The organism is Planctomycetota bacterium, assembly GCA_016872555.1.
Lineage (GTDB): Bacteria > Planctomycetota > Planctomycetia > Pirellulales > UBA1268 > F1-20-MAGs016.
This window is the reverse complement of sequence record VGZO01000023.1, coordinates 1-57,671: the sequence shown is the minus strand read 5'-3', so window position 1 is coordinate 57,671 and position 57,671 is coordinate 1. Positions and strand designations below refer to the sequence as shown.

Here is a 57,671-nt window from a genome sequence, read left to right as displayed (position 1 = left end):
CGGCATGATCGGATGGAGGAGGCGGAGGATCGTGTCGAGGGCGACCACGAGCATTCCCCGCGTGCGGTCGCGCGCGGCCGGGTCGGCGAGCCGCGCCTTGCACAGCTCGAGGTAGGCGCTGCAAAACTCGTCCCAGGCAAACGCATACAGCAGCCGCCCCGCCTCGGCGAACCGCGCCTCGTCGATCGCGGCGGTCACTTCGCGGCTGACCGTCGCCAGCCGGCTGGCGAGCCAGCGATCCTCGAGGGACTCGGGCACGAGCGCCCCCGGCGCCGACCAATCGGCGCCGGCGTAGGGATCGGCGCCGTCGGCGTCGGCGAGGTTCATGAGGACGAAGCGCGTCGCGTTCCAGAGCTTGTTGGAGAAGTTGCGGCCGGCCTCGAATTTCTCGCTCACCGCCGGGCCGCGCGGCAGCGCCACGTCGGGCTCCGCCTGGGCCCACTGCGTCTTGAAGCTCTTCTTGCAGCGCGGGCACTCGATGGCGGGAAGCATCCGGTTGGCGGTGGTCTGGTCGATCCGCATGTCGCACGCCGGGCACTGGAACATCACCGGCATCCGCACGTCCTGCGTCTCGGTCGCCATGCTCACCATCCCGAAGCGGAGCGCGTCGGCCCCGAGCAGGTCGATGACGTCGAGCGGGTCGACGCCGTTGCCCTTGCTCTTGCTCATCCCCTCGCCGTAGCGGTCGAGGATCTTGGGGTGGATGACGACCTCGGAGAAGGGGATCTTCCCGGTGTCGAACAGCCCCATGATCACCATCCGCGCCACCCACAGCGTGAGGATGTCGCGGCTGGTGACCAGCGTGGAGGTCGGATAGAAGCAGGCCAGCTCGGGCGTGGCGTCGGGCCAGCCGAGCGTGGAATGGGGCCACAGCGCCGACGAGAACCAGGTGTCGAGGACGTCGGGCTCCTGGACGAGGTCGCGCCCCGCGACGCGCTCGACGCCGAGCGGGTCGGCCGACGAGCAGACGAACCATCCCCCGGCGCCGTCGGGCTGCCAGGCGACGTCGTCGCGCCCGGCGAATGCCGCGGCGAGGTCGGCCTCGGCGACGCCGTCGATCTGCCAGATCGGGATCCGGTGGCCCCACCACAACTGCCGCCCCACCGGCCAGTCGCGCTTTTCGCTCAGCCAGTCGACGTAGCTCTTGGCGTAGCGCTCGGGCACGATCCGCACCGCGCCGCCCGTCACGGCGTCGAGCGCCGGCTGGGCCAGCTCGGCCATCCGGATGAACCACTGGTCGGCAAGGTAGGGCTCGATCGGCGTCTTCGAGCGGTCGGAGTGGGCCAGCTCGATGATCCGGTCCTCCACCGACTCCACCTGCCCGAGGGCCTCGAGATCGGCGACCACCTTCGCGCGCGCCTGCTGGATCGACAGGCCGGCATAGGCCCCGGCGGCAGCCGACAGGCGCCCGTCGGGCTCGAGGATGTTGAGCAGGGGCAGCCCCTGGCGCTTGCCGACCTCGTAGTCATTGTGGTCGTGGGCCGGCGTGATCTTCACGCAGCCGCTCCCCAGTTCGGGCTTGGCCCAGGCGTCGGCGACCAGCGGAATCGTCCGGCCGGCCAGCGGCAGGCGCACCTGGCGGCCGTCGCGCGCCATCGCCGCGAGGCGCTCGAGCCCGGGGAGGAGGTCGCGGCGGCGCCGCCCGAGCTCGTCGAGCTCGGCGTCGAGCGCGGGCGCGTCTTTGGCTGCGGCCTCGGCACGCTTCGAACGGAGGGCGGCTTCCGTCTCGTTGAGCGCGCGGGCCGGCTCGGGGTGGACGGCGACGGCGGTGTCGCCGAGGAGGGTTTCGGGACGCGTCGTCGCCACCGTGACGCTCGTCGGCTCACCGGGGCGCGGGTCGATGACGTCGTAGCGGACGTGCCAGAAGTGCCCCTTGACCGTCTCGTGAAACACCTCGTCGTCGCTGATCGCCGTCTGCAGGAAGGTGTCCCAGTTGACGAGCCGCTTGCCGCGGTGGACGAGGCCGCGGCGGAAGAGGCGGAGGAACGCCTCGCGCACCGCGCGGGCGCACTGCTCGTCGAGCGTGAAGCGCGTCCGCTCCCAGTCGCAGCTGGCGCCCAGTTCACGGAGCTGGCCGAGGATCCGCTTTTCGTACTGGTCCTTCCAGGCCCAGATCCGCCCGACGAGCTTCTCGCGCCCGAGGTCGTGGCGCGTGCGCTTCTCCTCCTCGAAGAGGCGCTTCTCGACGACCGCCTGCGTGGCGATCCCGGCGTGGTCGGTGCCGGGCATCCACAGGGTCAGGCAGCCCTGCATCCGCCGCGTCCGCACGAGCACGTCTTGGAGCGTGTTGTTGAGGGCGTGCCCGAGGTGGAGCGCACCGGTCACGTTGGGCGGCGGGATGACGATCGAAAACACGCGCTGGCCGGGGGCGGGCCGGGGCTCGGCGTGCCAGAGGCGACCGGCGTCCCAGAGGCGCTGGCAGCGCTCCTGCGCGGCGCGGTGGTCGTAGTGCTTGGGGAGCTCGTGCATCGGTGTCAGATGGACCACTTGGGAAAAGACCGCTCTTGTAGCGGTTCCTCCCTTCCCCGGGCAACGTGCATCGGATCGATCGCGGCCAAGCGCGCCATCATCGCACTGTCACCCCTTCGGCCTCTGGACGAAGACGAAGCCCCCCTTCTTGTTGCCCACGGCGATGTCGGGGCGGCCGTCGCCATTGAGATCGCCGACGGCCACCTGCGTGCCGACACCCGAGGCATCGTCGATCCGGTGGGCCGTCCAGGTGGCCGTGCCGTCCTTGCGGCCGAGCTTGAACCAGTAGAGGAACGGGGTCCCGCCCGGGTCGGGATCCCCCTTCGGACCGTGGGCCCAGAAGCGCTTGCCGGTGACGATGTCCTCGAGGCCGTCGCCGTCCATGTCGGCCATCGCCACGGAGTGGAGCTGCGAGAACTGCACGCCGTCGAGCCCCTTGTCCCCCTCGGCGGGCAGGATCATGTGGGGCACGAAATCGATCGCCCCCTCCTTCTTCACCTGCTCGAACCACGCCAGACCGTAGCCGTGGGCGACGAGGCTCGTGACGACGTCGGCGTCGGCGTCGCCGTCGACGTCGGAGCAGTGCATCTGCGCCCCGCCGCTGCCGAACGCGAACGGATGCTTCTTCCAGACCGGCGGTGTCTGCCCGGCCGCGACCGGCGCCGGCTGCTCCCACCAGCCCCCCGCCATCAGCAGGTCGGGGCGGCCGTCGCCATTGACGTCGCCGACGCCGAGGCCGTGCTGGTACTGCCCCCATGGCTCCTTCTCCGAGCAGGGGCGGAACGCCCACCGTTCGGTGCCGGTCGTGTCGGCGGGTTGCGCGAAACCGAGCACACCGCCGGTGTGGAACACGAGCTCGCCCCGGCCGTCACCGGTGACGTCGAGCCAGTCGGGGGATTCGTTGTCGACCACCGGGTGGACGAGGTGCTTCGTCCAGCCGCCGGCACGGCCGCCGGGGTTCTTGAACCAGTTGACCTCCTTGCCCGGCCACTCGTTGACCAGCACGTCGGGCTTGCCGTCGGCATCGACGTCGGCCACGGCGGTCATGAAGTTGTTGGAGTACTGGTTGGGATCGAAGTCCTTTGGCGCGTAGATCTCGAACCGCGCCTTGAAGTCGGGGCCGGCGTACCAATACGGCCCGTAGACGACGTCGCCGTGGCCGTCGCCGTCGAAGTCGCCGATCCCTGCCGCCTCGGCGTGGAACGCCTCGGTGAGCAGGAAGCGCTCGAATCCTGGCGCCGTCTCGGCGCGGGCGGTCGCCGTGACTCCCGCCAGCACGAGTCCCCACGCCGCCAGCCCGGCGCTTCTTGATCCGCGTGCGATCTGCATCGGCACCTCCCTGAGGGTTCGTCCGCCGGCCGGGTCGCCGGCGGGAATCGGTCACGCCAAACTATCGTCCCCGCGCGGGGCGGTCACGCCCGGCTCTGCCTCACTTGAGCGGTGAATAGTCGGTCGGCACGAGAAACTCGCTGACCACGCCGTCCTTCGCCTCGGTGAGCGAGCCCCCCGCCTTCTCCTCGGAGGCCTTCCGGGCGGCGAGCCACTCCGGGTCCTGGCGGAACGCCGCGAACGACGCCTTGGCCTTGTCCTCGGTGGCGTGGGTCAACAGATAGACCAGCAGCGTTTCGGCCTGCGGATTCCCCGGGGCGACGTTCCAGTAGACGAGGTTGTTCATCCCGTGGTGGGCGAACAGCTTCATCGTGTGGTCGCGGAACCGGGCGTTGAGGGCCGGCAGGTTGCCCGGCGTGGCCCGGTAGGTGCGCAGCTCGAAGGCGCGGGGGGCCTTCGACTCGGGGACGGCGAGCGCCGGCGAATAGTCGGTGGTGACGAGAAACGTCGATTCGATCCGGTCGACGATCTTGCCGTCCTTCTCCGACGCGCTCCGCGCCGCCTCCCAGGCCGGGTCGGCGCCGAACGCCTTGAACGCCGCGTCGCGCGCCGCCCGGTCGGGGAACGAGAGGAAGTAGACGAGCTTGCGCTGCGGGTTGTCGCCGGCCGGCACGAAGTAGCCGACGTTGGTCATGCCGTGCTTGGCGAACAGGGCGACGGTGTGGTCGCGGAACCGGGCGTGGAGCGCCTCGAGCTTCCCCTCGGCCGCGTAGTAGACGCGCATCTCGTAGAGACGCCCATCGCCGGCGTGGGCTGCCGCGCCCGCCGCCATCATCCCCGCCACCACGATCGCCGCCCATGCGCTTCGCATCCCGGTCCTCCCCTCATGCCACGTCGAACACCACCTCGATCTCCACCGGCACTCCCTCGGGCAACGAGCCGACGCCGACGCTGCTCCGCACGCCGACGCCCGCGTCGGGGCCCCAGATCTCGGCGAACAATTCGCTCGCGCCGTTGACGACCGCCGGATGCGAGAGGAAGTCGGGGGCTGAATTGACCAGCCCCAGCACCTTCACCACCCGGGCGACCCGATCGACGCTGCCGACGGCCGCGATCACGCTCGCGACGATCGCCAACCCCGCCTGCCGGGCCGCCGCCTTGCCGGCGGCGAGATCCAGATCGGCGCCGACCTTGCCGCGGATGAGCGTGCCGTCGGGCAGGAGCGGCAGATGCCCCGACGTGAGCAGCTGCCCGCCGTGGAGGAGCGTCGGCACGTAGGCGCCGATCGCCTTGGGCGCCGGCGGGAGCGCGACGCCGAGGGCCTCGAGCCGCTGCGAAGGGGTCATGGTGAGCCTCGTGGGCGTGACGGGGATCAGCCGCCGTAGGCCTGGGCGGTGGGGGTGAGGGCCATGTCGTCGTCGAGGCTCCGCCGCGGCCGGATCGACCGCGCCTGGAGGGCGCCATGGTAGGCCCGGACCCCCTCGGCCGCCGGCAGGTCGCCGTCGGCGACGCGGCGGAGGTGCTCGACGAACAGGAGCTGGTTGTCGGCGGCGTTGATCTTCCGGCCGAACAGGGCGACGCGGGCGCCGTGCGCCTTGGCCTGCTCGACCAGCGCGAACGCGTCGTGCGTCGTGCCGGCCGAGCCGCCGAGGATCCCGACGACGACCGACCGGTCGTAGGCGGCGAGCTGCTCGGTGACCTCGGGGCCGAGGTAGGGGATCTTGAGGAAGATCGGCCGTCCGGCACGCGGCACGCCCGCCAGCGCCCGGGCGACGTGGTCGGCGAGGAACCTGGCGACGTCGCGCGGGCGCTCGTCGGCGGCCTTGCCCGGCACGCGTCCCAGCGCGTTGGGATAGAAGACCTCGAGGAAGTGGCGGAACGAGTGACGCTCCGCCTCGAGGCGAAACGCGCGGTAGGCCTCGAGCATCGCCCGGTCGAGCGCGGCGTCGTCGTTGAGGGTCAGCGAGAACAGCCCCAGGTTCACGCCGCGGCCGATGTCGGCGTGGCGGCAGTCGACCCGGCCGCACTGGGCCTGCGGGATCGTGACGGTCGAGAAGGGGAGGGCGGGCTGGCGCGTGTAGCCGCCGCTGCCCGCCGCCAGCCAGATGTCGGTGGTGTCGTTCATCCGCACCGCCGGCGTGACGTGGCTGGTGGTGAACAGCCCCTCGTCGAGCGCGACGATCTCGGCCGTGCTCGCGCTCATGAGCATGATGTCGAGCAGCCCCTGGGCGACGAGCCGGCGGATGTTCTCCCGGTAGTCGGCGATCGAGAAAAAGGGCCCGTGTTCGACGGTCCCGCTTGGCTTGACCCCCGGTGCCGACAGGCCGAACGCCATGTCGGCGTCCTTGGCGTCGGCGAGGATGAAGTCGCGGCACGAGGGATCGGCGACGATCCGGGCGAGCTTGACGTCGAGCGACTTGGTGACCGCGGGGGTGTGCATCGGGGGCCGGCCGGGGCGGGGGAGGGAATCGCCGGCGGCGGGATGCCGCCTCCGGGCCCGCCATCGTCGCGGTAGACTGTCGCCCTGTCCACCCGCCGCGGCGCCGTGCCCCGCGGCCCACCCCGGGAACCAACGCCATGGCTTCCGCCGAGTACCGCTTCTCCGTCGGCCCCTGGAACCTCGGCCGCGGCGCCGATCCCTTCGGCCCGCCGGTCCGTCCTGCCGTCGCCTTCGACGACGTGCTGCGGACGGCGGTCGACCTCGGCTTCCACGCCATCCAGTTCCACGACGACGACGCCGTTCCCGACCTCGAGGATCTGTCGCCGGCCCAGATCACGAAGGCGGCCGAGTCGATGCGGAAGAAGCTCCAGGGGATGGGGCTGGTGGCGGAGTTCGTCGCCGCCCGTCTCTGGGAGCATCCGCTCGGCGTCGACGGCGGCTACACCGCCAACGATCCAGCGGCACGGACGTGGGCGATCGAGCGCTCGAAGCGCGCCGTCGACGTGGCGATGGCGTTGGGCACGGAGCTGATGGTGATGTGGCCGGCGCGCGAGGGGACGGGGGTCCGCGAGAGCAAGGACCCGGTCACCGCCTCACGGCAGCTGATCGCCGCGATCGACGCGATGCTGTCGGCGAGCCCGACGGTGAAGATCGCGATCGAGCCCAAGCCCAACGAGCCGGTCGACACCGCCTTCCTGCCGACGATCGGCCACGCGCTGGCACTCGGCGCGCGGTGTGCCGATCCGGCGCGCGTCGGCGTGCTCATCGAGAGCGCCCACGCGATCCTCGCCGGCCTCGACCCCTCTGACGAAATGGGGTTCGCGCTCGCCGCCGGCAAGCTCTGGGGGGTCCATCTCAACGACCAGAACGGCCTCAAGTACGACCAAGACAAGGTCTTCGGCGCCGCCAACCTGCGCGGCGCGTTCGATCAGGTCCGGGTCCTCGAGAGGGCCGGCTTCGCGTCGACGGGCTACGTCGGCTTCGACGTCAAGGCGCAGCGCACGCAGCCGGCGGACAAGGCGGCGGCACATCTGGCGACGAGCAAGGCGGTGTTCCTCAAGCTCGTCGAGAAGGCGCGGACGTTCCCGGAGAGCGTGGCGGCGCAGTGCATCGCCGCCCGCGACTACGAAGCCCTCGAGCGCCTCGTCCTCGAGCACCTGCTCGGGTGATTCGCGCCGACCGGCACGGGCCCGCATGACCGGCGTCATACCCCGTCGCGCGGCCGATCCCCGTCGTCGGGGGGCAGGTTCTCGATGCGCCGCACAGCCTGCACCAGCGCCACGAGCACCGCCATCGCCAGCGCGACGATCACGGCCCCCAGCAGCCACGGATCGCCGGTGAGGTCGCGAACCGCCGCGCCGGGCGCCGGCGCCGGCCGGGCCACCGCGACCTCCGCCGCCACGCCGGGCGCGACCGTTGTCGGCAGTCGCCCGGCGGCGAGCGCCGCCTCGATCGCGGCCGTGTCGTACCGTGGAGCCGGGAGCGGCGTGGCTCCGGCCGGCAACCCGTAGGCGAGCCGGTAGGTTTCGCCGGGGCGGGCGATGAACACCGCGGTGACCGCCGGCCCGAGGGCCTCGACTCCCGTCACCCGCGGCGGCGGGCTGTCGCCGTTGGCGATCACGATCTCGAGCGGCCCACGGACCGTGGAGTGGATCGGCACGGTGAGCTGCTCGCGCTGGAGCCCGCGGAGGTCGAGCCGCTCGATCCGGCCCCCACCCACCACCGGCCGCGCCGGCGGCAGGCGCCCCGGCTCGGCCTGCGGGGCAGGCCCGGTCACGGTAACGTCGCGGGCGATGTTGCGGTCGGCGAGCTCGAGCCGCAGCGCCGTCAGAGGGCTGCCGCCGGTCGTGAATCCGATCCGGGTGACCTTCGCGGTGGGATCCTCGGTCACGGTGAACGTCTCGACGCGGCGCGCGACCGGGTCGGCAGCGCGGCGGTCGGCAACCGTCTCGTCGTACCAGCCCTCGATGCTGTCGATCCGAAACGGCTGCCGAACCAGCCGAAACCGTTCCTCGACCGCCGTCTCGACCCCGGCGGCCAGTGAGCGCACGACCTCGGTCGCCTGCGAGCGCTGCTCGGCGGTGGCCTCGTCGATCGTGATCCGAAACGTGCCCCCGGGAGCGCGGCGCCACGCGTCGGGCACGGTGATCTCGGAGTTGCGCACGTCCATCCACTGCGTGTAGTCGCAGAGGAGCCCCTCCTCGACGAGCGCCTTCCAGCCCCCGTCGGCCTGCCGGCGATCGAGGCGCACGCGCTGCTCGAAGTTGACCAGCGGAGTGACGATCCGGAATCCGGCGATCGGCTCGGGATGGCGCTCGGGATCGATCGTGAACGCGATCACGAGCCCGCCGTCGTCGCGCGGTTCGAGGTCGACGCCGCCGAGCGCGAACGTGAGGCGCACGGTGCGCTGTGTCACGACCGTGTCGGTGCGAAGGACGAACGGCACCTCGCGCCCTGTGGAATCGATCACCCGGAGGTCGGCGAACCGCTCCGCACAGCCGTCGGCGACGGGGCCATCGACCCGGACCCCCACCAGATCGTCGGCCGACCGGGGGGGCACGGCGAGGTCGCTGCGGAAGCGCAGGCCGCCGACCACGTCGCCGGCGACCGCCGCCTGGCAGAGGATCGCCGCGAGCCACGCCGACCGGGCGACCGCCACCGGGAACGATCTCATCGAGTCACCTCGGGTTTCGGGAGGGAATCCTCGCCGGTGACGCGCTCGCGGAACCGCAGGTAGAGGAACGACCCGGCGATGAACAGCAGGCCGAGGACGATGAACGCCACGATCCGCCACAGCGTGTCGAGCTCGGCGAGGTCCCGTAAGAAGATCTTCAGGGTCACGACCGTGAACAGCGCCAGCCCCGCGTAGCGGACCTCCGCCCGCCGACGGGAGATCCCGGCGATGATCAAGGCGAGGGCGAACAGCGCCCAGACGATCGTCACCCCGCCCGGAAGCCCGGGGCAAACTCGTACAGCGCCGAGTTCACCTCCAGCGTGCTCCACAGCCAGCCCAGCGCCACCGCGGCGACGGTGCACCCGCTCCTCTTCGTCGCCCACGGCCGGCGGGTGCCGAGGAGGGCGATGGTGGCCGCGAGGAAACCCGCCACGGCGCCGAAGTCGAGCGCCCGGAACGCCGCGGCGGCGAACGAATACGGCCCCGTGTACACGTAGGCCGGGTGGCCCGGCCCCGCCGCGGCGCCGCGGAAGGCGCCCCAGGCGGCCATGTCCCAGAGCACGAGTTTGGCGCCGATGGCGACGAGGACGGCGACGAACAGCGGTGCGGCCAGTTCACCGCTCCAGCGCCGCGCCTGTGCCAGCAGCACCGCCGCCCCCGCCACCCAGACCACCGTCCGCAGGGGCAGCCGCAACGGATCGTAGAGGAAGCCGACGGTGCGATCGACCTCGAGGTGGACGTAGAGGCCGAACATCGCCGCAGTCGCGATCAGGATCACGTCGCCGACCCTCCCGAGGCCCCGGTCGGCACCGGGACCGATGTCGTTGCCGGCGGTCACCAGCCGCCCCTCGCTCCCGCCGCGTTCCCCGTTCTCGGCGGCGCGCCGCAGCAGGCCGGCCGCCGTGGCGAAGGCCGCGATCGGGACCCCGAACGATGCCACCCGGCCGGCGAGGAGCCGGAGGAACTCGGCGCGCGTGATCTCCTCGAACGGCACGGCACGGCCGCCGAACGACGTCGGCAGGTCGATGAACCCGAACCGCGTTATCACCAGCACCAGGACCACGACCGCCGTCGAGCGGAGGAACCGGCTGCCGATCCGGTCGGCCATCCACAGCATCACCACGGCCTGCACCGCCCAGCTGGCCGTGACCCACTCCGCGGACAGCACCAGCGGCATCGTCAGCGTCAGGAACAGCGCCGACAGGCCGAGGAACGTGACGATCAGCTCGCGGTCCACGAGGCGGCGGCCGAGCATGATCGAGACGTGTAGCGCGTAGAATGCGGCCAACGCCAACGCCAGCGCCCCGACCCACTGCCGGCCGAACGCGGCATCGATCATCCGCGCCCCGACCGCGAAGAACACGCCGGCATTGACCAACAGCGCGAGGATGTCGAGGAGGTTGCCGCGCTGGCCACGGACGAACTGGAACAGGAACGTCGCGGTCGAGAACAGCGCGAAGAAGCCGACGAGGAACGGAAACACCTCGGCGAACCGGCTGTCGTCGTAGTGCGCGGACAGGGCGGGGAGCACCACGCCCGAGGTCTGGAGCATGAACGGCGTCGCGTAGCCGCCGATGATCCCCAGGACGGCGACGAGCATCGAATCGAAGCGGACGGCGATGAACCCGGCCAGCAGCGTGACCGCCGCCAACAGCGCGAACGCCGGCTCGGCCTCGATCAGGCCGAAGAACTGGTGGGCGGCGAAGACGGCGAAATACAGCGCCGCCAAGCCGCCGCCGATCAACCCCTGGCCGATCAGGGCGTAGCGTTTTCCGAGGAGGCGGGTGCCGCCGATGATCATCGACAGGCCCGCGATCGCGGTCAGCATCACGCGCGCCAGCGGCCCGATCCAGCCGTTGTCGATCGAATACTTGAGGAAGAACCCGAGCGCGGCGACGACGATCACGATCCCGACGCGCAGCAGCCACTGGCTGGCGATCGCGTACTCCCGCGACATCCCGGCCGGCACGTGCTCCTCGCCGACGATGATCCAGTTCCGGATCTTGGCAAGCGCGTCGGCAGCCGCCTGTTCGAACCGGCTGGGCGCCGGTGGCGGCGTGACACGCGGCGCGACGCGCGGTGCGTCCGCCGACGCTGAGGCAGTCGCTGCCGGCACGACGGCCGACTCCGGTGGGCGCGAATCACGTGCCCGCGTCACCGACCGCGACACGACCGGTAGCACCGGGTCGCCTGTCATGGCAGGCAGCACCGGCTCGGCATGCTCGACCGGAGTCGCCAGGGAAGCCACCACGGCGGCCCAACCCGCTGCCAGTGGCACGGGCGTGGCCGGCGCGACCCCGGTGGGCGAGGCTGCGGAAGGCACGACGCTCTCGGACGTGCGCCGCGATTCCGCGAGCGATGTCGCCACCACCGCTGGGGAATCGGCCGACTCGGCTCCGGGACCAGCTTCGGAAGGAGCTCCGGGACCCGCTGCGGGACCACCGTGGGCGTCGAGCCGCTCGAGCGTTGACCGCTGGAGGCGTTCGAGCTGCTCGACTTGGCCCGACACCCACTTCAGCCCGCGATTGGTCAGGTCCTGACCAGTGATGAGCCCGCGGATGTCCTGTCGGGTGTTGAGGATCTGGACGAAGAGCGCGACGACTCCCACGCACACCAGGAGCAGCAGGACTTCCATCGTCTCCTCCCCGGCCCGGCGGGCCTCTTCGAGAACTGTCTTCCTGCGGGAACCGTCTCACTGACTGTCCCATCCCCATGGGCGACGGCCTGCCGGAAATGTCACGCCGCAGGGAATCCCCGAACCGGACCCCCAAAACATCGGCACAAAAACAGCCCCACACGCCCCAAAGACCGGTCCATCCGGTATTTCCGTGGGTCATCGCGGCGGACTCAGCCTCAGCTCGGGCTCTGCAGATGTCGCGCTCACTGGACTCGGCAGCGCTCGGTCAAGAACCCGAAGCGTGCCCCTCGGCGACACAACCCGAGCCATGTCGCCCGAGTACCTGTCGCAGTCACATGGCCCGCCGCCCGTGCCGGACGCAGGGGGCGGTGTGCGGTCGTTCAGCCAGCCTCGCCCCGCTGCCGCGGCGCGTCGGGGGGCCCGAGGGCATCGATCTTGGCGGCGAGGATGAAGTCGTTTTCCGACAAGCCGCCGATGGCGTGCGTGTGGATCTCGATCCACACCTGCCGGTAGCCCTCGAGGTGCACGTCGGGATGGTGGCGCTCGGCCTCGGCGAGGTCGGCCACGCGGTTGAGGAATGCCATCGCCGCCACGAAGCTCCGCGCGGTCCAGTCGCGGCGGATCCGCGTGGCGTCGTGCGTGAGCCGCCAGCCGGGAAACAGCGCGACCTGGCGGCCGGCCGCTTCGGCCGAGTAACGCGGCACGCCCCCTTCGCAGGGCACGCATGCCCCCCCTGCCAACTCGCCGACCGGCCTCACCGGACAATCGTCCATGAATCCCTCCCGACATGTTCGTCGAACCGGGGCATTATCCCCGCCGGCCGGCTCCAGACCAGCCCCGGCACTCACACGGTACTCACAGATCGCTGCTAGGGTGCCGTGGCAAACGGTATCGATTCGGCCAAGAGACCGATTCGGGGAGCGCGCGATGGAATTTTTCGAGGCCCTCGGCTCGCTCGGGACCGGCCAATTGGCGATCCTCCTGATCGCCCTCGGAATCGCGTTCGCCTTCGAGTGCATCAACGGCTTCCACGACACAGCCAACGCCGTGGCGACGGTGATCTACACCCGCAGCCTGCGGCCGACCGCGGCGGTCGTCTGGTCGGGGATCTGGAACTTCATCGGCGTCTATGCCGGCGGTATCGGCGTGGCGTTCAGCATCGTCCACCTACTCCCGGTCGATCTCCTCGTCGACATCCGTTCCGGGCGCGGCCTGGCGATGGTCCTGGCGCTGCTGGTGTCGGCGATCACCTGGAACTTCGCCACCTGGTACAAGGGGCTGCCGGCATCCAGCTCCCACGCCCTGATCGGCTCGATCATGGGGGTGGGGATGATGAATGCCTGGCTCGAGCGTGGCTCGCCGTTCAAGGGGGTCAACTGGCACAAGGTCACCGAGGTGATCACGGCGCTGTTGCTCTCGCCGCTGATCGGCTTTCTCGCCGCCGCGATCCTGTTGTGGCTGTGCCGGTCGCTGATCCACTCGCCGCGGCTGTTCCGACCGCCGACAGGCGACGAGCCGCCGCCATGGTGGGTCAGGGCACTGCTGGTGGGGACGTGCACCGGCGTCAGCTTCGCGCACGGTTCCAACGACGGGCAGAAGGGGATGGGCCTGGTGATGTTGATCCTGATCGGGATCTTGCCCGCAACCTACGCGCTCGACCCGGCGGCGCGCGATGGCGACCTCACCAAGGCGGTCGCGGCCGCGAAGCGCCTCGAAGGCGAGCTGGCACGCCCCGACCTGGCGGCACTGATGAACGCCCTCAAGGAGCTCCACGTCGCCAACGCCCGGGTCGAGCGCCTGTCGCGTTCGGCGGCCCTGGCCCAGGAGGCATCCTTCGAGTCCGATATGGTCCATCGCCTGGTCAAGCCGCTGGAAGGGGGCGACCCGGTCCTCGACACGCTCGACCCGCTGCCGGTGGTGACGGCGCTGCGCGACACGGTGGGGACGGCGGGGAGCAGCGCCGAACTGTCTCCCGAGCAGCGCTGGCGCGTGCGGACGGCACTGGTCGAGCTCGGCACGACGGTGCGGACGCTGCTGCGGGAATTCGGCCACCTCCTCCCGCACGAGCGCCGCGACGACCTCAAGGCGATCGCCAGGGACCTGGCGCGGCCCGTCGAATACGTTCCCTGGTGGGTCGTGCTCGGCGTCGCCCTGTGCCTCGGTCTGGGAACGATGGTCGGCTGGGAGCGGATCGTGGTCACGGTCGGCGAGAAGATCGGCAAATCGCACCTCACCTACGCCCAAGGGGCGGTCGCCGAGTTGATCGCCGCCACGACGATCGGGATGGCCGACCGGTTCCACATGCCGGTGAGCACGACACACGTCCTGTCCAGCGGCGTCGCCGGCACGATGTGGGCGGAGCGCGCCGGCCTCCAGCGCGACACCGTCCGGAAGATCGCCCTTGCCTGGGTGCTCACGCTGCCGGCCGTGATCGGGCTGTCGGCGTTGCTCTACTGGTTGGCGACGACCGTGGTGACGTGATCGCCGCGGGGAGCGACGGCCCCTCCCGGCGCGAACCGCAGCCATCGCTGCCGCCTTCGAGTCCACTCGATCATGCCCAACCTTTCGGGCGTGCAAGGTAGGCCGTGGGGAGGCCGGCTACGGACTTCCCTATGATTGGGGGTCACGAGGGGAGGCCCGCTCCCGATTTTCCCTGCATCGCGGCCGGACACCATGAAGGTCATCCACTGCGTGTCGTCGATCGACAACCCGGCGGCGGGCACGACCTATTCGGTGGACCGCCTCGCGACGGTGATGCGATCGCTCGGTGTCGACGCGTGGCTCTACACCCTCGGCGACCCCGCGGAGAACCGCGCCGGAGGATACCTCCGCCGTTTTTCGTCCGACTACGCCGAGATCCCGGTTGTCAGTCGTCTCGGCTGCTCGCGTGATCTCCACGACGCGCTCTTCGACCGCTCGATCGACCTGTACCACATCCACGGCCTGTGGCAGCTGCCCAACATTTACCCGGCAGACGTGGCGCGCCGGCTCGACCGACCGTTGATGCTCTCGCCGCACGGCATGCTCGGCCCTGCAGCGCTGCGCTTTTCGCGGGCCAAGAAGCGCGTGGCATGGCACCTCTGGCAGTGGGACACCCTCGGCCAGGTCGACTGCTTCCGGGCCACCTGCCACGAGGAATACCGTGAGATCCGCCGCCTCGGCCTACGGCAGCCGACGGCGCTGATTCCCAACGGTATCGATCCGCCGGTGACCGTGCCGCGGCGCCGCCCACTGCCCCGGAAACGGGTGATCACGATCGGCCGGATCCACCCGAAGAAAGGGCTCGACAGGCTCGTGAAGGCCTGGGCGATGGTGTCGGAGCAGTTCCCGGACTGGGAGTTGGACATCATCGGCCCCGATGAGAACGGCCATGCCGGTGAACTGGAGCGGTTGGCGGCGAGCCTCGGCGTCGAGCGCCTCGGGATCTCGGGCCCCCTGTTCGAGGATGCCAAACTCCAGGCCCTCGTCGACGCGGAACTGTTCGCGTTGCCGACGCTCAACGAGAACTTCGCGATGACCGTCGCGGAAAGCCTCGTCTGCGGAACCCCCGTGATCTCCACCAAGGGCGCGCCGTGGGAAGGCCTCGAGACCCGTCGCTGCGGCTGGTGGATCGCCCACGGTCCGGAGGCGATGGCGGCGGCCCTCCGCCACGCGATGGCCCTCCCCACGGAGGAACGGCGCGCGATGGGGCGCCGCGGCCAGGAGTGGATGAAGGCGGACTTCTCCTGGCGCGTCATCGGCCAAAAGGCGCTGGAAGTGAAACGGTGGCTGGTCTCCGGCGGCACGGCACCGCAGTGCGTGGTGTTCGATTGAGGATCGCGTCGGCTGACCCGGTGAGCCGCCGGCATGACGAGGCGGTTCATGACTCCCCACCGCCGTACCCCCGATGGCGTGAGATCCTTCGCGATGCCAGACCGCCGACCATTCGACGCGATCGTCTGCGGCACCTGTGTCGCCGACATCCTCGTCCGCCCCGTCCCGCTCGCCACCGGGATCGGCTCGGGGACACTGTTCCACGTCGGGCCGATCGAGGTCACCACCGGCGGGATCGTGGCCAACACCGGGATCGGGATGGCCCGGCTGGGGATGCGCGTGGCAGCGGCGACGCTCGTCGGGGACGATCCCTGGGGCACGCTGATCCGCGCGCGGCTCGCGGCCGAGGGGCTCGACGTCGCGGCCGTGGAGACTGTCGGCGACGCAGCCACGAGCACCACCGCCGTGCTCATCGACCCCGGTGGTGAGCGCAGCTTCGCCCATCACGGTGGCGCGCCGACGGCGATCGACGCCGGCTTCTTCCGCCGGCACGCCGCACGGTTCGCCACGGCGCGGCTGGCGGTGATCGGCTACGTCGGCCTGCTGCCGGCGCTCGAGCGCGACGTGGCCGCGGCGCTGGCCATCGTCAAGTCAGCCGGCTGTCTGGTGGCCCTCGAGACCGCCGGCGACGGGGGGCTGCTGGCTACCGTCGCCCCGGCGCTGCCACTGGTCGACCTGTACGTTCCGAGCCTCGCCGAGGCGCGCCACCAAACCGGCCTCGACGATCCGCGCTCGATCATCGCCTGCTACCGCAGCCACGGTGCCGCAGGCGTGGTCGGCGTGAAGCTCGGCGCCCGGGGCACGCTCCTCTCCCCGCGCGACGGAGAGTGGGTCGAGGTTCCGTGCCTGCCGGCCCCTGGTCCGGTCGTCGACACGACCGGCGCGGGAGACTCCCTCCTTGCCGGTCTCCTCACCGGCACGCTGCGCGGGCATGCCCCGCGTGAGGCCGGCCTCCTCGGCGCGGCCGCGGCGGCCTGCTGTGTCACCGGGCTGGGAGCGACGGCGGGGCTTCGCGACTACGCCTCCACCGCGCGGCTGGCGGGAATCGAGTCTCGGAGCATCGATTGGCGCTGAGGCCCGATCGGCCCCCCGGATCGCGGCGTTGCCCGCCGGTGGCAAAGTGTCAGCGGCCCAGCGGCGACGCGAAACTGAACCGGTCGCGCCACCGGGGAGCGGCGGCGCCCGCCGGCGCGACGACACGGGCGGTGCCCCCCAGCGCGGCAGCGACGCCGGCCCGCGCGGCGGGGGCTGCGGTCGCCGCCGCCTGGGCACCCGCTGCGGTGGTGGCCGCGACGGCGGGCGTGTTCGGCAGGGGCGTCGGGCCGGCCGGGGCGGCCCCCGAATGCGGCAGATGGACGCGCGGCAGCCCGGCCGCCGGCCCCGACGCGGGGGCGGGTACTCCCGGCGCACGCGGCGCGGCGCCGAGTGGACGGGCATCGGCGGGGATCCCGAAGGCAGCGACTCCGGCACCGATCGTCTTGCCACCGCTCGCGCGATTGCGAAACGTGCCGGCCACGGCCCGCGCCTGGGCACGGATCTGCGCGGCAAGCCCGGAGGCCTCGCCACCTGCCTGGCCGGCGGCAGCATTGGCGGCGTTGGCGGCGCGGAGCAGGGCCGCAGGCGTCGGCGTGCCGGTGACCGCGATCACCTGCTGACCGCCCTGGGGCGCGACGGCAGCGGCGACCGCGGCATCGACGGCCGTGACCGCCACGTCGGGCACGAGGCCGTCCGGCGGCGCGAACCCGTCGGGCGCCGGCAGCAGCGGCATGTTGGTGAGCAGCGGGCCGTCGCCACCGGGAACGCCCGCCGGCAGATCACCAGGGTGAGCCGGCATCACGCAAACGGTGCCGCCGTCCACGCTGCCGACCGCTCCGGGCGAGAACGTCACGGTGCCGTCAGCGCCGATGTTCACCGACCCGTCGCCGCCGCCATGCGCCGCCGCGGGCACGGCCGGCGCGGTGGCGGTCGGGAGCGGCAGCGCAAGTCCGGCGACCGTTCCGGCGATCACCGGACTGGCATAGCGGGCTTTGGCGAGCACTCCTTGCGCCGGCGCGGGCACCGCCGTCACACCGGCAAGGCAGGCGCCGAGGAGCAGACCCGACGAGACGCGCATGGCGATGCTCCGACAGGAGGGCGTTGAGACGAAGACCCCGGGATCCGACGACGATCCGATCGCCGACCAGGGCCTGCTATCGGATCGGGTGGCGGCGCGGGTTGAGCCTGACGATCGGGCGGCCCGGACCGAAGGTGCCCATGTCCCCCGACCGCCGCCACGTGACATCCCCCGCCGCCTGCAATTGACCCCCGTCCGCCCGCCTTGCTACGGTCCGCCACTTCCCAGGATTCCGATCCTGCGCCGGCTTTTCGCAGTCGCAGAAGGACGGCGCGCGGGTTTCCCTCCCATGGCCATGACGCCGACGGCGCGCTGCCAGCGATCGATGCCGCGGGCGCCGTGCCCTCGAGGGAGCGCATGCGTGGTCGCCGTCCTCGTCGTTCTCTCCGGTGCCACGAGTGCTCGAGGCCAGTCGCCCGGCGTGTTCCCCGGCGGCATCAGCGTTGCACCGCTCGTGCCCGATCACCTGGCCACGGAGTTCCCGGGCGGGGAGCCGTTCGCCTTCGATGGCGTGATCCCGGCCGGCGCGATCGTCCCCGCCACGCCGTTGGCGCCGGGGCAGGGGCCCGACACCGACGGCCTCGGACCGCCGTGGGGTGAGCAGCGCACGCAGCGCCGCTTCTGGTACGCCCGCAGCCTGTCGGCGACCTGGATCCCGCGCGGCCCGGCCGACGGCTTCGGGATGGTCGACGTGCCGCTGGCGCTGACACTGGCGCCGGTGTGGTTCGACGACCTGCCGGCGCTGACGGTCACCCCCGGGTTCGGGTTCCACTTCTGGCAGCCCCCCGACGTGCTCGAACTCCCCTCGACCGTCTACGACTCGTCGATCGACGTCACCTGGCGGACGCCGCTCACCGAGCGCCTCGGCCTCGGCCTCGGCATCACGCCGGGCGTCTACGGCGACTACCGCTCCTGGAACCCGCGTGCGTTCCAGCTCACCGGCTGGGGAATCGTCGATGTCCGTGTCACCGACGCCTTCTCGCTCCTGGCCGGTGCCGCCGTGGTCCGCCAACTCGACCTTCGCGTGCTGCCGGTGGGCGGGCTGATCTGGTCGCCGCGCGCCGACACGCGCCTCGAACTGCTCGTACCGCGCTCGCGTCTCTCGCGCAAGATCGCCGACCTCGCCGGGGGCGGGGCGGCCTGGGGCTACGTCGCCTGCCAATTCGCCGGCGGCACGTGGGCGGTGACGATGCCCGACGATTCGACCGCCGTCGTCACCTCGAGCGACCTCCGTGTGGTGCTCGGCCTCGAGGTGTTTCGCAGCCGCACGATCGCCGGCGTCGGCGAGGTCGGCTACGTCTTCTCGCGCACGATCTCGGCCAACGGTACCCCCGAATACAACCCGTCCGACGCCCTCATGCTCTCTCTCGGAGCGACTTTCTGACTTTCGCGCCCGCGGGGCCATCGTGGCCCCCGCGGGCTTACGCGGGCGGAGGGACAGCCAAGGTGTCCCTCGCCCGCGGCGGTCGCACCTCCCGGCGACCGTGGCCGCCGCCAGTGGGCGGCGGCAGGGGTGCGGTGGGTGAACCACCACGAGCGCTGAGGGGCTGCCCATGCCCCGGGAGCCGGCGTTCAGGCGACGAGCGGAGCCATGGATGGCGAAGCGAAGTCGTCTGCGAGCGACCGGAGGCCTGGAAGGCCGCAGTGAGCGTCCGGCGACGGGGCGTGGGCAGCCCCGACCCCGCACCAGAACACGCAATCCAGCCAGGCGACCGTAAGCCGACGCCGGGACGGCGCTCCGCCATCAGGGAGCCTGCCGGGAGGCCGAGCGGGCGATGTGGTGGTGGAACGCGTCGGCGAGTGCCAGCCAACTGGCTTCGATGACGTTCTCGCTGACGCCGACCGTGCCCCAGATGTCGTGGCCGTCGGTGCTTTCGATCGACACGCGGACCTTCGCCGCCGTGCCCTCCTGGCCGTTGATCACCCGCACCTTGTAGTCCAGCAGGTGCATCGATCGTACCGCCGGATAGCGCGGCTCGAGCGCCTTGCGGACCGCCGCGTCGAGAGCGTTGACGGGGCCGTCCCCCTCGGCGACCTCGTGGCGCGTCTCGTCGCCCACCCGGAGCTTGACCGTCGCCTCGGTGAGCGTCTCCTCGGCCTGTCCGGGCGCGACCCGGCTCTCGACGGCGACGTTGTAGGCCAGCTTGTCGAATACCGGCCGGAACGTCCCGGCACAGCGCTCGACGAGCAGATCGAAGCTCGCCCCCGCCGCCTCGAACTGCCAGCCGTCGTTTTCCAACCGGCAGACCTCGGCGAGGACGCGCTCCATCAGCGCCCGGTCGTGGCGCAGGTCGGGGCGGGCAACGAGGGCCTGGATGTTCGACCGGCCGGAGAGCTCGCTGACGAGGATCCGCCGCGAGTTACCCACCGCCTCGGGGGCGACGTGCTCGTAGGAGCTCGTCGCCTTGGCGACGGCGTGGACGTGCATCCCTCCCTTGTGCGCGAACGCGCTCGACCCCACGAACGGCTGCCCGGGGCGATACGACATGTTCGCGGTCTCGTAGACGAACCGCGACAGCTCGGTGAGGTGGGCGGTGCCGGCCCCGCCGAGCACGACGTGGCCGGCGGACTTCAGCGCGAGATTGGCGACGACCGCGATCAGGTCGGCATTGCCGCAGCGCTCGCCGAGACCGTTGATCGTGCCCTGCACCTGGATCGCACCGGCCGCGACCGCGGCGAGCGAATTGGCCGTGGCGAGATCGCAGTCGTTGTGGCAGTGGATCCCGACCCCCTGGTCGAGGTCGGCGGCGCGGAGGACGTCGACCGCCTCGCGCACGATCCGCGCCAGCTCGTCGGGGAGCGTGCCGCCGTTGGTGTCGCAGAGCACGATCCGCGTGGCGCCGGCGCGGGCCGCGGCCAGGATCGTCTCGGCGGCGTAGGGCGCGTCGAGCTTCCAGCCGTCGAAGAAGTGCTCGGCGTCGTAAAACACCTCGCGGCCCGACGCGACGAGATGGCCGACCGTCTCGGCGATCATCGCCAGGTTCTCCTCGCGCGACACACCCAGCACCTCGGCGACGTGAAACGCCGACGTCTTGCCGACGATCGCGATCACCGCCGTGCCGGCGTCGAGCAGCGCGCGCATCCCGGGGTCGTCGGCGGCCGCCATGCCGCGGCGCCTCGTCATCCCGAACGCCACCACCCTCGCGTGGGCGAGGGGGAGATCGCGCACGAGCGCGAAATACTCGGCATCCTTGGGATTGGAGAGCGGATAGCCCCCTTCGACGAAGTCGATCCCGGCGGCGTCGAGGCGCCGCGTGATCGCCAGCTTGTCGGCGAGCGAGAAGTGGACCCCTTCCCCCTGGGCACCGTCGCGGAGCGTGGTGTCGTAGATCTCGATCGTGCGCGGGTGGGTCATCGGAGCGCGGGGCAGGGGAGCGGATGGCAGGGAGCGGAGTATAGCCCGGCTCCCCCTCAGGGCCGCGCACCGGCCGCTGCCGGCTCGTCGCGGAGCGACGCGAGCCAGGCGACGAGGTCGCGGAGATCGCGCCGCGAGAGGCGCGTGGCCAACTCGGCCGGCATGGCAGACGCCCCGTCGCGCCGGTCCTCGATGTCGGCCACCGGGACGCGCGTGAGACTGCCGTCGGCGCGGACGAGCACGATCTCCTCGGCGCTCTCCGTGCGCACGATCCCCGCTTCGGTCCGGCCATCGGCGGTGACGAGCACGACCGTGCGGTAGCCGTCGGCGATCCGGGCGCTCGGTTCGCGCAGGCTCTCGAGGAGATAGGCCCGGTCGCGCCGCGAGCCGATCCCGTCGAGGCGCGGCCCGACCTCCCCACCGCCGTCCCCGACCCGGTGGCAGCGGAGGCACTCGACCGTGGCACGGTGCAGGAAGACCTCCCGGCCGCGGGCGGCGTCGCCCCCGTCGAGGAGATCGTCACCGGCACTCTCGATGGCCGTGCGCAGGGCGGTGGGCACGCGGTCGCCGACGAGCGCGAGGGTCTCGAGCCGGAGCCGCGGATCGCCGGCGCCGCTGCCCAGCGCCGCCGCGAGACGGTCGAGCAGCGTTGTAGGCGCGGCATCTCCGAGCTGCCCGAGAATCCCGAGCGCCGCCTGCTGCTCGCGGAGGCGCTCGTCGTCGGCGGCCCGGGTGCCGAGAGCGGAGGCGAGCTCGTCGGCGAGCCCCGCGGTGGCGCCGTGGCGCACCCGGACGCGCCACGCCGCGGTGCGTAGTGCAGCGGCCGGCGCGGCGGCGAGTCCCCGCGTCAACTCGAGCGCCGCGGCTCCATCGACGTTGCCGAGCGCTTCGAGGGCGGCCCCTCGCGCCGCGGCGGGGCGGCCGCCGTCGGTGACGGCGGCGGCGAGGAGGGCGGCGACGCCGTCGATGCCGAGCGTCGCCGCGGCGTCGAGCGCCGCGGTGCGCACCGCCTCGTCGTCGGTGGCCAGCAGCGTGGGAATCACGGCGGCGAGTGCCCGGCGCGCCGGCTCGGCATCGCGCGGCTCGAACGGCCGCCAGCTGCCGATCACCCGGTCGCGCGGCCGCGGCGCCGCCCAGCCGGCCAGCAGCGCCAGCACCTCGAGCCGCCGGGCCGCCGGCATGCCGGCGCTGGCCGCCAGCGCGGCGACTCGCTCGGCGTCGGCCTCCGTCCCCTCGCGCTCGGCGGCGGCCAGGGCCCGGCGCAGGAAGGCGTCGCCGTCGAGGCCCTCGCGCGGACCGGTGAGGAGCTTGCCGGCGAGCGCCCGGGTGGCCGCCGCGATCGGAACGTCGTGGATCGCGCGGGCCGCTTCGACGACGATCGCCGCGTCGGCGTCGTCGAGGGCGCGGGCGATCGCCGGATCACCGTGGCGGCGGAGGGCGAGGACGGCGGCGAGCCGCACGGCCCGGTCGGGATGGCCGAGCAGCGCGCCGAGCGCCGGGCCATCGGCGGCACCGGCGAGGGCCATGACCAGCGGATGACGGGCATGGGGATCGGGCGTGGCGTCGCGCGCGCCGGCGGCCGCGATCGCCGCGACGATCCGCCCGACGAGCGCCTGCCGGTCGAGCGAATCGGGAGCGCTGCCGGCGAGGCGGCCGATAGCGATCGCCGCGGCGCCGCGGACGAACGGATCGCCGTCGTCGAGGCGCGGCACCAGCGCCGCGATCGCCGGGCCCGCGGCGGGGGCCTGGTCGCCGAGGCAGCGCGCGGCGACGAGGCGCACCTCGCGGCGCGGATCGCCGAGCCGGCCGAGGAGGTCGTCGGTCAGCGTCCGGCGGCGCGCGTCGCCGGCAGGCAGCCGCCGGGCGATCTGCTCGATGCCCCACAGCGCGTGGACGACGGCGAGCAGCGGCTCGTCGGCCGCCAGCCGGGCGCGGAGCGCCGCGTCGTCGCCGCGCCGCGCCAGCTCCCACTGCGCTTCGAGCCGGATCCGCCGATCGGCATGGGCCAGCAGTTCGGTGAGCCGGGGGGAGGGCAGCGCCGTCCAGTCGCCGGCGAGGAGCGTGCGGACCTCGGCGACGGCGCGCGAGTGCGCGGCCGCCGCGGCGGGATCGGCGGGGCGGGGGACGAAGCGCCACAGCCGCCCCTTGCCGAGGCCGTCCCAGCCGTGGACCCAGTCGCTCACCCACACCGCGCCATCGGGGCCGATCTCGACGTCGGTCGCGAGGACGTGGCGAAACGTCTCCTCCTCATCGACGGCGGCAAAGGCGCTGCCGGCCGGCTCGATCCGGAAGCTGCGCACCGAGCTGGTGGCGGCGGCGCCGCGGAAATCGGCGAGGAAGAACCGGCCGCGCCAGGGTTCCGGCAGTGTGCCGGGATCGGCGGCGAAGCCCGCCGGCCCGGCGCCGATGTGGGCCAGCGGCGGCACGATGAACGCCGCCTGCCCCGGGAATGCCGTCCGCCACAGCTCCTCGCGGTTGAACGGCCCGCGGTCGGGGAGGTACTGCACCGGCCCGCGCCAGCCGGAGTCGCCCCCCGGCACGATCCACACGAGTCTCGTCTTGTCGCCGCCGTCGGTGTTGTTGTCGACGGTAAACAAGTTGCCGAGGTCGTCGAAGGCGAGCTCCTGCGGGTTGCGCAGTCCGGTGTGGACGACCTCGAGCCCCGAGCCGTCGGTCTCGCAGCGGAACACGGCGCCACTCTCCGGGTTCTGGAGGGAGCCGTCGCCCCCGTCGACGGCGTAGCCGCGGTCGCCGATCGAAAACCACAGCCGGCCGTCGGGGCCGAGCGTGAGTCCGTGGAGATCGTGGCCCTGGATGGCGACGCGCACGCCGTAGCCGGTGTGGAGCGGCTCGCGCCGCTCGGCGATCCCGTCGCCGTCGGCATCGACGAGGTGGTAGAGCGACGGGATGCAGGCCAGCCAGACGGCGCCGCGCCGGGCGACAATCCCCGCGGCATGGCCGTCGACGAGCCGGTTGAACCCGTCGGCGAAGACGGTCGCCCGGTCGGCGCGGCCGTCGCCGTCGCTGTCGACGATCCGGCGGACGCGGTCGGTCTCGGCGACCCACTCCGGCGCCCGGTCGCCGAGCAGGCGAACCATGAACGCGAACCTGTCGTCGACGTGGCGCGAGGCCAGGTCGGCGTCGAGCCAGGTGTCGTCGTTGATCCGGACGTTGTCGCCGACCCCCTTGTGGGCGCGGAACGCCTCGCAGGCGTAGACCACGCCCGTCGCCCGGTCGATCGTGAACGCGACCGGGTTGGCGATCAGCGGCTCGGCCGCGAACGGCTCGACCGTGAACCCCTCCGGCACCCCGATCGCCGCCGCGGCGCCGACCGGTTCGTCGCTCGCCGGCGCCACGCGCGGCTCCCGCGCCGGCGGCGGCGGCTCGATCCCCGGCACGGCCGGCGGGGCGCTCCCGCCCCGTGGAGCGCCGACCGTCGCGCAGGCACCGAGCACCGCCGCCCACGCCACCCGCTTCCACGCCATCGTCCGTCCTCCCGTCACCCTGCTGCCGGTCCGTCGGCCCACACCGGCCGCTGGTAACGGTAGGCGGGCTTGAGCGACACGTCCTTGAACGGCTCGCGATACAGCACCGACGTCGACGCCGCGACCGGGGGCACGAGCCACATCCAGCGGCCGTAGGGCTCGCGGCCGGCGGCCTGCTCGTTGCGGCAAAACTCGAGAAACTCGTGGCCGACGGCGTGGTGGTCGGCGATCTTCACCCCCGCCCGGTCGAACGACCAGAGCACCGCCTCGGTGAGCATGAGCTGCGCCTTGTCGCGCCACAGCGTCCGGTCGTTGCCGATGTCGAGCCCCATCCGCTCGGCGATCTCGGGGAGGAGGTCGTAGCGGTCGGCGTCGGTGAAGTTGCGCGCGGCGATCTCGGCGTCGAGGTACCAGCCGTTGAACGGGGCGAACGGGTAGGTGACTCCACCGGCGTCGAGGGCCATGTCGCTGACGGCAGGCACGGCGTACCACTTGAGCCCCCGCGCCGCCAACCAGGGATGATCGGGGTGCGACAGCGGCACCTCTGGGCGGCAGTCGGCGGGGAGGGGATAGAGGCGCGGGCCGGTGGTCGGCGTCTCGATCACCAGCGGGAGGAGGTCGAAGTCGGTGCCGGGGGGCTCCCAGCCGAGGTCGATGATCCGGCGCGTGAGGGCGTTTTGCGCCGGGTCGCCCACCTGGCGTCCCGAGCGGAGGCGGAGCCCGGCGTAGCGGAGCAGCTGCGGGTTCCAGACCCGCGGCGCGGGGCGGTCGGGCGTGGTGGGGGCGAAGACGGTGATCGCCGGGCGGATGTTGCCGCCGTTGAAGGCGAAGCGGAGGTGCTCGAACAGCGCCTCGGCGATGTCGTCGGGAGTATCGAGGTGGCGGCAGTCGCGGAGGTGGAGCGCCTGCCAGTGGAGCCGGCCGACGCAGCGGCCGGCGTTGCGCCACGCGAGCCGGGCGGCGAACGCCAACTCGTCGGCGGTCTTCCGCCACGTGCCGGTCGCCGCGAACGCCTCCCTGACGCGCGTGATCCGCTGGGCCGGATCGGTGCCGGGGCGTTGCTCGGCGAAGTACTGCAGGAGGAACCGCTCCGCTTGTTCGACCGCGGGCAGCGTCGTGGCGATCGTCACCTCGCCCCCGGGGGGACCGGCCGGCGTGAACGGCCGGCGCCGCCAGCCGCCGGGGCGGCCGACACTTCCCTCGCCGCGGAGCGGATGGTCGAAGCTCTCGCAGGCCACGGCCACGCCGGGCAAGCCGGCGAGGGCGGCGGCGACGGTGGCATTGAAGTCGGCCGGGCCACACGCGATCACGTCGCACGCGCCTTCGGCCGCCACGCGCTGACGAAGCGCCGCGCCGCTGATCCGCCCCTGGCTCGCGGACCACCAGGTCTCGAGGCCGATCCGTCCGGCCTTGGCCGCTGCCTCGAGCTCCGCCAGGTAGGGTGCGGCGTCGCGGGAGCGCGCGGAAAAGATCACCCGGATCCGCCGCGTCGCCGCCAGGCTCCGCACCGCCGCGATCGCCGGCGTCACGCCGATGCCGGCGACGACATACACCAGCGTCGCCGGGCCGTCGGCCGCGGGGCAGCACTCTCCCTGCGGCGGCAGCACGCGCACCAGCGTGTCTGGCCCGGCGGCGGCCAACCAGGGGGAGAACAGGCCCCCTTCCTCGAGCTTGACCCCGAGCTCGTAGCCGTCGGGGCGGGCGGCGGTGAGCGTGTAGGGGCGGCCGACCCAGCGGCCGTCGATCAGCCCCTCGACGCGTACGTGCTGGCCGACGGCCGCGGCCGGCAGCGGGCGCGAGTCGATCGGCACGAGCCGGGCGCGCACCGCACCGACGGCCAGCGGCGCGATCTCCACGCGGCACAGCGCGAAGCCACCGCCGCCGAGGAGGGCCGCCAGCCGGCCGCGGCAGCCACCACACACGCCGCCGGCGCCGGTCACGCGCACCAGATCCTCGACCGTCGCCGCCCGGGCCGCGGCGGTGCGGATCGCCCCCGCCGTCGCCAGCGTGCAACTGCAGACGATCTCGGCGCCAGTCGGCACGCGCTGCGCCGCCGCCTCCTCGAGCCAACTCCCGGTCGCGGTGAATGCCCGGCGCTGCCAGTCGGCGACCGCGCCGCCGCGCAGGAGCAGCCCCATCAGCGCCGGCAGGTGCGGCCAGGCGCCGGTCGTCGACAGGCCGACGAGCCTGTCGCCGTCGCCGAGCATGATCGAGACGGTGCCATCGGGAGATGAGACGACGTCGCGCGGCACTTCAGCAGCGCCGCTGCGAACCGCCTCGGTGCGTGGACCGGCGGGAAAGTGGCGGACGCGCACCCGCCCCGCGGCCGACCCCGAATAGTCGGTGACGATGCACGACTCGTCGCCGACATGGGCGAGATACCGGTACGCGGTGCCGAGCGTGGGGAGGTCGTGGGCGGTGGCGAGGCCCTCGAGCATCGTCGCGAACGGCCCCGTGCCGCGCCGCGAGCCCTCGAGCGCCGTCGCCTCGATGACCAACAGCTCGGCGGCCGACAGCGCCGCCGCGCGGAGCCGGCGTGGCCGGCCGGCGAGCGTGCCGCGCTCGCCGACGAGCAGCCCGGGGCCGATCGTCTCGCTCGGTTCCGGGCACCCCGGATGCCAGAGGCCGATCTCGCCGCCGAGGACGAAGTAGGCATGCGTCGAGGGATCGCCCGGCTCGAACAGCACCTCCCCCGCGCGGAGCTGCCGCGACTGGGCCGGCGCCGCCCCGGTGGCGCCGGCGAGCTCGGCGGCCAACGCGCGCCACTTGCGCCACGCGTTTTCGACCGACTGGCGCTGCAGCGCGGCGCCGGCGGCCGGGTCAGTGGCGATCCGCGCTCCCAACAGCGCCCCGGGCAGCACGGCCACGGTCGCCGGCTCGAGCGCCAGCACGGTCGCGGTGCGGAAGTGGCGCCCGGCGACGAGCGCCTGTTCGCCGAGGAAGGAGCCGGGGCGTTCGACGGTGTCGATCCGGCGCAGCCCCGCGCCGGCGCCGCGGACATAGACCCCGAACCGCCCCGCCAGGAGCACATAGGCATCGCCGGCCGGCTCGCCTTCGGTGACGAGCACCTCCCCCTCGGCCACGTCGAGGCGCGTCGCCGCGGTCGCGAGCGCGTCGACGTCGGCCCCCGGGCTGGCGGCGAGCAGGTCGCCGAGTGACTGCCTGACCAGATCGCGCTGCGTGGGGGAGAGCATGGCGGCGAGAGAGGGCGCGGGACGACCGATCCGGGACCGGCGGCAGTGTACCGGGCAGCCGCGCCGGGGCTCCTGGGCAGCCGTGCCGCTGGCAGGGTACCGTGGGGAGACGAGACATCATCCCGTGCGGAATGCCGACTACGACACGATCATTCGGTCATTCCGCTGATGTCGCCCCGCGCGAGACGACGTAGGTCGGAAACGACCCGTAGCGCTTGTCAAAGTCGAGCTGCCGCACGAACGTGCAGCGGAACGCGGCGTGGCTCTCGAGCGCCGCACGGGCCGCGAACGCCTCGGTGGCATAGACCTGCCCCGGAGGTGTCTTCGGTTCGAGGCGCGCGGCCTGGGCGATGTCGATCGCCGTCAGTCGCGGCCGGACCGTTGGCCCGGGTCGGTGGCTGTCGCGGCAAGGCGATTCTCGTGGATCTCGGCGTTCGACAGGCCCCACAGACGGGCCGGGCCGTCGTCCGACCCCGTCGCCAGACAGCGGCCGTCGGGGCGGAAGGCGAGTGAATTGACCGGACCGGCATGTCCCGCGAGCACCGCCAGCGACACCCCCGACGAGGCCTCCCACACCCGCGCGGTCTTGTCGCGCGAGCCCGTCGCCAGGCGCGTACCGTCGGGGGCGAACGCGAGGCTCGTGATCGGAAGTGAGTGCCCGGTGAGGGTCGCCACCTCCGCCCCCGTCGCCGCGTTCCAGATCCGTGCCGTCGCGTCGTCCGATCCGGTCGCGAGGCGAGTGCCGTCGGGGCTGAAGGCGAGGCTCGTGACCGCGAGATCGTGCCCCGTGCAGACGGCACGCTGGCTCCCCGTCGCCACGCTCCAGATCCGCGCCGTACGGTCTCTCGACCCGGTCGCGAGGAGCGTGCCGTCGGGGCTGAAGGCGACGGCATTGAGCCGGTCGACGTGCCCGGAGAGCACGACGACCGTCGCTCCGCTGGCCACGTCCCAGACCCGCGCCGTCTTGTCGGTCGATCCGGTGACGAGGCGGCTGCCGTTTGGACTGAAAGCAAGCGCGGTGATCGACCAGGTGTGTCCCTTCAGATCGGCCCGCACGGTTTTCGTCGCGGTGTCCCAGATCGACAACCGGCCATCGGCCGACCCGGTCGCCAGGCTGCGGCCGTCGGGGGCGAAGGCGATCACCGTGAGCGGCTGGCGGTGTCCCCGAAGGACGCCAAGCGACGCTCCAGTGGCCGCGTCCCAGATCCCGGCGGTGCCATCGACGGAGGCCGTGGCCAGCCGCTTCCCGTCGGGACTGAAGGCGACGGCCGTGACCTCCGCCTCGTGCCCCACGCACGTCGCCAGCGAGCGATCGATCGCCGACCGGAGGATCGCCAACTCGAGCGGCATGGCGGCGGCAGCGCCATAGGCGGCGCGATGGGCGGCGACGGCGTCGGCGAAGACGTCGCTGACCCGCCGCCGGTCGCGGGTGTCGAGGACAGCCTCGAGCTTCTCGAGCGTCGTCGTGTAGACGCGGCGCTTGGCGCGCAGCGCCTCGGCCGCGGCCGCGCGCCACTGCCCGACCGCGACGACCGCGACGACCGCGGCGAGAGACGCCACGATCCAGAGCACGGGCTTTCTCATCGAGTGACTCCCGGCGGGTGGAGGCCATCCCCGTAGTGCTTGTCGCCCACACCCCTCAACTGAACCACCGACCCGAATCCACGGCGACCGGATATCGACCGAACGCCGGGCATTTCTGGCCCTACCCATGCCGCCCGCGCGGTGGCAGTGGCGCGACGCGAACTGAAAAGATGCGCCGCGGTGCTGCCTTCTTGACGGCGAAGGGAACGCATGTATAGGTTAGACGACCACGGGGCTTGCGAGGACACTTTCCCCATGGACATCGCCGGCGTTCGCGAGGCACTTCACGCGCAGCCGTTCGTGCCGTTTTCGATCCGGCTGGCCGACGGTCGGTCGCTGCCCGTGCCGCACCCCGACTTCGTCGCCCTGACGCCGCGGCGGGTGATCGTGGGGGCGGCCGACGATACTTGGTCGGTGGTCGAGCCGCTCCTGATCGTGTCGCTCGATCACGGCGGGGACCGGGCACCGGACGGGCTCGATCCCGGAAGCCACGGCCGACGGGCCGGCTGACGGGCTCGCCGGGGCGAGCCTGGCCGAGGGCTCAGTCGTCGTCGTCCGCGTCGGACGCGGCGGCTTCGTCGTCGTCAACGGCCGAGCCGTCGTCGGCAGACGCATCGTCTTCCCAGGCCTCGTCGTCGTCTGACGTGGCGGAAAACGTGTCGAGAGCGTCGGCGTCGGCGTCCGCCTCGGCGAACGCGTCGTCCTGCTCGAACGACTCGCCGTCGTCGTCCCCCTCGCCCTCGTCGTCGTCGTCAGTCTCGAACTCGACCGGCTCGGGGGCAGGGCGCCCCACCTGTTTCGCGGTCAGCCCTCCCGCCGGCTGGGGCTCGCCGGCATGCGGCTGGATCTTCAGCTTCCGCGGGGCGGGATCGGGGGGCGGGGCCGGCGTGCCCTTCCGCGACGCCCACTGCTCCATCGTGAGGAGGACCTCGCGCGCCTGGCTGCCGGCATACTGGCCGACGACGCCGTCTTCGGCCATGAAGTCGATCAGCCGCGCGCCGCGGCCGTAGCCCACGCCGAGGGCGCGCTGGAGGAGCGACACGCTGCCGCGCCCCTCGCGGATCACCACCTCGACGGCGGCGTCGTAGAGGTCGTCCTTGTCCTGCGGCGAGCCGGCGGGGGTGGCCTGGGCGTCGGCGGCGCCGGCGGGCTGGAGGTTGACCAGCTCCGCGGCGTACTGCGGCGTGTCGGTGCCGACCGCGGCCATCACGCGGCCGATCTCGTCGTCGCTGACGTAGGTGCCCTGGCCACGGAGGATCTGGCTGGTGCCCGGGGAGAGGAACAGCATGTCGCCGTTGCCGAGGAGGCGCTCGGCCCCCATCTCGTCGAGGACGACGCGGCTGTCGGTGCGGCTCGCGACCTGGAACGCGATCCGCGCCGGCAGGTTGCTCTTGATCAGGCCGGTGATCACGTCGACGGTCGGCTTCTGCGTGGCGAGGATCAGGTGGATCCCGACCGCGCGGCTCTTCTGGGCGAGGCGGATGATGTGCTGCTCGATCTCCTTGCCGGCGGTCATCATCATGTCGGCGATCTCGTCGGCGATCATCACGATGAACGGCATCGTCGTCGGGATCGCGTCGGCCTCCTCCTGGCTCGGCGGGTTGATCCGCCGGATCAGCTCCTCGCGGCCGATCTGGTTGTATTGCGTGAGGTGACGGACGCCGACCTTGGCCAACAGCGCGTAGCGTTCCTCCATCTTCTGCACCGCCCAGGCGAGGATCGCCTCGGCCTTCTTCATGTCGGTGACGACCGGGTGCATGAGGTGGGGGAGCGACTTGTAGGGCGTCAGCTCGACCATCTTCGGGTCGATCAACAGCATCCGCACCTCGTCGGGCCGGCGCGTCATCAGCATCGACACGATGATCGAATTGAGGCAGACGCTCTTGCCGGTGCCGGTGCGGCCGGCGATGAGGAGGTGGGGCATGGCGGCCATGTCGACCACCATCGGATTGCCGGCCACGTCCTTGCCGAGGTAGATCGGGATCTTCATCGCCCGGCTCTTGGCCTGCGTCTCCTCGATCACCTCGCGGAGGCGGACCATCTGCCGGGTGGTGTTGGGGACCTCGATGCCGACCGAGTTCTTCCCCGGGATCGGGGCGACGATCCGCACGCTCGGCACGCGCAGCGCGATCGCCAGGTCGTCGGCGAGGTTGGCGATCTTCGCCAGCCGCAGGCCGGCCTCGAGCTCGATCTCGTACTGCGAGATCACCGGTCCGGTCTCGATCTCGACGACGCGGACCTTGAACCCGAAGTCGCCGAACGTCTTCTCGAGCACGCGCGCCCGCTCGCGCACCTCCTGCTCCTGCTCCTCGAGGTGCATGTGCTCGGCGGGGAGGAGAAGGTCGAGGCCGGGGAGCTCGTACTCGGCCGCCGGATCGGGCGACAGCTCGACCACGCTCACCGCCTGGCGCCGGTTGGCCGTCGAGCGGATCGGCACCGGCCGCGCCACGGCGGGAGCCGGCGCCGCGACGGCGTCGTCGTCGTCCGAGGCGTCGCTCGGCTCGTCGGCTGCGACCGAGTCGTCGTCGATGAACGAGTCGTCGTCTTCCGGCGGTAGCGTGGCGGCGACGGCGCGGCGGCGGACGCGGATCGTCGGGCCGTCGTCGGCGGCGTGGTCGGCGTCGTAGGCGTGGTCGGTGTCGTCGTCAGCCGTGAGGTCGATGGCCGGGCGGAGAGGCGCTGCGGCGACGCTCGGTTCCTTCGTGGCGAGCGCCGGAACGGGCAGCGCGGCCATCGCCTCGGCGGCCCGGCGGCCTCCCCCGGCGACGAGAGCGACGGCGGCGGCCACGCCGGCGCCGATCGCCGTCGCGATCGCGATCACGCCGTGCCCCACGGCGACGAGCCAGGCTTCGGCGAGGAGCCAGCCGCCGGCAAGGGCGACGCCGACGGCGGCGATCACGGCGCCAGTGGGCGCGAGCCAGCCCTCGGCGAAAAACCTCCCCAACGCCCCGAGCCTGCCACCGGGGCCCCACACGGGCCGCGCGACCCAGGCCGGCAGCAGCAACGCCATGAGCGTGCACAGCCCGAGCGTGGCGAGCACGGCGCCGGTGGTCCGCAGCGGAAGGTCGGCCAGCGCGCGGCGGCGGAGCAGCTGCCAGTCGAGCGCGGCCAGCAGGAGGACGACCAACCAGGAGGCGTGGCCGAAGGCGCTGATGAGACTCGCCGCCACGATCGCGCCGACGAGACCACAGGCGTTGGCCGGTCCGACGGGCGGGGGAAAGACGCTTCCCGCCGGTGGATCGGCGGGATCGAACGTCGCCAGTGCCACCGCGAGGAGGACCACGACCGCCAGCAGCACCAGGCCCGCGATCCCGCGGAGGCGGTCGGTCGACGCGACGATGCCTTCTTCAGGGCTCGCCGCCGGGGGAAGCGCGACGAGAGGGCGCGAGGGGGGGAAGGGGCGCGCGGCGGCGCCGCGGCGCGGGATGGTGGCCATGGTGGAGTCCTTTCCACCGGAACTCTACCCGCCACCCCCGTGCCGGGCGGCGGCGGGGATGGCCCCGACGCTGCCCGGTCGTGAGGATCACTTCGGCCGTGCCGGTCGTGCCGGCCGTGCCGTCACTTGCCAACGCCCGTCTTCGCCTCGCGGACCTTCACCTCGAGCTCCTCGAGGTAGCCGCGGATCGATTCGATCGCCGCCTCGGAGGCGTTGTCGAGGGCCTTCCGCTGGACGGCGAGCGCCCTGTCGAGCTTGCCCTGCATCTCGTAGAGGTGGGCGAGCGTGTCGAGGACGTTGCCATTCTTCGCATCGAGCTCCACGCCGCGCTCGGCGGCGGCCACGGCCGCGGCGACCAGCGCGTCGGGCACGTCGTTGCCCTGCTGGGCGGCCATGACGACGTTCCACGCCAGCTCGTTGAGCGCCTCGGCCGAGTCGTTGGCCTCCTTTGCCGCCGAAGCGAACGCCTCGACCGCGAGATCACCGCCGGCCGCCATCGCGATCTGGCTGCGGATCTGCTTGAGGCGCGCCTTGACCTCCGGGCTCTTGACGTCGTCGATCCACGAATCGATCAGCGCCACCGCCTCGGCGGCCTTGCCCTGCTGCATCAGCGCTACCACGCCGCGGAACTTCTGCTGGATCTCGTTCATCTCCCGGGAGGTCGCCGCGAACGCCTCGCGGTCGAACTCGCCGGAGACGATCTCCGCCAGCGGGTCGTCCATCTGCATCGGGTGACCGATCCACTCGATCTCCCCCGTCTTGCCGACGATGAACGCGGTGGGGATGCCGCTCTGGCCGGCGGCCTCCATGTAGTCGCGCGACACCGAACCGTCGGGGTCGGTGGTGAGCAGGTAGTTGGCGGTGATCTCACCGTAGGTCTTGCCCCCCTCGGCGTCGGTCTCGAGGAACTCCGTGACCGTGTCGAGGTCCTCGTCGCTGACGCTGATCACCGTGACCCCCTTTTCGGCGAACTTCTCCTGCAGTTCGCTCAGATGCGGCATGCTCGTGCGGCAGGGGGGGCACCAGGTCGCCCAGAACTCGACGACGTAGACCTTCCCCTTCTCGAACTTCGTGATCGGCTCGAACTTGCCGTCGGCGTCGCGGCCGGCCTTCTGCACCCAGTGCTCGATGTCGAGCGCCGGCGCCTTCGAGCCGATGCCGAATTCGTCGGCCCGGGTCGAGGCGCTGGAAGCCCACCCCGCCAGCGCGAGGACCGCGACGACGGCGAACGGAAAACGGTTCGATGGAACACGCATGGGAAAGATCCTCCAAGGGGGAAGCGGGCGAGGGAGGGACACACCGGCGTCGGGCGCGCGGACGTTGCGGAGCGCGGCGAGCGACAGGACCGGTCCCTCCAGCGCCGGCAGTCTACTCCCCCCGTCGGCGGTCGGGAACCGGAGCGTGGCGGCTAGGCGAGGATCTCGCGCACGATCCGGCCGTGGACGTCGGTGAGGCGGTAGCGGCGCCCCTGGAAACGGTAGGTGAGGCGCTCGTGGTCGATGCCCAGCAGGTGGAGCATCGTGGCGTGGAGGTCGTGGACGTGGACGCCGTCGCGGGCCACGTTGTAGCCGAGGTCGTCGGTCTCGCCGAACGACGTGCCGCCGCGGATCCCGCCGCCGGCCATCCAGATCGTGAAGCAGCGCGGATGGTGGTCGCGCCCGTAGCCGCCGCCGGGCGTGTACAGCCCTTGGCAGTAGTTGGTGCGTCCGAACTCCCCTCCCCAGACGACGAGCGTCTCGTCGAGCATCCCGCGTGCCGCCAGGTCTTCGACGAGCGCGGCGGCGGGCTGGTCGGTCTGCTTGCACTCGCCGCGGATCCCGCCGGGGAGGCCGCCGTGGTGGTCCCAGTCCTGGTGGTAGAGCTGGATGAAGCGCACCCCGCGCTCGGCGAGACGGCGGGCGAGGAGGCAATTGGCGGCGAACGTGCCGGGATCCTTGGCGTCGGGGCCGTAGCGCTCGATGACGTGCGCCGGCTCGTCGGAGAAGTCGGTCACCTCCGGGACGCTGGCCTGCATCCGGAAGGCGAGCTCGTAGTTGGCGATCCGCGTGGCAATCTCGGCGTCGGCGCCGGCATGCTCGTGGAGGGCGCGGAGGCCGTCGAGTGCCCGGCGCCGGCTCGCCGCCGAGACGCCGGGGGGATTGCCGAGATACAGCACCGGGTCGCCGCCCGAGCGGAACCGGACCCCCTGGTGCTGCGTGGGGAGGAACCCCGCGCCCCACAGGTGCGACATCAGCGGCTGGCCCCCCTTGTTTTTCGTGATCAGGACGACGAACGAGGGGAGGTCGTCGCTCGAGCGCCCGAGGCCGTAGTCGAGCCAGGCGCCGATGCTCGGCCGGCCGGGGATCTGCGAACCGCTCTGCATGAAGGTCACGCCGGGCCCGTGGTTGATGCTCTCGGTGTACATCCCCTTCACGAAACACAGCCGGTCGGCGACCGCGGCGGTGAACGGCAGGGCTTCGCTGAGCCACGCGCCCGACTGTCCGTAGCGCGCGAACGAAAGCGACGAGCCGACCATCGGGATCGAGCTCTGGTTGCCGCTCATCCCGGTGAGGCGTTGGCCGCCGCGGATGCTGGCGGGGAGCTGCTCGCCGGTCCGCGCCACCAACTCGGGCTTGTAGTCGTAGAGGTCGAGCTGCGACGGACCACCCGACTGGAAGAGGTAGATCACGCGCTTGGCGCGCGGCGCGAAATGGCAGCCGGCGGGGATCCCGGCGACCGCGTCACCCGCGGGGTGGTCGGTCCGTCCCTCGCCGGCGAGGAGGCTCGCCAGCGCCAGCCCGCCGAACCCCAGGGCGCTGCGCGCGAGCAGCTCGCGCCGGCCCGCAGCCGCGGTCGGAAGCACCACCGGCGGTTCATCGCGTCGGAATCGGGTCATCGCGTCGCTCCGGTCGTCGGGTGCCGTGCCGGCGGGCTCAGCGCTTCACCACGCAGCCGTCATGATTCATCAGGGCGTTGACCGCGGCGGCGACCGCCGCCACCTCGACCGCCGGCACGCCCTCGGCCGGCTTCATGCTCCCCACCGCGACGAGCTTGGCAGCCTCGTCGGGATGGGCGGCGTACCACTCGCGCTGCCCGGCGAGAAGGTCGCGGAGGATCGCCCGCTCGGCCTCGTCGGGGGGCCGGCAGGTGAGCCGTTCGAACGCGGTCACCAGGGCGTCGTCCGGCGCCGCGCCGGAGGCGAGGAGCCGCTCGGCAAGGACCCGCGCCGCCTCGACGAACTGCGGACCGTTGAGGAGCACCAGGGCGTGGAGCGGCGTGTTGGTGACGTCGCGCCGGGCGACGCAGACGACGCGCTTCGGCACGTCGAAGCTCTCGAGCACCGGCGCCGGGCCGGTGCGCCGCCAGAACGTGTACAGGCTGCGCCGGTAGAGGGCCTCGCCGCTCCCGGCCGCCGACGGCTTGAACGATTCGGGGAGGTCGTAGGGATTGACGCTCGGGCCCCCGACGCGCTCGACGAGCAGCCCCGCCGCCGCGAGGATCCCGTCGCGGATCATCTCGCCGGGGAGCCGGTGCCGCGGCCCGCGCGCCAGCCACACATTCGCCGGGTCGTCGGCCTCGACCTGCTCCGCGGCGCCGCTCCGCTGCCGGTAGCTGCGCGAGGTCATGATCGTCGCGAGGAGCCGCTTCATGTCCCAGTCGCGGGCGAAGTCGCGCGCCAGCCAATCGAGCGCTTCGCGGTGCTCGGGGCGCGGCGACTGGCTGCCGAGATCCTCCGGCGTCTTCACCAGCCCGAGGCCGAACAGCCCCTGCCACACCCGGTTGACCGTGACCCGCGCCAGCAGCGGGTGGTCGGGCGCGGTCAGCCAGCGCGCCAGGCCGAGGCGGTTGCGCGGCGCGTCGGCCGGGAAGGGGGGAAGGAAGGCGGGCGTGTCGGGCTGCACCGGGTCGCGGCGCTTGTCGTAGTCGCCGCGCGCCAGCACGTAGGCCGTCTTCGGCACCGCCAGCTCGCGCATCACCATGATCTCCGCCGGCCGCTCGGCGAGGTCGTCGCGCGCCCGCCGTGCCGCCGCGAGCCGATCGCGCGCGACGGCCACGTCGGGATCGAGCGCGGCGGCGACGTAGCCGCCGACGAGCCAGGCGGCTTCGGCCGCCGCCGCCGGGTCGGCCGGCGGCGCGGCGACGAGATCGCGGATCGTCCCCGGCCGGACCAACTCCTGGATCTCGAGCGGCGCGAGGCGCCGGGAGAAGACGCGGAAGTCGTCGACGAGGCCCCCCTTGAAGCCGTTGTCGCGCATCCGCTCGCCGATCCGCACGTGGTCGCCACCGCCGCCGGTGATTTCGCGTGACAAGCCGTCGCGCACCGTCTCGAGCGCCGCCGGCCGGCCGTCGACGACGATCGACAGGCCCGCCGCGCGCCCCGAGCCGTCGCTGGTCACCGCGACATGCGCCCAGCGCCCCGTCGGCACCGGCTCGGCGGTGCGCACGCTGGCCGCGTCTCCCGGCCAGAAGTGGATCAGCGACCACTTCAACCGCCCGTCCTCGACGAGCAGCTCGTAGCCGCGGCTCCCGGCGTCGGTCCAGGCCTGCGAGCGGTGCCAGAGCACGGCCCGCGAGTAGGCCTCCGGCACGCGCACCCAGGCGGCGATCGTGAACGGCTGGCTGCGGCGGAAATTACCGACCGGTGTCTGCACCGGGTGGTCGCCGGTGAGGGCCACGGCGTTGCCGTCGCGCCCCGGCACGAGGCGGTTGTCAGCCGGCGACGTGGCGCCGTCGCGGATCGACAGCCAGCTGGGGAACTTGCCGTCGCCCCCGCGCGCCTCGAAGTCGTAATGCACCAGCTCGCCGGGCACCTCGCCGCGGTGGACGTCGGCGGGAAGCGTGCCGCGCCCCGCCGCCCAGTCCGTCGCCGCCGCCATCGCGGCGCCCTCGCTCCGCGCCACGTCGGTCAGCGCCAGCTCGCACTCCGCCTCCGCCCGGGCCAGGGCGGCGCGCGTCGGCTCGTCGGGCAGCGCCAGCTTCGGTGTCGGCACCGCGGGGGTGAAGAACGAATACAGCCCGGCCTCGTCGACGTCGTCGAAGAACGCGAACAGCTGGTAGTACTCGCGCTGCGAGACGGGATCGAACTTGTGGTCGTGGCACCGGGCACACTCGAGCGTCAGCCCGAGGAACGCCGTGCCGAACGTCGTCGTCCGGTCGTTGACGTGGTTGACGCGGTATTCCTCCTCGACGCTCCCCCCCTCGGCCTCCTGCTGGTGGAGCCGGTTGAAGGCGGTGGCGAGGATCTGCTCGTCGGTGGCGCCCGGGAGAAGGTCGCCGGCCAACTGCCAGGTGACGAAGTCGTTCCAGGGGAGGTTGCGGTTGAAGGCGGCGATCACCCAGTCGCGCCACGGCCACATCGGCCGGTCGCGGTCGACCTGGAACCCGTAGCTGTCGGCATAGCGGGCGACGTCCATCCAGTCGGCCGCCATCCGCTCGCCGTAGCGCGGGCTGGCGAGGAGCCGGTCGAGGAGGCGCTCGTAGGCGTCCGGCGCGCCGTCGGCGACGAACGCCCGGACCTCCTCGGGTGTCGGCGGCAGGCCGGTGAGGTCGAACGTCGCGCGGCGAACGAGCGTCGCCCGGTCGGCCTCCGGCTGGAGCGCGAGCCCGCGGTCGGCGAGCCGCTCGGCGACGATCCGGTCGAGCGGATGGTCGCCGCTCGAGTCGCTGGCAGGGGGCAGCGGCGCGTCGGCGGGCGCGACAAACGCCCAGTGGGGCTCGTAGACCGCACCGGCGGCGATCCACCGGCGCAGGAGATCGACCTGCTCCGGGGCGAGCCGGCCGAGCTTCGCCTCGGGGGGCGGCATGACGAGGTCGGGATCGGTGGAGGTGATCCGCTCGAGGAGGGCGCTGGCAGCGGGATCACCGGCGACGATCGCCGTCGCACCGCCGTCGAGCGCCGTCGTGGCGCTCTCGCGGCGGTCGAGGCGGAGGCCCGCCTGGCGGTTGGCCGAATCGGGGCCGTGGCAGAAATAGCAGCTGTCGGAGAGGATCGGGCGGATGTCGCGGTCGAACGAGATCGGCTCCGGCCCGGCGCCGCGCGTCACCCCGGAGAATCCCCCCGCGCCGGCAATCAGGCAGCAAGCCGCACTGGCGAACACCTGCAGTCGCGTCATCACTCACCCGTTCCGCTGCCCCGCCGCTTCGGCGCGTGGCCGTTCCGCAGACACCGCGGACCACCGCCGCGGCCCGGTCCGTATCCTACTATGGGTTCGCCACCGTCCCCCACCCCGACTTCCCTCCCGGAACCGGCGCGTGCGGCTCTCGTCGCTCGGAGATTCCGCCCTCGTCATCCGCATCGCCCCCGACGGCGCCGCGGGCGACACCGCCACGATCGAGGCGGTGCGCGGCGCGGTCGCGTGCCTGGCCGCCGCCGACCTGCCCGGGGTGGTCGACGTGGCCGCCGCCTCGGCGACCGTCACGCTGTTCTTCGATCCGGGCATCACGTCTGCAACGCTGCTCGGTCCCCTCGTCGGCCGACTCCTCGCGGCCCGTGCCGATCGCGCGGCCGCGGCACCGTGCGTCGTGTCGCTGCCGGTGTGTTACGGCGGCGTCCACGGCCCCGACCTCGACTCCATCGCCGCCCATGCCGGCCTCGCCGCCGACGACGTGATCCGCCTCCACGCCGGCGCGGAGTATCGCGTGGCGATGATCGGCTTCCTCCCGGGGTTTCCCTATCTCGTCGGCTTGCCGGCGGCGCTCGCCACGCCGCGGCTGGCTGAGCCGCGCACGGAGGTGCCCGCCGGCGCCGTGGGGATCGCCGGCGACCGCACCGGCATCTATCCGCTCGCCTCCCCCGGTGGCTGGCGGATCATCGGCCGCACACCGCTGGCTCTCTTCCGCCCCGATCACGATCCACCGACGCGCCTCGCCGCCGGCGACGTCGTGCGCTTCACCCCGATCGATGCCGGCGAGTTCGTCCGCCTCGTGGCGGAGGCCGAACGATGATCCACGTCGTGCGCGCGGCCGGCCAGACCACGGTGCAGGATCTCGGCCGCCCCGGCCACCGCGGCCGGGGCATCGTCCCCGGCGGCGCCGCCGACACCTTGGCCCTCGTCACCGCCAACCTGCTCGTCGGCAACCCGGCGGGCACGGCGGCGCTCGAGATGACACTCCTCGGCCCGGCGCTGTCCGTCGATCGGCCGACCACGATCGCGCTCTCCGGCGCCGACCTCGGCATGCGGGTCGACGGCCGGCCCTGCCCGCCGTGGCGGGCGCACGACCTGCCGGCCGACGCCTGCATCGAGTTCGCCGGACGCCGCAGCGGCTGCCGGGCGATCCTCGCCGTCGCCGGAGGCATCGACGTCGCCTCCGTGCTCGGCAGCCGCGCCACCGACCTGCGCGCCGGCCTCGGCGGCCTTGGCGGGCGGGCGCTGCGGACCGGCGACCTGCTCCCGATCGGTCCGGAGCCCGCACGGCGACCGCCGTCCGGGCCGGCGCTGGCCCCCGACCTCCGCAGCCACGGAGGCGGAAGGGTGCGCTTCGTCGCCGGCCCCGAAGCCGGCTGGTTCACGGCGGCCGCGCGCGACACCTTCGCCACCTCCCCCTACACGCTGACCGCCGCCAGCGACCGGATGGGATGCCGCCTCGCCGGAGCGCCGCTTCCCCTCGCGGCACCGCGCGACATGCTCTCGCAGTCGGTGCTTCCGGGCACGGTGCAGGTGCCCCCCGGGGGCCTGCCGATCGTGCTCCTGGCCGACGCGCCGGTGACCGGCGGCTACCCGAGAATCGGCGTCGTGATCACCGTCGACCTCCCGATCGTCGCGCAGACGATGCCGGGGGAGACGCTCCGGTTCCACGAGGTGGGGCTCGACGAGGCGCTGGCGCTGTGCCGGGAGCGCCGCAGCGCCCTCGCCCGACTCGGCGCCGGGCTGGCGTGCGCGGAGACGCACCGATGACGGGCCGGCACCGCGTCGATCTCAATGCCGACATGGGTGAGGGCGATGGCGACGCCGATGCGGCGCTCCTGGCGATCGTGAGCAGCTGCTCCATCGCCTGCGGCGGCCACGCCGGCGATGCCGGCTCGATGGCGCGCACGGTCCGCCTCGCGGGCGCCCGTGGCGTGGCGGTCGGAGCGCACCCGTCGTATCCCGACCGCGCGGGTTTCGGACGACGGCCGATCGCGATCGCCCCGGCGCGGCTCACCGCGGCGCTCGAAGCGCAGATCGGAGCGCTCGCCACGATCGCCGCCGCTGCCGGGGTGCGGCTCGCCCATGTGAAGCCGCACGGTGCCCTCTACGCCACCGCGGCGACCGACCGCCGCGTGGCCGACGCCGTGGTCGCGGCGGTGCGCGCGATCGACCCGCGGCTCGTACTCGTGGGTCTGTCCGGCGGCGCGCTGCTCCGTGCCGGCACCGACGGCGGACTCGCGGTCGCCAGCGAGGCGTTCGCCGACCGTGGCTACGGGGCCGATGGCACGCTCACGCCCCGTGGTTTCCCCGGCGCCGTCCTCCACGACGCGGCGGCGGTGGCCGCCCGGGCACTGCGGATGGTGACAGCGGGAATCGTCGCGGCTGCCGACGGCGCCGCGCTGCCGGTGCGTGCCGACACCATCTGCATCCATGGCGACACGCCGAACGCCGCCGCGCTCGCCGGCGCCGTGCGCGCGGCACTCGATGCCGCCGGCGTGACCGTCGCGCCGTTCAGTTCCGCCCGATGAAGCTCGGGCGCAGCCGGTGCCCGCCGCCCGGCAGGGCGCGGAGGATGCCGACGAGAAGACCTTCTTCATCGACCGCGGCGAGCGCCTCGGGCGCTTCCGGCGGCAGCGTGATCGGCCGCCCCAGCGCCAGGGCGTCGCGATCCTGGCGGTTCACCGTCAGCCGCGCCAGATGGGGCACGGCGGCGAGCGCCGGCTGCAGCAGACCGACGAGCGCCGTCGGGGTGACCGCGTCGGGGTCGACGGCAGCGGCACGCCAGAACGGGCCGATCGCGGTGCGCTCGAGCGCTTCCATCACCGCCGTCGTGCCGAGCGCCGCGGCGAGGTCGCGGCCGATCGCGCGGACGAACGTCCCCGACGAGCAGACGATGTCGACGTCGAGCCGCGGCCAGTCGTAGGCGCTGATCGCCAGCCGGTCGATCCGGACCGGTTTGGGCGCCAGATCGAGCACGCGCCCCTTGCGCGCGAGCCGGTAGGCGCGCTTGCCGTCGACGTGGACCGCCGAGTAGTCGCAGGGGCGTTGGAGGATGTCGCCTTCGAGCGCGCGGGCGGCAGCGGCGATCGCCGCGGGTGCGGGGCGGAGCGGATCGTCCTCGACGACCAGCGCCGTCTCGAGGTCGTCGGAGGGACTCGACCGGCCGAGGAGGAACGTCGCCCGGTAGTGCTTCGGCAGCTCGTGGAGATGGTCGACGAGGCGCGTCGCCGGGCCGAGGCAGACGATCACGACGCCGCACGCCAGCGGGTCGAGCGTGCCGGCGTGGCCGACCGCCTTCGTGCCGGCCGCGCGGGCGACGACATCGACGACGGCGCGCGACGTCGCCCCCGACGGCTTGTCGATCGCGATCAGGCCGATGAGCGGGGTGGGGGGCATGGGGCGGCGGCAGGACGCGGAACGGTGCCCTCTTCTCGCAGATCGCCGGCGGGAGCCCAAGCCCGTCGCACGCCCCAGCGGGCGCCGGCGTCCGCCGCCTCGGGAGGCGGTTCGCGCCGGTGGCACCGGGCCGCTATCCTCTGGCCCGATTCCTTTTCACGGCCCCCGGGGGAACACCACTCGTGATCGTCCTTCACCGTCTTGTCGTCATCGCGCTGGCCGTCGTCGTGGCGACGGCCGCCGCCCCCGCCTCCGCCCAGACCGCCGACACGATCTACACCGGCGGACCGATCCTCACGATGCGCGGCGAGAAGCCCGAGATCGCCGAGGCCCTGGCGCGGATGAAGGCCCAGGCCGCGAAGGTGCCGCCCGGCGGCTGGATCGTCGGCTTCGGCTACCAGGCCAAGAAACTCGCCGAGAACCGGACGCCGTCGCGTGCCGAGCTCGACACCGTCTCGACGACCGTCCCGGTCCTGATCGTCGACAGTTCCGGCCACCTCGGCGCCGGGAACTCGAAGGTCTTCGAAGTCGCCGGGATCACGGCCGACACACCCGACCCCGCCGGCGGCGCGTTCGCCCGCGGCCCCGACGGCAAGAGCCTCGCCGGCCCGATGGAGGAGACGGCGCTCAACGCGATCCGCGCGAAGCGCCCGCCGTTCACCGGCAAGCTCGCCGCCGATGCGATCACCGGTGCCGCCCGCGTCTGGGCCAGCTACGGCCAGACCACGGCCATGGAGGCGGGCCTCGGCCTCGGCAACGACGACATCGACATCGTCCTCCACGCGATGGCGGAGAACCTCCTCCCGATCGACCTCTACGTGGCGGCCAAGGATTCCAACGTCGATGCCGCCCTCGCGGCCGCCTACCGCGTCGACGCCGCGGTGAAGGAGGCGGAGAGCGGAACGGGCTCCCCCGCGGCGCGGCTGCTCGCCGCCCGCCCCGACCTCGACACGCGCTACGTCAACCGCGTCCGCCTCGGCGGCATCACGTTCTGGCTCGACGGCAGCCTCGACACGGCCTGGATGAAGGAGCCCTACGCCGCCAATCCGCCGGGCAAGGAGGGGGAGTACCGCGCCTACCGCCAGATCCCCGACGAGGTCCTCGACGCCGCCTTCGACCGCTTCTGGCCAACCAGCTTCCAGATCCACATGCACATCAACGGCGACGCCGTCGCCGACCAGGCGCTGGCGGCGATCGAGAAGGCGGTGGCCAAGCACGGGATGCGCGACCACCGGCCGGTGTTCGTCCACGAGCTCAAAGAGGAGCGTTCGAAAGGGACGCTCGAACCGGGCAAACTCGCCGACCTGGTGATCCTCGGCAAGAATCCGCTCGACGTGCCGACCGACTCGATCGGCGCGATCCCCGTCGTCGGGACGATCAAGGAGGGGAAGACGATCTGGCCCCGTGAGGAGTGACGGCGGGCCTCCGCGGCTGCGGGTCAGCTGCCGGGCCTCCGCGGCTGCGGGTCAGCTGCCGGGCCTCCGCGGCTGCGGGTCAGCTGCCGGGCCTCCGCGGCTGCGGGTCAGCTGCCGGGACTGTGGCGGCGGGTTTCGCCGCCTCGCCGAGGATCGACTCGATCTCGGCCGCGGCGGCGGCCCGCTCGGGGTCGTCGAGCCGGCCGTCGCGGTCGGCGTCGAAGCGGTCGAGGAGCGTCTTTCGCAGCGCCTCGCGCGTCACCGCGCGGGCCGCCGTGCCGTCGCCGGCGCCCTGGTCGAGCCAGCGGCGCGCGATCTCGTCGCCGAGCGCGGTCCGCTCGGTGCCGTCGAGCGTGCCGTCGCCGTCGATGTCGAACCGGCGCACCGCGGCGCCGAGGATCGTCGACTTCACCAGCGGGCCGTTGCGCTCCACCTGCGCCATCACCTCGTCGAGGGCCCTCTTCCGCTCGCCCTCGTCGAGCGTGCCGCTGGAGTCGGCGTCGAACCGGGCGAGCATGAACGCCCGTACCTGCCCCTCGAGGTCGGCTCCCTTCTCCTTGAGCGCGTCGAGGGCCGCGGCGCGCTCGGCATCGTCGAGCCGGCCGTCGCCGTTGCGGTCGAAGCGCTTCGTCGCCTCGGCGCGGATCCTGTCGCCGGCGCGGTCGAGCAAGCCACCGAGGCCGCGGCGCGGCGGATCGGCCGGCGGCTTGGCAGGTTGTTCCGGTGCGGGCTGGGCCACCGCCGGCGGGGCAGCAGCCAGGCAGACGGCGAGCGCCAATGCCGCGGCAAGGCACCTCCAAGACATGCTCAAATTGCTCACGGGTCACCTCCGCTCGGTTCAGCCTGAGGCCGACGGCGTCGGCCCTCGACCCAAGCCTACAGCCTCGTGCCCTCCCGACGGGCGCGCCGCCACCGGTCAGGTGCTGTAGCCGCGGATCGGGAAGGCGTACAGCTCGGCCACGTCCGCCGCCGACCGGCCCGCCAATCGCACCTGCGCTGCCAGCGCCGCTGGATCGGCGACGCCGTCGGCGGCGAGGCGCCGGAATTTCAGGTCGACCAGCTCCATGGTCCGCACCGCATCGGCCCGGGCGTGGCCGAGCGGATGGCGCACCAGGCCGCTGTCCAACCGGCCGAACGCCGCATGGTCGATCGACAGGCTCGTGGGGATGCCATCGGGATAGAGGCTGTCGTACTCGCTCCCGCCGTGCTCGATCACGAGGCGCCCGATGAGCCGGGCCACCGCCGGGTCGGCAAGCGCCGCCGCGGAGTAGTCGTCGGGGAGGAGCATCAACTCCGCCCACCCCGGCGCGTGGCCGGCCGGAGATGCCGCCGCCTTGAGGAGGCTCCGCGCGAGGATGTAGGGGAGCGAGTGGTCGGCGCTCTGCCGGGTCGTGGGGGTGCGCTTGGCGGGGTCGGCGATGATCGAAAAGGCCGGCTCGTAGATCCGCACCACGATCCGCTCGATGCCTTCGAGCGCCGCGGCGAGGCGCGGCTCGCGGGCCAGCAGATCGACGAGCGCCTGGAGGCAGCCGGCCGATTGGTGCTCGTAGAGACCGAGCTTGAAGTGCATCGAGTGGATCGTGAACTCGTCGCCCGACCAGCCGAGCTCGAGGTCGAACGGGCTCTTGCCGTCGGGGCAGGGCTCGAAGCGCCGGTACAGCGCCAGCGGGTTGCGGAACACGTCGGCCGGACCGCGGAACCCCGCCAGCGCCCGCCGCGCGGCGGTCACGGCCGTCTCGGCGGCCAGCGCCGCCGACGCCCCCTTGCTGTCGGAGAGCTGGTGGCCGGCGCGGATCGCGCGGAACGGGACATAGTGGGCGACGACCAGGCCGATCGCCGACTCGATCGCGGCTTCGTCGCCGCCGAGCGCGGCGGTGAACGCCGCGGCGCTGGCGACGGCGCCGTGGTGGACGTGATCGATCGCGTAGCGGCGCAGCGCGAAGACCTCGGCCAGCCGGCCGCGGATCTCGTCGACGAGGAGCATCAGCCGCAGCGCGGCGTCGCCGTCGAGGCGGGCCTCGGTGGCGGCCGCGATCGCCACCGGATACCAATCGTTGTGGCCGAACTCACCGGCCGCGCGGCCGCGGGCGGCGTCGTGGCCGAAATTGGTGCCGTTGGCATCCCATTCGCGGACCGCCGACGCGTTGGCGGCGACGGCGCGCGGGGCGTCGCACCGCGCCGTCGACCCGAAACAGACCACGCCTGCCGTGCCGCGCTGCGGGGGGCTCGCGAGCGCCTCGCGGCGGAGGATCGTGGGGGCATCCGCCCCGTGCGCCAGTGCCGACACCCCGCAGCCCACGCTGTCGAGGTGAAACCGCTCCACCGCCGCCAGCGTGGGTTGGGCGGGGGTGGCGCCGGCGAGAAACTCGCGGCAATAACGGGCCAGGCCGCGGGCCTGGTTGGTGTCGCGGGGAAGGAGACGCGTGGCCGACACGGCGGGACTCCGGGAGGATGGGAAACCCGCTTGTTCTATCGCAGCGGACCCCTCCCGGCGCCGCCGGCACGCCGGTCGTGCGGCTACAATGGATCCATGGAACCGACGCGATTGGGTCCCTACGCGGTCACCCGGCGGCTCGGCCGCGGTGGCATGGGGGCGGTCTATGAGGCGACCGACACCACCACCACCAAGACGGTGGCGGTGAAGGTCCTCGCCGCCCACCTCGCCGAGGACCCGTCGCTGCGACGCCGGTTCCATGCCGAGATCGACACGCTCAAGAACCTGCGCCATCCCGGCATCGTGCAGCTCCTCGCCTTCGGAGAGGAGGAGGGCACCCCGTATTTCGCGATGGAATTGGTGCGCGGCGCGAGCCTCGAGCAGCTCCTCCGCGACGGGCGGCGCTACAGCTGGCGCGAGACGGTGACCGCCGCCCTGGCGATCTCCCGGGCGTTGAAGGTGGCGCACGACCATGGCGTCGTGCACCGCGACCTGAAGCCGGCCAATCTGCTCGTCCCCGAATCGGCAGGGAGCCTCGAGGCGATCAAGCTCGCCGATTTCGGGATCGCCAAGCTGTTTGCCAGCGGCACCCACACCTCGCACGGCTCGATCATCGGGACGGCCGAATACATGTCGCCGGAACAGGCGGCAGGCCGGCCGGTCGATCACCGCACCGACCTCTACGCCCTCGGTCTGGTGATGTACGCGATGCTCGCGGGGCGGCCGCCGTTCCGCGGCGACCAGGCGACGGTGATCATCCATCGGCAGCGGACGGAGAAGCCGCAGCGCGTCGGCAGTGTCGCGCCCGACGTGCCGCCGCTCCTCGAGGAGTTGATCGACCGGCTGCTCGCCAAGGACCCGGCCGCGCGGCCGGCCAGCGCCCTGGCCCTCGGGCGGCTGCTGTCGGCGATCGAGGTCGTCGTCCCCGAGGCGGAGACGCCGCCGCCGACCCCGGACGCCCGCGGCGAAGGGGACACGCGCACCGAGCAACTCGTGATCGGCAAGCCGACGCTCGAGCTTCCGGGCGATCCGGCCGACGCCGACAGCCACACCACCGTGATGCAGCCGCCGCAGGGCGCGTCGGCAGTCCCCGCTCGGCAGCACGAGCCGGTCCGCCCCCCGGCCACCAAGCGCGTCGGCCGCGACGGCACCGCCGGCAAGCCCGAGACGCGACCGACCGGCAACCGCCCCGAGGCACCCGCACTGCCCGCCGTGGAGCCCACCCCGGTGCGGCGCACGCGGTTCACGACGGTCGAGGATCTCGAGCGCGTCGCCAAACGCCGGCAGCAACGCCTCGACATGCTGCAGGCGGCCTGGCGCTGGACGGCGGCGCTCGCGCTCACCGCGGCCGCCGGCTACGGCTTCTGGCTCCTGTTCCGCCCCACCACGGCCGACCAGCTCTATGGCCGGATCCGCCGGGTGATCACCGACCCGGAGGCCGACCCGCGCGATGCCCGGCGCGACATCGACACGTTCGTCAAGCGTTTTCCCGACGATGCGCGGTTCGGCGAGGTGGACGAACGCCGCTTGACGCTCCTGCTCGACGCGCTGGAGAAGCGGTCGAAGCTCCCGCTCGACGCCGACCCGCCGCGGCTGAAGCGCGAATACTACGCGGCCACCGCCCGTGCCGGGACCGACCGCAACGCCGCCGTCGACGCGCTCGACGCGCTCCTCGCCGGCCATGCCGACATGCTCCGCGAGGCCGACGACCTCCCCTCGACGCGCCTCTCCGACGACATGCAGTGGCTCCTGCTCGCCCGACGGCGGCTGATGGAGATCAAGCCCGAAGCCCGGCGCGACGCCGAGGAGGATCTCGTCGCGATCCGCCAGAAGCTCGCCGATGCCGCCCGGCTCGCCGCCCAGGCGCAGCAGGCTCCGCCGGCACCGCGGGCCGCCCTCGAGACGCGGCGCCGCGAGATCCTCGAGAGCGTGATCACCACCTACGGCGGGCGCGACCATGCCGCGGCGCTCGTCGCCGAGGCCCGCCGGCTTCTCGACGGCACGGCGGGCGGCGCGCGGTCCGCCCCGGTCGGCCCGGCCCGCCCCTGAGTCCGCGGCCGCGCGGCGGCCATCCTCGCTTCCCCGGAGCCCGTCGATGGCCGATCCGACACCGTCCGCGATTCCGCGCCCTCGCAGCCATGAAGCCTTCGCCCGCGCCAAACGGCTGATCCCCGGCGGCGTGAACTCCCCCGCCCGGGCGTTCGGCGGCGTCGGCGGCGAGCCGATCTTCTTCTCCAGCGCCCGCGGCCAGTGGCTCACCGACATCGACGGCCACCGCTACCTCGACTACATCGGCTCGTGGGGGCCAATGATCCTCGGCCATCGCCATCCGCGAGTGATGGCGGCAATCGCGGGGGCGCTCGGGACCGGCACGAGTTTTGGCGCGCCGACCGAGGCCGAGAGCCGGCTGGCGAGCCTGATCGTCGCCGCGGTGCCGAGCATCGAGAAGGTGCGCCTCGTCAGCAGCGGCACGGAGGCGGCGATGAGCGTCGTGCGGCTGGCGCGCGGCGCCACGGGGCGCGAGGGAATCGTCAAGTTCGCCGGCAACTACCACGGCCACGCCGACGCCCTGCTGGTCGCGGCAGGCTCGTCGGCAGCCACGCTCGGCGTGCCCGATTCGCCTGGCGTCACCGCCGGCACGGCGCGCGACACGGTGGTCCTCGAATACAACGACTGCCAGGCGGTCGAGGAGCTGTTCGCCGCGCGCGGCGACACGATCGCCGCGGTGCTCCTCGAGCCGGTCGTCGGCAACATGGGGCTCGTCGTCCCGTCGCGCGAGTTCCTCGACGCCCTGCGGCGACTGACGACGAAGCACGGGGCTGTGCTCGTGTTCGACGAGGTGATGACGGGGTTCCGGCTGGCGCTCGGCGGCGCCCAGGAGATCCTCGGCGTCACGCCCGACATGACGGTCCTCGGCAAGATCGTCGGCGGCGGCCTGCCGCTGGCGGCCTACGGCGGCCGGGCCGACCTCATGGATCAGGTGCTGCCGGCCGGGAAGGTGTTCCAGGCCGGGACGCTCTCCGGTAATCCGCTCGCCGTGGCGGCGGGGACGGCGACGCTCGAGGAGCTCCGCGAGCGTCCCCCCTACGCGCGACTGGAGCGGCAGGGTGCGCTGCTCGAAAAGGGGCTCCGCGACGCCGCGGCGACGGCCGGCGTGACCGCCTGGGTGGCACGGCGCGGCAGCATGCTGACGATCTTCTTCCAGCGCGGCGGCGAGCCCGAACCGGTCACCGGCTGGCGCTCCGCCAGCCGCAGCGACACCGCCGCCTACGGCCGTTACTTCTGGGGGATGATCGACCGCGGCATCTATCTCCCTTGCAGCCAGTACGAGGCGTTGTTTTTCTCCGCCGCCCACACCGACGCCGACATCGCCGCCACGATCGCCGCCGCCACCGACGTGCTGGCAGCGCTGGGGGCAGCGCCCGCGGGCGCGCGGTGAGACGGGCGGCACCCGCCCCGCCGACGGATGACTCTCACCGAATGTGGAAATCGACCACCAGCGGCAGGTGGTCGCTCGCCTCGCGCGTCAGCGCCGTGCGCACGATCCGGGCCTGCCGGATCTCCACCGCGCCGCGCACGAATGCCTTGTCGAGGCTGCCGAGCGCGAGCCACGCCGGGAAGCTGCGGAACCGGCTCGCCGGCGCCGTCACCTGCCGGAAGCCGTGCTCCGCCAGACCGCCGGCGAGCCGGTCGCGCCAGTCGTTGAAATCGCCGACGAGCAGCGTGGGGAGCTCAGCCGCCGAGCGGAACAGCGCGTGGCCGACGAGGCGCTGCACCTGCCACTGCCGCTCCCGCTCGGCGAGGCCGAGGTGGGTGTGGACGACGTGCAGGGCCCCTTCGGGCGTGTCGAGTACGACGAGCTGGGCACCGCGCGGCTTGCGCGTTCCCTGGCGCAGCGACAGCCGGTGGCGGCTGGCGACCGGCCAGCGCGAGAGGACGAGATTGCCGTAGCCCCCCGTTCCGACGGCGACGTTGGCCTGGTAGACGGCGTGGCCGTGGAGCGTGGCGGCGAGGAGGCGCGGCTGGTCGTCGTGGCCGCTGCGGCGGACGAGCCGGTCGACCTCCTGGAGGCAGACGATGTCGGGGTTCTCCGCCTCGATCGCGGCGACGATCCGGTCCAGGGAGTAGCGCCGGTCGCGGCCGCCGATACCCTTGTGGATGTTCCAAGAGAACAGCCGCATCTCACCCGCCGCGCCGCCGGATGTATTCCCGCTGGACCCGCGCCAGGCAGCTCTGGCCATCGGCGCTCTTGGCGGCACACTCGGCGCCCCCCGCCCCCGCCTTCTCGACGACCGCGCGGACGCGCGACGGCTTTCCCTCGGCGACGTCGGCATCGACGTCGTCGCAGGTCAGCCCATGGCAGGCGCACAGCGGCCCGGCGGGGTCCTTTGGCCAGAAGAAGCCGTGGGCGTCGGCGAGCGGGATCGAGCGCTCGAAGAGGTCGAAGTAGGCGACCGAGCACGACTCGGTGATGCAGCACGACACCGGCTCGGCGAGCGTCGCCGCCGCGCCGCCGGTGACGTGCGCCGCGACGGCCTCGGGGGTGACGGGGGTCCCCTCGGCGCCGCAGCCGGGGCAGCGCGGCGGGCCGGAGTCGGGCTCGCGACAAAAGGCTTTGTTCATCGGTGGAGGATCCGCGGCGTGGGCGACGACATCCTCGCGAGGATACCTCTCATCGTGCCCCAACCCCAGGAACAGGTCGTCTCCAGACCGATTCGCTCGGCCGTCGATTCCTCACCGATTCCTCGCGATCGGCTCATCGCCCCCAAATCCCTTGCGGGTAGAACGTTGTGGTTTTCCAGCGGAGCGTGCTTTCCCATGACCGACCAGTTCCGATCTTTCCTGTCGGCGATGCCTTTGTGGGTCACGATCGTCGTTGTCGCCACGGTCGTTTCCGGCTGCTCGAAGCCGAATCAGCAGCCGACGTGGCCGGTGACCGGCTCGATCGAGTACGACGGAAAGCCGCTGGTGGGAGCGACGGTCGTGTTCCACGCCATCGACAAGACGAATTTCAAGTGGAAGGAACTGCCGCAGGCGTTCACCGACGCCGAGGGCCGGTTCTCCGTCCGCACCTACACCTCCGCCGACGGGGCGCCTGCCGGGGAGTACAGCGTCGGCGTCGCGATGGTCCACCCGACGTCGGACGAGGGGGATGACCAACCGCGCCGTATCAAGGGGGCGACGGTGATCCCGCTGAAGTATGCGGACCCTTCGACCAGCGGCATCCGCGTGACAGTGGAGCGAAAAAAGACCGATCTTCCGCCGATCCGTCTCGTGCCCTGACAGCGCCCGTATTTTTCATTCGATTCTCATCCTGACCAGCCCTGGAGACCGACCATGCAACGCCCCGCGCAACGCGGCTTCACCCTCGTCGAACTGCTGGTGGTAATCGCCATCATCGGCACGCTCGTCGGCTTGCTCCTTCCCGCCGTCCAGGCGGCCCGCGAGGCCGCCCGGCGCTCGGCCTGCTCCAACAACCTCAAGCAGATCGGCCTGGCCCTCCACAACTTCGAGAGCGCACGGAAGTTCTTCCCGCCGGCGCGAGTGGACGCGGCGCCGGGCTATCCGGTCGTCGAATTCAACATCCCAGCGCCTGCCAGCGGAGCGATCCAGCACGGTCCAGGGTTGTTTATCCTGCCCTATATCGAGGAGTCGAACCTCTACAACCGCTATGACCTCAAGACCACCTGGAGCGGCTCGGCCAACGCGGCCGTGATCGCCACCCAGATCTCGAGCTTCATTTGCCCGTCGACGCCCGATTCCCCTCGGCTCGACACCGGCAACGCCCCCAACAGCACCGCCGCCCCGCGATGGCTGGCGGCGCCGCTCGACTACTCGCTCGCCAACGGCGTGAACGGCAGACTCGGCCTCGCCCCGTACAACCTCATCCCACCGATCCCTGGCTACAACTCGTCCGACCCGGCGACCGACAGGGCCCAGTACACCGGAGCGATCCTTCCGATCAGCACGATCTCGTCGTTCACCACGGGGATGAGCCCGCCGTTCTTCAACAGCCGCGCCAAGAGCACGATCGCGACGATCACCGACGGCACGTCCAAGACGATGGCCTGGGTCGAAGACGCGGGGCGCCCGTTCCTGTACCGCGGACGGACGAAGATCAACGGCTCGCGTGCCAGCGGTGCCGGTTGGGCCGATCCCGACTCGGAGTTCTGGGTCGACGGCTTTACGACCGATGGTGTGACGTCGCTCGGTCCGGCAGCGATGAACGTCAACTCGAGCAACGAGATCTATTCGTTCCACCCCGGCGGGGCGATGGCGGTGTTTTGCGACGGCCGCGTGACGTTTTTCGCCGACATGACCGACATCACGGTCATCGCGGCGTTGATCTCGGCCCAGCTCGGCGAGAACGCGAACGTCGATTGAGCCTGCGCGAGCTGCCCTCGGCCAAAGCCCTCTGAGGCCGGTGTCCACTCTGGCAACCGCGGAAAACGCCGAGCGTTTCCCGGGTCGTGTCGGCCGCATACCGCGACCTACCCTGGGCCATGGGCCGCTCGTAACGATCGCCTGAACCCTACCTGATCATGCCGCGTGGGCCCGTCCCGCGCGGTACGATCGGGCGGATGAACGCCCACGACGACATCCGCATCGGCACGCTCGTGCCGGCCCACGAGCGCAGCGCCGAGGTGATCGGCCAACTCCTGCCGCACGGGTTCGAGACGTTTCAGATCGCGTTCGGCCGGTCGGTCGGCGACGCTGACCTGGCGGGGCTCGCCGAGCGCGTCCGCCGCGTCGTCGAGGCTTGGCCGGTCGGGCCCCACGACGTGCCGCGCCGCGTGAGCTGCATCGGCGTCTACGGCAATCCGCTCACCAGCCCCGAGACGGTCACCGACTGGGAGCGGCTCATCGACGCGGCCCATCTGTTCGGCTGCGACCTCGTCACCGGCTTCGCGGGGCGGATCACGGGCCGCCCGGTGCCGGAGAGCTACGGGCCGTTCGCACGCGTGTTCGGGGCGCTGGCCAAGCGCGCCGAGGACCACGGCGTGCGCATCGCCTTCGAGAACTGCGACAAGCGCGGCACGTGGGACAGCGGCGACTGGAATATCGCCCACGCCCCGCAGGCCTGGGAGGCAATGTTCGCCGCCGTCGACAGCCCGGTGCTCGGCCTCGAGTGGGAGCCGTGCCACCAGCTCGTGAGCCTCGTCGATCCGCTCCCCCAGCTGCGCCGCTGGGCCCATCGGATCTGGCACGTCCATGGCAAGGACGCCACGATCCTCTGGGACGTGATCCGGACCCACGGGATCCGCGGCGGCGTGCAGTACGTCCACCACCGCACGCCAGGGTTCGGTGACACCAACTGGACCGATCTGATCGGCACGCTGCGGATGGCCGGGTGGCGCGGGAGCATCGACATCGAGGGGTTCCACGACCCGGTCTACCGCGACGCCCTCGAGACGACCGGCCAGATCGCGGCGCTCGGCCACCTCGTCCGCTGCCGCGGCGGGGCCTTCGTGCCCAACGTGTTTTGACCCCGGCGCGGCGGATCGACCACACCACGGTCCCGATCGCCGTCACGCCTCGAGCGCGGCCTCGATCCGCTCGATGATCGTCGCCAGGATCTCCCGGTCGCTCGCCGGCCGGCGCGGGCTGCCGGGAAACGGCTCGTCGGACGAGACCAGCCCACGCAGATGGAGGACCTGCGCCATCGAGTGCTTGTAGGCGGGCACGGGACGGCGGAAGGCGAAGTCGCCGAGCGTTTGGAGCGCGTCGTCGAGCTCGTCGAACCGGGAATCACCCTCGGCCCACCAGCGGTCGCGCCGCGCGAACGCCTCTGGCCAGGCGGTCGACAACCCGAGCAGCCAATCGCTGCCGTAGCGGACCATGTCGATCGCCAGGTCGTTGCCGGTGAACACCCGAAACCCGGCGCGCGTCCGGTCGCGGAGGGCGAGGCGCTCCCATTCGAGCCGCCGTGACAGCGACGAATGCTTGGCGCCGAGGCAGTTCGGGATCGCCATCAGCTCGCCGTAGCCCGCGAGCGACAGGATCCGGCCGCAGGGGACGAACGCCGCCGCCAGTTCGAAGCCGATGAACTCGGGCAGCCGCGGGGCGAGCCGCCCCAGCCGTGCGATCACGTCGGCTTCGTCGCCGGCGTTGAGGCCGAACGAGGGAAATAGCACCGGCGTCGCACCGGCGGCGACGACCGGCTCGGCCTCCCCGAGATGGAGGTGCTCTGCGAACGGGTCGCCCGGGCGATCGACGACACAGCATCCGGCGACGAGATCGCCGTCGCGCGCCGGGCCGAGCACACCCCGCGCCACCTCGAGCACGCGACGCCGGGTGGCGTCGTCGAGGAGCTGGACGTAGCCCGTGTCCATGTTGACCGCGGGCACGATCCCCGCCGCAGCGGTCCGCGCGACATGGGAGGCGAAGCCGTCCCAGTCGATCGCCCCCGACGCGGTGCACGGCAGGAGGATCGCGGAGATCCCGCTGATCACGCGCCGCGGGCGCACCATCGCCAGTCGGTCGGGTTGCACTGCCGGGGTGATGGACGGTGTCACGTCGGCGGGGGCTCCGGGACCGGCGGGGCGGGGCGGCGGGTATCATGCGCTCCCCCCACGGAATCGTTCCATGGCCTTTCCCCGGATCGCACGGTTCCACGCGGTCGCCGCACTGCGCGAACACTGCGCCGCCCTCGGTGCCCCGATCCCGTTCGACGATGAGCCGCTGTCGGCCGCGGCTGGTTCGCCGTTGGCCGCGCCCCGAGCGATCGGCGGGCGCACGGTCGGCAACCGGTGGTGCATCCATCCGATGGAGGGCTGGGACGCCACCGCCGACGGCCGGCCGACCGCGATCCTCCTCCGCCGCTGGGGCCACTTCGGCGTTAGCGGCGCCAAGCTCGTGTGGGGGGGCGAGGCCGTGGCGGTCGTCCACGAGGGGCGCGCCAATCCCAACCAGCTCGTCGCCCCCGCCTGCGGCGCCGACGGCCTGCGGCTCCTCCTCGACACGCTCCGCGCGAGCCACCGCGCCGCCCACGGCGACGACGGCGATCTCGTCGTCGCCCTCCAGCTGACCCATTCGGGGCGCTTCTCGCGCCCCGGCCCCGGCCCGCGGCGGCCAGTGATCGCCGGCCACCATCCGCTCCTCGACGAGCGCCACGGCGTCGATCCGTCGCTTCCCGTGCTCGACGACGACGGGGTCGAGCGGCTCGTCGACCGCTACGTCGCCGCGGCGCGGCTCGCCGCGGAGGCCGGCTTCGACATGGTCGACGTCAAGGCCTGCCATGGCTACCTCGTCCACGAGTTCCTCGGCGCCCGGCGCCGCCCGGGCCGGTTCGGCGGCGATCTCGCCGGGCGGTCGCGGCTGCTGCTCGAGCTTGTCGGCCGGATCCGCGCCGCCTGCCCCGGCCTGCTCGTCGGCGTCCGCCTGTCGCTGTTCGACACCGTCCCCTGGCACCGCGCCGGCGACCACGGCGCGCCCTGCCCGACCGGTTCCGAGCCGTACGACTGCGGGTTCGGCGTCGACCCGGCCGACCCTACGCGGCCCGATCTCGCCGAGCCGATCGAACTGGTGCGCTTGCTCGCGCGGGCCGGCGTCGTCGCGGTCAACTGCTCGGCCGGCAATCCCTACGCCACGCCCCACCTCCTCCGACCGGCGGCGTTTCCCCCGTCCGACGGCTATCCGCCGCCGGAGGATCCGCTGGTCGGCGTCTGGCGGCAGATCGAGGCCACGGCGCGCGTGAAAGCCGCGGTGCCGACGATGACGCTCGTCGGCTCCGGCTACACCTACCTCCAGGAATACCTGCCGCACGCCGCTCAGGCGGTCGTGCGCCGCGGGTGGGCCGACCTCGTCGGCCTCGGGCGGATGGTGCTTTCCTGCCCTGAGTTTCCCGCCGACGTCCTCGCCGGCCGGGCACCGGCACGGGGGCGCGTCTGCCGCACGTTCAGCGATTGCACTTCGGCGCCGCGGAACGGCCTGCGGAGCGGCTGCTTTCCCCTCGATCCGTTCTACAAGGCGCTCGAGCCCGACCGCGCGGCGCTGGCGGCGATCAAGGCCGGCCATGGGGGCTGACGGAGCTGCCGCGGGGGCCAACGGGACGGTCGAGGCGCTCGTGCACGCCTGGGGCGTGTGGCGGGCGCTGTGGCCGCACGTGCTGGCGGTGGCGATCGTCGCCATCTCGGTGTTCACCTCGGTCCACGCGATCCTCACCAAGCGCGACACGCGGAGCACGATCGGCTGGGTCGGCCTGATCTGGTTCTCGCCGATCGTCGGCGCGATCGCCTACGCGTTGTTCGGCGTCAACCGCATCCGCTCCCGTGCCCTCCAGCTCCGCCTCGGCCGCCGCGCCGTGTCGCACCGCCTCGCGGCTGCGGTCGCGACCCCGGCGCGGCTCGACGCCGCCGTCGGGCGCGACGGGGAAGGGCTGCGCTCGCTGGTCGACGTCGTCGACCGGATCACTCGCCAGGGCCTCCTCGACGGCAACCGGATCGAGCCGCTCGACGGTGGCGACGAGGCCTACCCGAGCATGCTGGCGGCGATCGACGGCGCCACGCGCAGCATCGGTCTTTCGTCCTACATCTTCGACAACGACGCCACGGGGCGCGAGTTCGCCGCCGCGCTCGGCCGCGCCGTGGCCCGCGGCGTCGCCGTGCGCGTCCTCGTCGACGGCATCGGCGCGCACTACACGCGCCCGCCGATCCTCGACGCCCTCGCCGCCGCGGGGGTACCGGCACGCGAGTTTCTCCCCACCAGCGTCCCGGTGTTCCTCGCCTACGCCAACCTCCGCAACCACCGCAAGATCATGGTCGTCGACGGATCGCTCGGCTTCACCGGCGGCCTCAACATCCGCGAGGGCTGCCGGCTGTCGCGTGCGCCGGCCCATCCGGTCCGCGACATGCACTTCGCCCTCGCCGGCCCGGTCGTCACGCAGCTGCTCGAGGTGTTCGTGGAGGATTGGGCGTTCGCCGCCGACGAGCGGCTCGACGCCGATCCGGCCTGGCATCCGGTGACGGCGCCAGCCGGCACCGTGCTCGCCCGCGGGATCCGCTTCGGCCCCGACGACGACGACCTCGGCCGGATCAAGCTCGTGATCGCCGGGGCACTGGCGGCGGCGCGGCATAGCGTGCGTGTGATGACGCCGTATTTCCTCCCCGACGACACGATCTGCCGGAGCCTCGACGTGGCGGCGCTGCGCGGCGTGGAGGTCGACATCGTGATCCCCGGTGAGAACAACCTCTCGCTCGTCCAGTGGGCCGGCACGGCGCTGCTCTGGCAGGTGCTCGGCCACGGCTGCCGTGTCTGGCTCTCACCCCCGCCGTTCGACCACACCAAGCTGATGATCGTCGACGGCGCCTGGGTGATGTTCGGCAGCGGCAACTGGGACGAGCGCAGCATGCGGCTGAACTTCGAGTTCAACGTCGAGGCCCACGACCGCGAGCTCGCCGGCCGCCTCGACGCCCACGTCGCCGCCACGATCGCCCGGAGCCGGCGCGTGACGCTCGACGAGGTCGACGGGCGGAGCCTGCCGATCCGCCTCCGCGACGGCATCGCCCGGCTGTTCGCGCCGTATCTGTGAAGAGCGCGGAACGAGCCATCCATGGCCTCGTTCCGCTTGGCCGACCGGTGGGAACGCCAAGGGTTCCCACGGTCGGCCGCCGCCGCATCCCGCGGCGGCAACGGCACGGCCATGCTCGTCACGATGCGCCACACGAGCCATCCATGGCCTCGTTCCGCTTGGCCGACCGGTGGGAACGCCAAGGGTTCCCACGGTCGGCCGCCGCCGCATCCCGCGGCGGCAACGGCACGGCCATGCTCGTCACGATGCGCCACACGAG

General features: G+C 72.6%; 40 protein-coding genes and 1 pseudogene (1 of these 41 running past the window's edge). 17 read left to right on the top strand and 24 right to left on the bottom strand.

Annotated features, from left to right (window positions below; all coding sequences use genetic code 11):
* The 5 genes from FJ309_09615 to FJ309_09595 form a co-directional block, all read right to left on the bottom strand.
* On the bottom strand, window positions 1-2,469 hold the 5' portion of the coding sequence (locus tag FJ309_09615; protein ID MBM3954855.1) for a valine--tRNA ligase. The gene continues 624 nt to the left of window position 1, outside the view; the window shows 2,469 of its 3,093 coding nt (coding positions 1-2,469); the start codon lies at window positions 2,467-2,469; its stop codon lies off the left edge, out of view.
* A 108-nt stretch (window positions 2,470-2,577) separates the two neighbouring features.
* Window positions 2,578-3,798, bottom strand: coding sequence for a VCBS repeat-containing protein (locus FJ309_09610; protein MBM3954854.1), 1,221 nt, complete (start codon window positions 3,796-3,798; stop codon window positions 2,578-2,580).
* A 100-nt stretch (window positions 3,799-3,898) separates the two neighbouring features.
* Complete coding sequence (locus tag FJ309_09605; GenBank protein ID MBM3954853.1) at window positions 3,899-4,669, bottom strand: NIPSNAP family protein; 771 nt, start codon at window positions 4,667-4,669, stop codon at window positions 3,899-3,901.
* Between the two features lie 13 nt (window positions 4,670-4,682).
* Window positions 4,683-5,144, bottom strand: a complete 462-nt coding sequence (locus FJ309_09600) for a RidA family protein (GenBank protein MBM3954852.1) — start codon at window positions 5,142-5,144, stop codon at window positions 4,683-4,685.
* Window positions 5,145-5,170: 26 nt separating this feature from the next.
* Window positions 5,171-6,238: a hypothetical protein gene (locus FJ309_09595; protein ID MBM3954851.1), complete on the bottom strand. Its 1,068-nt coding sequence runs from the start codon at window positions 6,236-6,238 to the stop codon at window positions 5,171-5,173.
* A gap of 137 nt (window positions 6,239-6,375) precedes the next feature.
* Between FJ309_09595 and FJ309_09590 the strand changes: the two genes are divergently transcribed.
* The gene (locus FJ309_09590) at window positions 6,376-7,407 is read left to right on the top strand and encodes a TIM barrel protein (protein ID MBM3954850.1); all 1,032 of its coding nucleotides are present in this window, start codon (window positions 6,376-6,378) and stop codon (window positions 7,405-7,407) included.
* A gap of 35 nt (window positions 7,408-7,442) precedes the next feature.
* Here the strand turns inward: FJ309_09590 and FJ309_09585 are convergent, their stop codons facing one another.
* The 4 genes from FJ309_09585 to FJ309_09570 all read right to left on the bottom strand — a co-directional run bounded on the left by FJ309_09585 (window position 7,443) and on the right by FJ309_09570 (window position 12,323).
* On the bottom strand, window positions 7,443-8,912 hold the full coding sequence (locus FJ309_09585) for a hypothetical protein (protein MBM3954849.1): 1,470 nt from the start codon (window positions 8,910-8,912) through the stop codon (window positions 7,443-7,445).
* Entirely contained in the window at window positions 8,909-9,295 is a 387-nt protein-coding gene (locus tag FJ309_09580) for a DUF2339 domain-containing protein (protein MBM3954848.1), read from the bottom strand. Before FJ309_09580 ends, FJ309_09585 begins: the two co-directional genes overlap by 4 nt.
* Entirely contained in the window at window positions 9,178-11,547 is a 2,370-nt protein-coding gene (locus tag FJ309_09575; protein ID MBM3954847.1) for a DUF2339 domain-containing protein, read from the bottom strand. The genes FJ309_09580 and FJ309_09575 overlap by 118 nt, the downstream gene beginning before the upstream one ends.
* A gap of 383 nt (window positions 11,548-11,930) precedes the next feature.
* Window positions 11,931-12,323: a 4a-hydroxytetrahydrobiopterin dehydratase gene (locus tag FJ309_09570; GenBank protein MBM3954846.1), complete on the bottom strand. Its 393-nt coding sequence runs from the start codon at window positions 12,321-12,323 to the stop codon at window positions 11,931-11,933.
* Here FJ309_09570 and FJ309_09565 point away from each other — a divergent pair.
* The 3 genes from FJ309_09565 (at window position 12,322) to FJ309_09555 (ending at window position 16,437) form a co-directional block, all read left to right on the top strand.
* Entirely contained in the window at window positions 12,322-14,031 is a 1,710-nt protein-coding gene (locus FJ309_09565) for an inorganic phosphate transporter (protein ID MBM3954845.1), read from the top strand. The genes FJ309_09570 and FJ309_09565 overlap by 2 nt on opposite strands.
* Window positions 14,032-14,223: 192 nt before the next feature.
* Window positions 14,224-15,363: a glycosyltransferase gene (locus FJ309_09560; protein MBM3954844.1), complete on the top strand. Its 1,140-nt coding sequence runs from the start codon at window positions 14,224-14,226 to the stop codon at window positions 15,361-15,363.
* Window positions 15,364-15,396: 33 nt separating this feature from the next.
* Window positions 15,397-16,437, top strand: a complete 1,041-nt coding sequence (locus FJ309_09555) for a hypothetical protein (GenBank protein ID MBM3954843.1) — start codon at window positions 15,397-15,399, stop codon at window positions 16,435-16,437.
* Between the two features lie 49 nt (window positions 16,438-16,486).
* Here the strand turns inward: FJ309_09555 and FJ309_09550 are convergent, their stop codons facing one another.
* Complete coding sequence (locus FJ309_09550; GenBank protein MBM3954842.1) at window positions 16,487-17,476, bottom strand: hypothetical protein; 990 nt, start codon at window positions 17,474-17,476, stop codon at window positions 16,487-16,489.
* 1,232 nt (window positions 17,477-18,708) lie between these two features.
* Between FJ309_09550 and FJ309_09545 the strand changes: the two genes are divergently transcribed.
* On the top strand, window positions 18,709-19,002 hold the full coding sequence (locus tag FJ309_09545; protein ID MBM3954841.1) for a hypothetical protein: 294 nt from the start codon (window positions 18,709-18,711) through the stop codon (window positions 19,000-19,002).
* 218 nt (window positions 19,003-19,220) lie between these two features.
* Here the strand turns inward: FJ309_09545 and FJ309_09540 are convergent, their stop codons facing one another.
* The 4 genes from FJ309_09540 to FJ309_09525 form a co-directional block, all read right to left on the bottom strand.
* A complete protein-coding gene (locus tag FJ309_09540) occupies window positions 19,221-20,831 on the bottom strand; it encodes a citramalate synthase (protein ID MBM3954840.1) in 1,611 nt (536 codons plus the stop codon).
* A 56-nt stretch (window positions 20,832-20,887) separates the two neighbouring features.
* A complete protein-coding gene (locus FJ309_09535) occupies window positions 20,888-24,316 on the bottom strand; it encodes a c-type cytochrome (protein MBM3954839.1) in 3,429 nt (1,142 codons plus the stop codon).
* Between the two features lie 14 nt (window positions 24,317-24,330).
* On the bottom strand, window positions 24,331-27,510 hold the full coding sequence (locus FJ309_09530) for a cyclic nucleotide-binding domain-containing protein (protein MBM3954838.1): 3,180 nt from the start codon (window positions 27,508-27,510) through the stop codon (window positions 24,331-24,333).
* Between the two features lie 363 nt (window positions 27,511-27,873).
* Window positions 27,874-29,223, bottom strand: coding sequence for a WD40 repeat domain-containing protein (locus FJ309_09525; GenBank protein ID MBM3954837.1), 1,350 nt, complete (start codon window positions 29,221-29,223; stop codon window positions 27,874-27,876).
* A 126-nt stretch (window positions 29,224-29,349) separates the two neighbouring features.
* Here FJ309_09525 and FJ309_09520 point away from each other — a divergent pair, with 126 nt between their 5' ends.
* Window positions 29,350-29,604, top strand: a complete 255-nt coding sequence (locus tag FJ309_09520; GenBank protein MBM3954836.1) for a hypothetical protein — start codon at window positions 29,350-29,352, stop codon at window positions 29,602-29,604.
* Window positions 29,605-29,998: 394 nt separating this feature from the next.
* Here the strand turns inward: FJ309_09520 and FJ309_09515 are convergent.
* The 4 genes and pseudogenes from FJ309_09515 to FJ309_09500 all read right to left on the bottom strand — a co-directional run bounded on the left by FJ309_09515 (window position 29,999) and on the right by FJ309_09500 (window position 38,622).
* Window positions 29,999-32,530 (bottom strand): annotated as a pseudogene (locus FJ309_09515) (DNA translocase FtsK).
* A 122-nt stretch (window positions 32,531-32,652) separates the two neighbouring features.
* Window positions 32,653-33,786, bottom strand: coding sequence for a redoxin domain-containing protein (locus FJ309_09510; GenBank protein MBM3954835.1), 1,134 nt, complete (start codon window positions 33,784-33,786; stop codon window positions 32,653-32,655).
* A 152-nt stretch (window positions 33,787-33,938) separates the two neighbouring features.
* Window positions 33,939-35,405 (bottom strand): DUF1501 domain-containing protein, encoded by a 1,467-nt coding sequence (locus FJ309_09505; GenBank protein ID MBM3954834.1) that lies wholly within the window; start codon window positions 35,403-35,405, stop codon window positions 33,939-33,941.
* A 37-nt stretch (window positions 35,406-35,442) separates the two neighbouring features.
* Window positions 35,443-38,622 carry a DUF1549 domain-containing protein gene (locus FJ309_09500; GenBank protein ID MBM3954833.1) on the bottom strand — a complete coding sequence of 1,060 codons (3,180 nt, stop codon included), beginning with the start codon at window positions 38,620-38,622 and terminating at the stop codon, window positions 35,443-35,445.
* On the opposite strand from FJ309_09500, the gene pxpB reads away from it, so the two are divergent.
* Genes pxpB through FJ309_09485 form a run of 3 tightly spaced genes read left to right on the top strand, consistent with a single transcriptional unit; the run spans window position 38,507 to window position 41,165 of the window.
* Entirely contained in the window at window positions 38,507-39,454 is a 948-nt protein-coding gene (pxpB, locus tag FJ309_09495; protein ID MBM3954832.1) for a 5-oxoprolinase subunit PxpB, read from the top strand. The genes FJ309_09500 and pxpB overlap by 116 nt on opposite strands.
* Window positions 39,451-40,404 (top strand): biotin-dependent carboxyltransferase family protein, encoded by a 954-nt coding sequence (locus FJ309_09490; protein ID MBM3954831.1) that lies wholly within the window; start codon window positions 39,451-39,453, stop codon window positions 40,402-40,404. The genes pxpB and FJ309_09490 overlap by 4 nt, the downstream gene beginning before the upstream one ends.
* On the top strand, window positions 40,401-41,165 hold the full coding sequence (locus FJ309_09485) for a LamB/YcsF family protein (GenBank protein ID MBM3954830.1): 765 nt from the start codon (window positions 40,401-40,403) through the stop codon (window positions 41,163-41,165). Before FJ309_09490 ends, FJ309_09485 begins: the two co-directional genes overlap by 4 nt.
* On the opposite strand, the gene truB is transcribed toward FJ309_09485, so the two are convergent.
* On the bottom strand, window positions 41,149-42,033 hold the full coding sequence (gene truB, locus FJ309_09480) for a tRNA pseudouridine(55) synthase TruB (protein MBM3954829.1): 885 nt from the start codon (window positions 42,031-42,033) through the stop codon (window positions 41,149-41,151). The two genes, FJ309_09485 and truB, sit on opposite strands and share 17 nt — an antisense overlap.
* A 182-nt stretch (window positions 42,034-42,215) precedes the next feature.
* On the opposite strand from truB, the gene FJ309_09475 reads away from it, so the two are divergent.
* Window positions 42,216-43,448: an amidohydrolase family protein gene (locus tag FJ309_09475; GenBank protein MBM3954828.1), complete on the top strand. Its 1,233-nt coding sequence runs from the start codon at window positions 42,216-42,218 to the stop codon at window positions 43,446-43,448.
* 79 nt (window positions 43,449-43,527) lie between these two features.
* On the opposite strand, the gene FJ309_09470 is transcribed toward FJ309_09475, so the two are convergent.
* Together FJ309_09470 and FJ309_09465 are read right to left on the bottom strand one after the other, a co-directional pair.
* Complete coding sequence (locus tag FJ309_09470; protein ID MBM3954827.1) at window positions 43,528-44,253, bottom strand: hypothetical protein; 726 nt, start codon at window positions 44,251-44,253, stop codon at window positions 43,528-43,530.
* 111 nt (window positions 44,254-44,364) lie between these two features.
* Complete coding sequence (locus tag FJ309_09465; GenBank protein ID MBM3954826.1) at window positions 44,365-46,107, bottom strand: MmgE/PrpD family protein; 1,743 nt, start codon at window positions 46,105-46,107, stop codon at window positions 44,365-44,367.
* Between FJ309_09465 and FJ309_09460 the strand changes: the two genes are divergently transcribed.
* A complete protein-coding gene (locus tag FJ309_09460; GenBank protein ID MBM3954825.1) occupies window positions 45,979-47,931 on the top strand; it encodes a serine/threonine protein kinase in 1,953 nt (650 codons plus the stop codon). The genes FJ309_09465 and FJ309_09460 overlap by 129 nt on opposite strands.
* A gap of 46 nt (window positions 47,932-47,977) precedes the next feature.
* Window positions 47,978-49,321: a glutamate-1-semialdehyde-2,1-aminomutase gene (hemL, locus tag FJ309_09455; GenBank protein ID MBM3954824.1), complete on the top strand. Its 1,344-nt coding sequence runs from the start codon at window positions 47,978-47,980 to the stop codon at window positions 49,319-49,321.
* 34 nt (window positions 49,322-49,355) lie between these two features.
* Here hemL and FJ309_09450 read toward each other — a convergent pair whose 3' ends face one another.
* Both FJ309_09450 and FJ309_09445 read right to left on the bottom strand, forming a co-directional pair.
* Window positions 49,356-50,063: an endonuclease gene (locus FJ309_09450; protein ID MBM3954823.1), complete on the bottom strand. Its 708-nt coding sequence runs from the start codon at window positions 50,061-50,063 to the stop codon at window positions 49,356-49,358.
* Between the two features lies 1 nt (window position 50,064).
* Window positions 50,065-50,505: a hypothetical protein gene (locus tag FJ309_09445; GenBank protein MBM3954822.1), complete on the bottom strand. Its 441-nt coding sequence runs from the start codon at window positions 50,503-50,505 to the stop codon at window positions 50,065-50,067.
* Between the two features lie 18 nt (window positions 50,506-50,523).
* On the opposite strand from FJ309_09445, the gene FJ309_09440 reads away from it, so the two are divergent.
* The 3 genes from FJ309_09440 (at window position 50,524) to FJ309_09430 (ending at window position 53,369) form a co-directional block, all read left to right on the top strand.
* Complete coding sequence (locus FJ309_09440; GenBank protein ID MBM3954821.1) at window positions 50,524-51,165, top strand: carboxypeptidase regulatory-like domain-containing protein; 642 nt, start codon at window positions 50,524-50,526, stop codon at window positions 51,163-51,165.
* 54 nt (window positions 51,166-51,219) lie between these two features.
* Window positions 51,220-52,266, top strand: coding sequence for a DUF1559 domain-containing protein (locus tag FJ309_09435; GenBank protein ID MBM3954820.1), 1,047 nt, complete (start codon window positions 51,220-51,222; stop codon window positions 52,264-52,266).
* A 197-nt stretch (window positions 52,267-52,463) separates the two neighbouring features.
* Window positions 52,464-53,369 (top strand): sugar phosphate isomerase/epimerase, encoded by a 906-nt coding sequence (locus tag FJ309_09430; protein ID MBM3954819.1) that lies wholly within the window; start codon window positions 52,464-52,466, stop codon window positions 53,367-53,369.
* A gap of 42 nt (window positions 53,370-53,411) precedes the next feature.
* On the opposite strand, the gene FJ309_09425 is transcribed toward FJ309_09430, so the two are convergent.
* Window positions 53,412-54,353: a dihydrodipicolinate synthase family protein gene (locus tag FJ309_09425; protein MBM3954818.1), complete on the bottom strand. Its 942-nt coding sequence runs from the start codon at window positions 54,351-54,353 to the stop codon at window positions 53,412-53,414.
* A gap of 115 nt (window positions 54,354-54,468) precedes the next feature.
* Between FJ309_09425 and FJ309_09420 the strand changes: the two genes are divergently transcribed.
* Together FJ309_09420 and FJ309_09415 are read left to right on the top strand one after the other, a co-directional pair.
* Window positions 54,469-55,908 carry an NADH:flavin oxidoreductase gene (locus FJ309_09420; GenBank protein MBM3954817.1) on the top strand — a complete coding sequence of 480 codons (1,440 nt, stop codon included), beginning with the start codon at window positions 54,469-54,471 and terminating at the stop codon, window positions 55,906-55,908.
* Window positions 55,898-57,412, top strand: a complete 1,515-nt coding sequence (locus tag FJ309_09415; GenBank protein MBM3954816.1) for a cardiolipin synthase — start codon at window positions 55,898-55,900, stop codon at window positions 57,410-57,412. The genes FJ309_09420 and FJ309_09415 overlap by 11 nt, the downstream gene beginning before the upstream one ends.
* Window positions 57,413-57,671 lie beyond the last annotated feature (259 nt).

Coding starts and splice junctions, on each gene's coding strand:
- FJ309_09610 (MBM3954854.1), bottom strand. CDS start 3,798: ATGCAGATCGCACGCGGATCAAGAAGCGCCGGGCTGGCGGCGTGGGGA.
- FJ309_09605 (MBM3954853.1), bottom strand. CDS start 4,669: ATGCGAAGCGCATGGGCGGCGATCGTGGTGGCGGGGATGATGGCGGCG.
- FJ309_09600 (MBM3954852.1), bottom strand. CDS start 5,144: ATGACCCCTTCGCAGCGGCTCGAGGCCCTCGGCGTCGCGCTCCCGCCG.
- FJ309_09595 (MBM3954851.1), bottom strand. CDS start 6,238: ATGCACACCCCCGCGGTCACCAAGTCGCTCGACGTCAAGCTCGCCCGG.
- FJ309_09590 (MBM3954850.1), top strand. CDS start 6,376: ATGGCTTCCGCCGAGTACCGCTTCTCCGTCGGCCCCTGGAACCTCGGC.
- FJ309_09585 (MBM3954849.1), bottom strand. CDS start 8,912: ATGAGATCGTTCCCGGTGGCGGTCGCCCGGTCGGCGTGGCTCGCGGCG.
- FJ309_09575 (MBM3954847.1), bottom strand. CDS start 11,547: ATGGAAGTCCTGCTGCTCCTGGTGTGCGTGGGAGTCGTCGCGCTCTTC.
- FJ309_09565 (MBM3954845.1), top strand. CDS start 12,322: ATGAATCCCTCCCGACATGTTCGTCGAACCGGGGCATTATCCCCGCCG.
- FJ309_09570 (MBM3954846.1), bottom strand. CDS start 12,323: ATGGACGATTGTCCGGTGAGGCCGGTCGGCGAGTTGGCAGGGGGGGCA.
- FJ309_09560 (MBM3954844.1), top strand. CDS start 14,224: ATGAAGGTCATCCACTGCGTGTCGTCGATCGACAACCCGGCGGCGGGC.
- FJ309_09555 (MBM3954843.1), top strand. CDS start 15,397: ATGACGAGGCGGTTCATGACTCCCCACCGCCGTACCCCCGATGGCGTG.
- FJ309_09550 (MBM3954842.1), bottom strand. CDS start 17,476: ATGCGCGTCTCGTCGGGTCTGCTCCTCGGCGCCTGCCTTGCCGGTGTG.
- FJ309_09540 (MBM3954840.1), bottom strand. CDS start 20,831: ATGACCCACCCGCGCACGATCGAGATCTACGACACCACGCTCCGCGAC.
- FJ309_09535 (MBM3954839.1), bottom strand. CDS start 24,316: ATGGCGTGGAAGCGGGTGGCGTGGGCGGCGGTGCTCGGTGCCTGCGCG.
- FJ309_09530 (MBM3954838.1), bottom strand. CDS start 27,510: ATGCTCTCCCCCACGCAGCGCGATCTGGTCAGGCAGTCACTCGGCGAC.
- FJ309_09525 (MBM3954837.1), bottom strand. CDS start 29,223: ATGGGTAGGGCCAGAAATGCCCGGCGTTCGGTCGATATCCGGTCGCCG.
- FJ309_09520 (MBM3954836.1), top strand. CDS start 29,350: ATGGACATCGCCGGCGTTCGCGAGGCACTTCACGCGCAGCCGTTCGTG.
- FJ309_09510 (MBM3954835.1), bottom strand. CDS start 33,786: ATGCGTGTTCCATCGAACCGTTTTCCGTTCGCCGTCGTCGCGGTCCTC.
- FJ309_09505 (MBM3954834.1), bottom strand. CDS start 35,405: ATGACCCGATTCCGACGCGATGAACCGCCGGTGGTGCTTCCGACCGCG.
- pxpB (MBM3954832.1), top strand. CDS start 38,507: ATGTCGCGGTCGAACGAGATCGGCTCCGGCCCGGCGCCGCGCGTCACC.
- FJ309_09500 (MBM3954833.1), bottom strand. CDS start 38,622: ATGACGCGACTGCAGGTGTTCGCCAGTGCGGCTTGCTGCCTGATTGCC.
- FJ309_09490 (MBM3954831.1), top strand. CDS start 39,451: ATGATCCACGTCGTGCGCGCGGCCGGCCAGACCACGGTGCAGGATCTC.
- FJ309_09485 (MBM3954830.1), top strand. CDS start 40,401: ATGACGGGCCGGCACCGCGTCGATCTCAATGCCGACATGGGTGAGGGC.
- truB (MBM3954829.1), bottom strand. CDS start 42,033: ATGCCCCCCACCCCGCTCATCGGCCTGATCGCGATCGACAAGCCGTCG.
- FJ309_09470 (MBM3954827.1), bottom strand. CDS start 44,253: ATGTCTTGGAGGTGCCTTGCCGCGGCATTGGCGCTCGCCGTCTGCCTG.
- FJ309_09460 (MBM3954825.1), top strand. CDS start 45,979: ATGGAACCGACGCGATTGGGTCCCTACGCGGTCACCCGGCGGCTCGGC.
- hemL (MBM3954824.1), top strand. CDS start 47,978: ATGGCCGATCCGACACCGTCCGCGATTCCGCGCCCTCGCAGCCATGAA.
- FJ309_09450 (MBM3954823.1), bottom strand. CDS start 50,063: ATGCGGCTGTTCTCTTGGAACATCCACAAGGGTATCGGCGGCCGCGAC.
- FJ309_09445 (MBM3954822.1), bottom strand. CDS start 50,505: ATGAACAAAGCCTTTTGTCGCGAGCCCGACTCCGGCCCGCCGCGCTGC.
- FJ309_09435 (MBM3954820.1), top strand. CDS start 51,220: ATGCAACGCCCCGCGCAACGCGGCTTCACCCTCGTCGAACTGCTGGTG.
- FJ309_09430 (MBM3954819.1), top strand. CDS start 52,464: ATGAACGCCCACGACGACATCCGCATCGGCACGCTCGTGCCGGCCCAC.
- FJ309_09425 (MBM3954818.1), bottom strand. CDS start 54,353: ATGGTGCGCCCGCGGCGCGTGATCAGCGGGATCTCCGCGATCCTCCTG.
- FJ309_09420 (MBM3954817.1), top strand. CDS start 54,469: ATGGCCTTTCCCCGGATCGCACGGTTCCACGCGGTCGCCGCACTGCGC.
- FJ309_09415 (MBM3954816.1), top strand. CDS start 55,898: ATGGGGGCTGACGGAGCTGCCGCGGGGGCCAACGGGACGGTCGAGGCG.